General features: G+C 40.6%; 52 protein-coding genes and 1 pseudogene. 7 read left to right on the forward strand and 46 right to left on the reverse strand.

Translation table 11 applies throughout. The features are described 5' to 3' along the window. From R7190_RS23755 to R7190_RS23830, 16 genes are all read right to left on the reverse strand, one after another. Nucleotides 1-1,127, reverse strand: a 1,127-nt coding sequence (locus tag R7190_RS23755) for a DUF4158 domain-containing protein (RefSeq protein ID WP_206926118.1), incomplete at its 3' end; no start/stop codon positions are given. Nucleotides 1,128-1,255: 128 nt separating this feature from the next. After that, nucleotides 1,256-1,558, reverse strand: coding sequence for a hypothetical protein (locus R7190_RS23760; RefSeq protein WP_077284361.1), 303 nt, complete (start codon nucleotides 1,556-1,558; stop codon nucleotides 1,256-1,258). Nucleotides 1,559-1,664: 106 nt separating this feature from the next. After that, nucleotides 1,665-2,393 (reverse strand): Qat anti-phage system TatD family nuclease QatD, encoded by a 729-nt coding sequence (gene qatD / locus R7190_RS23765; protein WP_025634089.1) that lies wholly within the window; start codon nucleotides 2,391-2,393, stop codon nucleotides 1,665-1,667. Further along, nucleotides 2,390-3,724, reverse strand: coding sequence for a Qat anti-phage system QueC-like protein QatC (qatC, locus tag R7190_RS23770; protein WP_025634087.1), 1,335 nt, complete (start codon nucleotides 3,722-3,724; stop codon nucleotides 2,390-2,392). Before qatC ends, qatD begins: the two co-directional genes overlap by 4 nt. Then, nucleotides 3,717-4,574: a hypothetical protein gene (locus R7190_RS23775; protein WP_054574966.1), complete on the reverse strand. Its 858-nt coding sequence runs from the start codon at nucleotides 4,572-4,574 to the stop codon at nucleotides 3,717-3,719. Before R7190_RS23775 ends, qatC begins: the two co-directional genes overlap by 8 nt. A 6-nt stretch (nucleotides 4,575-4,580) precedes the next feature. Beyond that, a complete protein-coding gene (locus R7190_RS23780; protein WP_025634902.1) occupies nucleotides 4,581-6,344 on the reverse strand; it encodes a P-loop NTPase fold protein in 1,764 nt (587 codons plus the stop codon). Between the two features lie 43 nt (nucleotides 6,345-6,387). Then, the gene (locus tag R7190_RS23785) at nucleotides 6,388-6,639 is read right to left on the reverse strand and encodes a hypothetical protein (RefSeq protein ID WP_025634901.1); all 252 of its coding nucleotides are present in this window, start codon (nucleotides 6,637-6,639) and stop codon (nucleotides 6,388-6,390) included. Between the two features lie 452 nt (nucleotides 6,640-7,091). Then, on the reverse strand, nucleotides 7,092-7,550 hold the full coding sequence (locus tag R7190_RS23790) for a hypothetical protein (protein WP_318137616.1): 459 nt from the start codon (nucleotides 7,548-7,550) through the stop codon (nucleotides 7,092-7,094). 183 nt (nucleotides 7,551-7,733) lie between these two features. Beyond that, a complete protein-coding gene (locus tag R7190_RS23795; RefSeq protein ID WP_025634898.1) occupies nucleotides 7,734-8,216 on the reverse strand; it encodes a hypothetical protein in 483 nt (160 codons plus the stop codon). After that, the gene (locus R7190_RS23800; protein ID WP_029811850.1) at nucleotides 8,216-8,548 is read right to left on the reverse strand and encodes a hypothetical protein; all 333 of its coding nucleotides are present in this window, start codon (nucleotides 8,546-8,548) and stop codon (nucleotides 8,216-8,218) included. The genes R7190_RS23795 and R7190_RS23800 overlap by 1 nt, the downstream gene beginning before the upstream one ends. Nucleotides 8,549-8,565: 17 nt before the next feature. Further along, a complete protein-coding gene (locus R7190_RS23805) occupies nucleotides 8,566-9,072 on the reverse strand; it encodes a hypothetical protein (RefSeq protein WP_029811849.1) in 507 nt (168 codons plus the stop codon). A 35-nt stretch (nucleotides 9,073-9,107) separates the two neighbouring features. Beyond that, the gene (locus tag R7190_RS23810) at nucleotides 9,108-9,608 is read right to left on the reverse strand and encodes a hypothetical protein (RefSeq protein ID WP_025634894.1); all 501 of its coding nucleotides are present in this window, start codon (nucleotides 9,606-9,608) and stop codon (nucleotides 9,108-9,110) included. 85 nt (nucleotides 9,609-9,693) lie between these two features. Continuing rightward, entirely contained in the window at nucleotides 9,694-9,990 is a 297-nt protein-coding gene (locus R7190_RS23815) for a helix-turn-helix domain-containing protein (RefSeq protein ID WP_025634893.1), read from the reverse strand. Between the two features lie 199 nt (nucleotides 9,991-10,189). Next, complete coding sequence (locus tag R7190_RS23820; RefSeq protein ID WP_025634892.1) at nucleotides 10,190-10,918, reverse strand: hypothetical protein; 729 nt, start codon at nucleotides 10,916-10,918, stop codon at nucleotides 10,190-10,192. Between the two features lie 138 nt (nucleotides 10,919-11,056). Next, the gene (locus R7190_RS23825; protein WP_025634890.1) at nucleotides 11,057-11,797 is read right to left on the reverse strand and encodes an excalibur calcium-binding domain-containing protein; all 741 of its coding nucleotides are present in this window, start codon (nucleotides 11,795-11,797) and stop codon (nucleotides 11,057-11,059) included. A 16-nt stretch (nucleotides 11,798-11,813) separates the two neighbouring features. Continuing rightward, the gene (locus tag R7190_RS23830) at nucleotides 11,814-12,125 is read right to left on the reverse strand and encodes a hypothetical protein (RefSeq protein ID WP_025634888.1); all 312 of its coding nucleotides are present in this window, start codon (nucleotides 12,123-12,125) and stop codon (nucleotides 11,814-11,816) included. Nucleotides 12,126-12,234: 109 nt separating this feature from the next. Here R7190_RS23830 and R7190_RS23835 point away from each other — a divergent pair, with 109 nt between their 5' ends. Next, nucleotides 12,235-13,455 (forward strand): hypothetical protein, encoded by a 1,221-nt coding sequence (locus tag R7190_RS23835; RefSeq protein ID WP_138058898.1) that lies wholly within the window; start codon nucleotides 12,235-12,237, stop codon nucleotides 13,453-13,455. Here R7190_RS23835 and R7190_RS23840 read toward each other — a convergent pair. The 30 genes and pseudogenes from R7190_RS23840 to R7190_RS23985 form a co-directional block, all read right to left on the reverse strand. After that, on the reverse strand, nucleotides 13,452-13,823 hold the full coding sequence (locus R7190_RS23840; protein WP_054574970.1) for an RDD family protein: 372 nt from the start codon (nucleotides 13,821-13,823) through the stop codon (nucleotides 13,452-13,454). The genes R7190_RS23835 and R7190_RS23840 overlap by 4 nt on opposite strands. Beyond that, nucleotides 13,820-16,843 carry a hypothetical protein gene (locus R7190_RS23845; RefSeq protein ID WP_025634884.1) on the reverse strand — a complete coding sequence of 1,008 codons (3,024 nt, stop codon included), beginning with the start codon at nucleotides 16,841-16,843 and terminating at the stop codon, nucleotides 13,820-13,822. Before R7190_RS23845 ends, R7190_RS23840 begins: the two co-directional genes overlap by 4 nt. Beyond that, nucleotides 16,843-17,109: a hypothetical protein gene (locus R7190_RS23850; RefSeq protein WP_025634882.1), complete on the reverse strand. Its 267-nt coding sequence runs from the start codon at nucleotides 17,107-17,109 to the stop codon at nucleotides 16,843-16,845. Before R7190_RS23850 ends, R7190_RS23845 begins: the two co-directional genes overlap by 1 nt. A gap of 3 nt (nucleotides 17,110-17,112) precedes the next feature. Beyond that, complete coding sequence (locus R7190_RS23855; RefSeq protein ID WP_025634881.1) at nucleotides 17,113-18,300, reverse strand: hypothetical protein; 1,188 nt, start codon at nucleotides 18,298-18,300, stop codon at nucleotides 17,113-17,115. 7 nt (nucleotides 18,301-18,307) lie between these two features. Then, nucleotides 18,308-18,997, reverse strand: a complete 690-nt coding sequence (locus R7190_RS23860; protein WP_025634880.1) for an HNH endonuclease — start codon at nucleotides 18,995-18,997, stop codon at nucleotides 18,308-18,310. An 850-nt stretch (nucleotides 18,998-19,847) separates the two neighbouring features. Then, complete coding sequence (locus R7190_RS23865; protein WP_025634878.1) at nucleotides 19,848-20,054, reverse strand: hypothetical protein; 207 nt, start codon at nucleotides 20,052-20,054, stop codon at nucleotides 19,848-19,850. Between the two features lie 18 nt (nucleotides 20,055-20,072). After that, nucleotides 20,073-20,327, reverse strand: coding sequence for a hypothetical protein (locus tag R7190_RS23870; protein WP_025634876.1), 255 nt, complete (start codon nucleotides 20,325-20,327; stop codon nucleotides 20,073-20,075). 84 nt (nucleotides 20,328-20,411) lie between these two features. Further along, nucleotides 20,412-20,573, reverse strand: a complete 162-nt coding sequence (locus R7190_RS23875) for a hypothetical protein (protein ID WP_154216209.1) — start codon at nucleotides 20,571-20,573, stop codon at nucleotides 20,412-20,414. Between the two features lie 11 nt (nucleotides 20,574-20,584). Then, on the reverse strand, nucleotides 20,585-20,818 hold the full coding sequence (locus R7190_RS23880) for a hypothetical protein (protein WP_025634875.1): 234 nt from the start codon (nucleotides 20,816-20,818) through the stop codon (nucleotides 20,585-20,587). Nucleotides 20,819-20,828: 10 nt separating this feature from the next. Beyond that, nucleotides 20,829-21,125: a hypothetical protein gene (locus R7190_RS23885; RefSeq protein ID WP_025634874.1), complete on the reverse strand. Its 297-nt coding sequence runs from the start codon at nucleotides 21,123-21,125 to the stop codon at nucleotides 20,829-20,831. A 16-nt stretch (nucleotides 21,126-21,141) separates the two neighbouring features. Beyond that, nucleotides 21,142-21,321: a hypothetical protein gene (locus R7190_RS23890; protein WP_077284295.1), complete on the reverse strand. Its 180-nt coding sequence runs from the start codon at nucleotides 21,319-21,321 to the stop codon at nucleotides 21,142-21,144. A 299-nt stretch (nucleotides 21,322-21,620) separates the two neighbouring features. Beyond that, entirely contained in the window at nucleotides 21,621-21,860 is a 240-nt protein-coding gene (locus R7190_RS23895) for a hypothetical protein (RefSeq protein WP_138058899.1), read from the reverse strand. Nucleotides 21,861-21,875: 15 nt separating this feature from the next. Further along, the gene (locus R7190_RS23900; protein WP_025634869.1) at nucleotides 21,876-22,142 is read right to left on the reverse strand and encodes a hypothetical protein; all 267 of its coding nucleotides are present in this window, start codon (nucleotides 22,140-22,142) and stop codon (nucleotides 21,876-21,878) included. Beyond that, a complete protein-coding gene (locus R7190_RS23905) occupies nucleotides 22,142-22,420 on the reverse strand; it encodes a hypothetical protein (protein ID WP_025634868.1) in 279 nt (92 codons plus the stop codon). The genes R7190_RS23900 and R7190_RS23905 overlap by 1 nt, the downstream gene beginning before the upstream one ends. Before the next feature lie 435 nt (nucleotides 22,421-22,855). Further along, nucleotides 22,856-23,131, reverse strand: a pseudogene (locus tag R7190_RS23910) (helix-turn-helix domain-containing protein); the annotation flags it as partial. A 7-nt stretch (nucleotides 23,132-23,138) separates the two neighbouring features. Beyond that, nucleotides 23,139-23,789, reverse strand: a complete 651-nt coding sequence (locus R7190_RS23915) for a hypothetical protein (RefSeq protein ID WP_025634865.1) — start codon at nucleotides 23,787-23,789, stop codon at nucleotides 23,139-23,141. Nucleotides 23,790-23,937: 148 nt separating this feature from the next. Then, complete coding sequence (locus R7190_RS23920) at nucleotides 23,938-24,249, reverse strand: hypothetical protein (RefSeq protein WP_025636511.1); 312 nt, start codon at nucleotides 24,247-24,249, stop codon at nucleotides 23,938-23,940. A gap of 9 nt (nucleotides 24,250-24,258) precedes the next feature. Beyond that, on the reverse strand, nucleotides 24,259-24,912 hold the full coding sequence (locus R7190_RS23925) for a hypothetical protein (RefSeq protein ID WP_138058890.1): 654 nt from the start codon (nucleotides 24,910-24,912) through the stop codon (nucleotides 24,259-24,261). Between the two features lie 228 nt (nucleotides 24,913-25,140). Beyond that, entirely contained in the window at nucleotides 25,141-25,449 is a 309-nt protein-coding gene (locus R7190_RS23930) for a hypothetical protein (protein ID WP_025636508.1), read from the reverse strand. Nucleotides 25,450-25,465: 16 nt separating this feature from the next. Next, nucleotides 25,466-26,695, reverse strand: coding sequence for a site-specific DNA-methyltransferase (locus R7190_RS23935; protein ID WP_054574974.1), 1,230 nt, complete (start codon nucleotides 26,693-26,695; stop codon nucleotides 25,466-25,468). A gap of 136 nt (nucleotides 26,696-26,831) precedes the next feature. Then, complete coding sequence (locus R7190_RS23940) at nucleotides 26,832-27,413, reverse strand: hypothetical protein (protein WP_054574975.1); 582 nt, start codon at nucleotides 27,411-27,413, stop codon at nucleotides 26,832-26,834. Nucleotides 27,414-27,597: 184 nt separating this feature from the next. Beyond that, nucleotides 27,598-28,623: a hypothetical protein gene (locus R7190_RS23945; RefSeq protein WP_025634016.1), complete on the reverse strand. Its 1,026-nt coding sequence runs from the start codon at nucleotides 28,621-28,623 to the stop codon at nucleotides 27,598-27,600. Nucleotides 28,624-29,066: 443 nt separating this feature from the next. Then, on the reverse strand, nucleotides 29,067-29,474 hold the full coding sequence (locus tag R7190_RS23950; RefSeq protein ID WP_025634014.1) for a hypothetical protein: 408 nt from the start codon (nucleotides 29,472-29,474) through the stop codon (nucleotides 29,067-29,069). Between the two features lie 75 nt (nucleotides 29,475-29,549). After that, a complete protein-coding gene (locus R7190_RS23955; protein WP_025634012.1) occupies nucleotides 29,550-29,936 on the reverse strand; it encodes a hypothetical protein in 387 nt (128 codons plus the stop codon). 2 nt (nucleotides 29,937-29,938) lie between these two features. Then, nucleotides 29,939-30,346, reverse strand: a complete 408-nt coding sequence (locus R7190_RS23960) for a hypothetical protein (protein ID WP_025634011.1) — start codon at nucleotides 30,344-30,346, stop codon at nucleotides 29,939-29,941. Continuing rightward, on the reverse strand, nucleotides 30,343-31,698 hold the full coding sequence (locus tag R7190_RS23965; RefSeq protein ID WP_077202321.1) for a hypothetical protein: 1,356 nt from the start codon (nucleotides 31,696-31,698) through the stop codon (nucleotides 30,343-30,345). Before R7190_RS23965 ends, R7190_RS23960 begins: the two co-directional genes overlap by 4 nt. A 52-nt stretch (nucleotides 31,699-31,750) precedes the next feature. Continuing rightward, nucleotides 31,751-33,391, reverse strand: coding sequence for a DotG/IcmE/VirB10 family protein (locus R7190_RS23970; RefSeq protein WP_025634009.1), 1,641 nt, complete (start codon nucleotides 33,389-33,391; stop codon nucleotides 31,751-31,753). Nucleotides 33,392-33,403: 12 nt separating this feature from the next. Beyond that, nucleotides 33,404-34,480, reverse strand: coding sequence for a DotH/IcmK family type IV secretion protein (locus R7190_RS23975; protein WP_025634007.1), 1,077 nt, complete (start codon nucleotides 34,478-34,480; stop codon nucleotides 33,404-33,406). A 59-nt stretch (nucleotides 34,481-34,539) separates the two neighbouring features. After that, nucleotides 34,540-37,254 carry a type IV secretion system DNA-binding domain-containing protein gene (locus R7190_RS23980; RefSeq protein ID WP_318137617.1) on the reverse strand — a complete coding sequence of 905 codons (2,715 nt, stop codon included), beginning with the start codon at nucleotides 37,252-37,254 and terminating at the stop codon, nucleotides 34,540-34,542. A 1-nt stretch (nucleotide 37,255) separates the two neighbouring features. After that, complete coding sequence (locus R7190_RS23985; RefSeq protein ID WP_025634005.1) at nucleotides 37,256-38,878, reverse strand: hypothetical protein; 1,623 nt, start codon at nucleotides 38,876-38,878, stop codon at nucleotides 37,256-37,258. A gap of 716 nt (nucleotides 38,879-39,594) precedes the next feature. On the opposite strand from R7190_RS23985, the gene R7190_RS23990 reads away from it, so the two are divergent. The 6 genes from R7190_RS23990 to R7190_RS24015 all read left to right on the forward strand — a co-directional run bounded on the left by R7190_RS23990 (nucleotide 39,595) and on the right by R7190_RS24015 (nucleotide 43,149). Beyond that, nucleotides 39,595-39,957, forward strand: a complete 363-nt coding sequence (locus R7190_RS23990; RefSeq protein WP_025634000.1) for a hypothetical protein — start codon at nucleotides 39,595-39,597, stop codon at nucleotides 39,955-39,957. Between the two features lie 5 nt (nucleotides 39,958-39,962). Next, on the forward strand, nucleotides 39,963-40,340 hold the full coding sequence (locus tag R7190_RS23995; protein WP_025633999.1) for a hypothetical protein: 378 nt from the start codon (nucleotides 39,963-39,965) through the stop codon (nucleotides 40,338-40,340). A 63-nt stretch (nucleotides 40,341-40,403) separates the two neighbouring features. Further along, nucleotides 40,404-41,039 carry a DotI/IcmL family type IV secretion protein gene (locus R7190_RS24000; protein ID WP_318135555.1) on the forward strand — a complete coding sequence of 212 codons (636 nt, stop codon included), beginning with the start codon at nucleotides 40,404-40,406 and terminating at the stop codon, nucleotides 41,037-41,039. Beyond that, a complete protein-coding gene (locus tag R7190_RS24005) occupies nucleotides 41,036-41,656 on the forward strand; it encodes a DotI/IcmL/TraM family protein (RefSeq protein WP_025633995.1) in 621 nt (206 codons plus the stop codon). Before R7190_RS24000 ends, R7190_RS24005 begins: the two co-directional genes overlap by 4 nt. After that, the gene (locus R7190_RS24010; RefSeq protein ID WP_025633994.1) at nucleotides 41,653-42,531 is read left to right on the forward strand and encodes a hypothetical protein; all 879 of its coding nucleotides are present in this window, start codon (nucleotides 41,653-41,655) and stop codon (nucleotides 42,529-42,531) included. Before R7190_RS24005 ends, R7190_RS24010 begins: the two co-directional genes overlap by 4 nt. 6 nt (nucleotides 42,532-42,537) lie before the next feature. Next, complete coding sequence (locus R7190_RS24015) at nucleotides 42,538-43,149, forward strand: hypothetical protein (RefSeq protein ID WP_318137618.1); 612 nt, start codon at nucleotides 42,538-42,540, stop codon at nucleotides 43,147-43,149. Nucleotides 43,150-43,223 lie beyond the last annotated feature (74 nt).

Below are 43,223 nucleotides of genomic sequence, written 5' to 3' on the forward strand. Positions count from 1 at the left end.
TTCAGGTAAAGGCAGAGGGTCTGGATATCCCTGTCATTCATGACCTTCAATGCCTGTTGTCTGACTACTGAGAAGGGCTGATTGTCATCAATATTCTCGTCAACAAACAGGTGAAGTAGCTCTGCCGCTTTCGTGACATTGTCCGCAGCTGACTGCCAGGACAGGAACACTGCTTGTTGTGCAAAGGCGTTGGCGGCTTCCTGTTGTTTTCGGATATGGTAAACAAACCCATCCGTCAGGCGCTCCAGTGCAAGTTGCATGCGCTCTGTCAGATGACACAGTAACCACAGGTGCTGCTGTGAGCGTTTGAAGCGCCGCACTTTACTGCCGTAGTAATCAATAAGGCCGCTGAAGTGTTGTCGATTTTTTAGCGACAGATTGAGCCTGTCCACAACGTCATTTATTTGCGTGTGCCATGGTGCTAACCGGTGGTAAATGGCGAGCTCTTTTTTAAGCTCAGGCACGGTCAGACTTTTGGCACCACCCCTGAGATGGCTCAGACTCAGCCCGTCGTCTTTAGTAGTGATTATGTTGTCCAGAAAGACGTTAAGTTCATTACTGGTAAGTTGATTCAGTTGGAGCGTCAGGTCTTTTCTGACCTGTTGCATTGTGCGGCTTATCAGTCTTTGAAGCACGGAGTACTTAGGAATGGCAATGTTATGGCTGGCAAGGTATTCAATGGCCGCATCAAAGAGGTGTCGAGGCTCCAGCCAGGCATGACCAATGTAAACCAGGTGGTGGCACAGAGCATTGAGGTGCTGTTTTTCATTCCACTTATTGTAATTTAGTAGACGCAGTATCCTTGAGTAAATACGGTCACGCTGCATTTTACTGACACTGAAAGGCCTGATCCCTTTACCTCTTTGAATTTGGGAGGCAATAAACTGCATGTCGATACTGATATCACGGAAACTCGGAGCAATGATCACTGGCTTAGATTTAAAATAGCCCAGAAGCGCCACGAAATAACAACGATGTTTAGTAAGCCTGATAGTACGGCATTCGGCCTGTTCTACATCGTTTAGCGAAAAATACAAACGTTGTTCCTCAATAGAAAACTGAGGTGCTGAATACAAGTCTCGTTGTTCTGCCTGAGTCAGAATCGAGAGTTCATTACTAATTGCCATGATGAATAAACGCCAATATGATTGATGGTGTTTATATAAGATGGCAGAATATTGGAAGGTAACCCACCGCCACAGACCATATAATATAATACCTGTAGCGTTCTATGTTACTTTAGAGGGGAAAATCCCTAGAACCCCAAGAAGTTACGTTCCTTGAGTGCCTTAGCTAGCAACGATTCTGTAGTCGCTTGAAGTACGTTTAAAGATTTTAGATGTCCTATTAGTCTACCCATCGTCTTATCACTAACTTCCTGATCAAAGCTATCAAACTTAGCCTCCCACTCCTCTTGGGTGTGCTTAGACTTTGCCTCTCTTTCGTATAAATCACAAAAGATGAGCAACTGAATAATCGATTGCTCCACACATTGAGCACGATACATCGCTAAACCGTAATATGCGTAAACTTCTTTACAATGTTCTGATTTGTCCATAATAATTTTTTTTCGTTTGGGTCATATTTTCTCCACCTAACAAGGTGGCTAGCTCAAGATCTACATTTATAGGTCCCAATTGCACAACATCTCTACAAAGATGTATTCATTTAGCAACTAATTGACGTAAATTATTCTTCAACTGTCTAACTGTATCTGATTGAGACACTTCCCATTCTTTAGAAAGATACTGAATTACGGTATCAACATCTGAGGGGAACAGTATTTTTCCCGAAACTTTCGCAAAAGGTCCATCTGTTTCTAGAAGAATTTTATCTTTAGGTAACCAAGATATAAGTCGCTTTCCACGTGCTGAGAAAAGCATTGCTGGTCCAACTGAAAAATAACAACCTATATCGACAGCTTCTAATAACTGTTTTTTTGTCCCCAAAAACCAGTGGAGAACAGGGATGCCTGCTTTCGGGTGTTTTTTCAGACACATTAAGGTTTCGTCTACTGCATTCAGGCTATGTATTGTTAGAACTTTATCATTGAATGACTCACATTTTTTCAGAATGTGATTAAAAACCAATAATTGGTCATCAAAATGCTCTCTCCAGCCTTTTGATCCATCTAGTCCAATCTCACCTATATATTTAGTTTTCTCTATAAGTCGATCGAAAATTGGTAGTTCATTTTTCCTTAAATGAGCTAGCTGAGGGTGCAATCCCAAAGCGGTTTTGCAATGCTTAAGCCCTTTTGTGAGATTAACAGTGCCTTCGAAGGCTGAAGGCACTGTTGTTACAGATAATACGTAATAGTTTGAGCGTTCAATGTCATCCAATACCTTCTGATGTTCGGGGTATAGATCAACATGGCAATGCATATCCATCATGATGTTTTGTTAGCCTGTATAAACACTTCAACTTCCATCAAACCACGCTTAAGCGTTGATTCCAAGGCATTACGTATAGACTTATCTAGTGGGATTGGACCAGATTTACGTAGCCAAGATTTGTAATTATTGGTTTGCTTCAACCGGATAATGGCTGTTTGAACTGCTTGCAGGTCGTCTCTTGTATCCTTCTCTTTAATTAGCGTTTTCAATCGCTTTGTTTTATATGGTGCGTCATCATCAAAGCCAGCATGATGAACAGATGCTCTTCTAATTAGACAGGGCAAGCAGTGCCCACATTGTATGTGTTCTCTGTGCCAGTGGCTGCATGAAACGCTTAGCGGTACGGCTTTTTTAATAGCGTTTTGGTCAACGCACTCAGCCAACATCTCCCCCTTTGTTTTAAACTGATAAGGGTTTACGAATTTGACGTCAAAACCTATGCGTGTCAGCAATTCTTCCAACCTCTGCAAGAAGTTGGGGTGTGTGGTTCTCGTACTGTGACTACCTATTCGCCTTCTAGTTAGTGGTGGATTGATTGAGATATAGCCATTCTCAGGAACGATAATGGTTTTAATACTGGCATCACAGTTAGCACTTCTCAGTGCGGAAATGCCCAATACGGCCATCGCCAAGAAGTTAAAGCTTCTCCCACGCATACTTATGTCCGTTCTGCCTTCATATGTTTTAATTATATGAGGAGAAATTGAATAGGAGAGCTCAGCAAATGGAGAAGACAACAAAGTCTTAATTTCTTCCTGTTTTGCACCATCTCCACGATAGGCGTGACTTACTAAGAGAGGCTTATATTCTGACTCTCCATTAAGGATATCAATAGCACCCACTGCACTATCAAGACCGCCAGAAAATAGGCAAACAGCATTTTTTCCTAGAAGAGTTTTGGCTTTATATTTAGCCTGCTTACTTATCTTAGGTTTAGGCAGTTCCATTGATGTCTGCTCAAAAGTGAACATCCATTGATCGCCAGTAAGAAAGTTCAAAATTGAACTCAACTCAGCGCTTTCTGCATTCCATATATTCGGTTCACTTACAGGGATGTGAAGGTGCATTTGCCTTGACCAAGCATTCTCAGCCTTCTCTCTTAACTCAAAAGTATCTGCTGCGGTAACAGCGGAAGCAATTGTAATTAAATCGATTGCCTTAGGCTCAACAGCAACTCCCAAGTCTCTTACTGTTTGCAGTAGTCCTCTGGAAGCTAAGCTGTGTTTTTTTTGATCATATTCGTGAGTGTGGAATAGTTGTACAGGGTGGCATGACTCTGAATATTCAGGTAGTTGGTTTGGATTATCATTGAAGTAAAACTTAGTCATCGAAACTCTCCCATTCTTCAACGGTCATTGCGATGGTATCAGCTTGAATCTTGGTAATGTTATTTCTGGTGATATTGCTAGGGTTGCCATTAGTGACCTTGTCTAGCTGCTCCTGAGCTATTACCTTGATAAGCTCCCTTAGCTCAACTTCCATGCTATGGTGCTTGCTAGCAGGTTCTACGTGGAACCAAGCCCTGCCCATGCCTTCAACCACATCTTGGAAAATCAAGTCAGTTAAATAGCAGCCGATGGCTTGTTGGATTACTTCTTCAGTAAAACTATTTGGATCGAAATCTTCTGTATCTGGTAGCGCTTCTTCCAGCGCGTAATCTAAGGCAATTCTCACAGAGTCTGAGTCAGCATTATCAGGAGCCAAATGTGAAGCAATTCTATCAATAGCTTGGTCAGTGGATAGGCCTTTCAAGTCATTTAAGGAAAGGCTTTGGTTGTTGACAGTAACAGTGTCTCCACGCATTACTCCAAGTAAACCAGTACCAGCCGTTATCCCACTAGCCAACCTTCGGCTTGTGGTTTTTCCACCACCAGAGCCTTTTTTAGAATAACTCTTTAGTGCTCGCCTTAGATCAGAGCTTGAACCTCCGGCCTTGGCATAATTCCCGAATTCTCTTCTAGCTCCTGCAAAACGGTTTGCAGGATTGGCAGTACCAGATGGTTTGCCGATTTCCTGCTGAACTTTTTCATTGTCGATTTCCTTGTCACCTTGATTTTCCCCGTCCGGGCCACCAGTATCTTGAGCTGGCTCAATTGTTACAGGCGGACTTTGTTCAGCCCATGACGGAATGAGTGGGCTCTGGTTATTAGGGCCAGTTGATGATGCTGAAGTACCCATTAATACCTACTTTTCTAATTCCTTGATAATTACATTCAACCACCTTTGCTTTGGCAGTCCCTTCACGTAAGTTAGTAGCGCCTTTTTACATTTAGGCTCTTCAACTGCTAGTAGTCTCGCGCCATATATGCCTGGGGGAGCTTTTGACCAATCACTTACAGTCCTGAAGTTTTCAATTAGTCCATCCATCACAGCTAAATAGTCTTCTCTTGGGGTCGCTGCTATGGCATTTTGGTTTGTATGGCTTAGTCTTTCCGTTTGTTTCATTAAATCCTTCACAAGCTTTTGAGCAGCGCCGGACATAACTGCATTCACTAGGCCCATGGGGATACTCTCTCTACTTAAGTATGCCGCTGGGGTCAGGTTCACATTTGCAAACATCGGTGGTAGCTTCGACCACTTGTCAAGAAAGGCTAAATCTAGCTTCCACTCTTCTGGTAAATCCATATCATCGAATTCAGCTTCTGGATCTTCCAATTGAGCCAGAATCTTTGGAGAACCACTCTCTGTATCAATCAACTGATACAGTTTGTTTGTTGCTTGAGTCCCCAAACAACGCTCAAATATCACCAATTTGGTAATGGTTTTCTCATCCAGCTGCATACCACGACGGAGTGCTGTTTTTCTTCTCATTTTCACCTGATTTAAGAGGCGTTTAACAATTCGAGGGTTCCCATTTATATTGGAGGACTCTGCGAGCAATGGAGCAAGTTGTTCGGCCACGATGAACTTACTTCTGAGTTCGTCCTTACCCTGAACATCTTGAACTTTATCAACGTCCAAAAGCTCATCGACTGATATGGGTGACTGCTTCCAAGATAGCTGAAGAGACTGCTCTAGGCTTTCCCTAAGCCCCTCAAGCTGGTCACTCGTAACGCCATGATCTTGAGCTGTCAACATCATCAGGTAAGCTCTGATTTCTAGAGTACCAGGTCTTGGAACGTGTACTGGGATTTGAATTAATTTATCTAGGTAGTCTGTTTGGTGGCGCTGCGAAGCTCCCTTGTGATATTCCGGCACAGCTAAGCGGATCATATCTTCGTCTGCCGCAATCACGAATGCTGTATTTGGTAAAAACAAAAATAGTCGTATCGCTTCCAGCGTCGAAATTGCATTAAATGGCGAGCAACGGTCCAAGTTATCGACATAGACTATGAGTGGTTTATCAAATTCACTCAACAAGTCTGAGTACGCATTGCGGAACTCTTTAATTTCTTTTGGGGGTGAAAAAGCCTTTTTAGGCTTTAAAATTTCTTTGTTATCTTTAGCTATCTGCTTCGCACCATCTACTGCATCCTTGGCATCACCAAAGTCTAGTTCGCGATCCTCTCCACCACTGAATAGCCCCATCAACTTCTGAAAACCACCCATGGTGGGAACGCCAGCTAAAGCTGCACCACCATCCATCAATAATCCCAAAGATCTAATGATGTCAACACGTCCTGCAAACTCTTTAGCCTTCTTGCTCAAGCTGGCGTTGTCTTTCGCTTGGTTTACCAAGGTAGATGCAATTGTCTCTAATAGAGCCGCTTTAGCATCGTCATAGCCTTGATACATCCATGCATCGAAATGGACTTGAATGTAGTCTTGCTTCTCTTCAGATATTGATTTTTTGGTTAGCTCTAAGATTGTTGATTTTCCTGCCCCCCAATCCCCAAAAACGCCAACAGATATTGGCATCAATTCCTTTTCGGTGATTAGATCCTTAATCGATTCGGCAGTTTCACTAAAATTTAAAAAGTCTAGTGAGGACTCTTTATCAGACCACATTTAAACCCCATTTTGTCTACAAAATAGCTGTTTTCAACACGCACTATTTTCTGACTTTTAAGTCAAGCCCCAAAACTAGAGCGTTGGAACCATCTTTATTTGTTAAGACTTCTATTTTATTTGCCCGTACACTGACTTCTTCAGGTAACTCATCTTTAGAACAATGGATTACAAACTGAGTTTTGGTATTCTTGTAGCGGCTAATTAGCCCTTCATCTATGTACTTTTCAACATCTAATGGCGTTGAAAAAATATCCATATTCCTTTGAAGCTCTTCGGTTTCCTTAGTGTTCATATCTTCCTCATTTCTGCCAAAGCTATAACAGTCTATATCAAACTAAATATTCTGTTATTAGGAAAAATAGGTCAAATGATGACAAAAGAAGTGTGTCCCAAATCAGAGTCTGGCAAACTTCGGGGCATTTTCGATTTAGGAATGGCAGCGTATCGATTGCGATCGCGGCTATTTTAGCATGAGACTTTATTACTCTCTCACAGTAGAGTTAAAATAAAGCTAATCTGGTAAATAAAACGTCGGAACTGATTGCCAGGACTTTAAGTGACTATAAGACAGGAATCGAACTACCTGCCAGTTGCATTTGATACTTATTATCCCTGCTGGCAAGCGAGGTGACGAGCTGGTAGCTATTGCAATAGCTCAGAACAAGTGCTAGCCACTGGACGATAAACCTAACTTTGAAAGACTCTCTTCTCCTGTCAACACTGGGTGATAATGAAAGTGCGGTTTTAGACTTTCAGCAAACTGACTGACAACTTTTGGAAAGCCACTGTCTCCAGCTGACTCTCGTAAGTTGAAATAAACGTAAAATCTAGTATCTCCATAGAAGGCAACGTCAACCATGCGTGAATATTGGCCATATTGGTAGGTGAACAGTCTAAAATTGATGACTTGATATCATCCTCAGTTAACTCAAAATATTTATTTCCATCAAATGTAATAGATCCAATAGTGAATATTGGTGGCGCTCCGTAAAAATGTTCTACCGCTTTCATTAGTTGAGAATGAATATTTAGACACTGTCCTACGAGATCGGTGTCTTTTAGTGGGTTATATAGATAATTTAGAAAATCCAAGCAATTTTGAAGGTTTTCATCACTACAAAATTTCGCATCTAAAGCCTTAAAGCGTGTATCAGACAATTTAAGGTACCTTGAGCGCTCAATCGCCAATTCGAACTCTTCCAAATATCTCAACTTCTGCTCCTAAGCATAAACGCCCTATTAAGGTTTGAGCAACGCAATACTGATGCCGCCGCATACCACCTTCATCACCTAAACCAACGCATAGTCAAAATGCCACACGTGCCGAATCACTCTTGAACAATTTGTTATGTTCATAGCTACTCTAAATCAACACTAAGGTTACTATCATTTTGGCCAACGGTTGTAGATCCAATACAGACATCTTGAAACACCACCAGCAATTCCTCCAAGTAGGATCAATGCCAGACCTTTAAACCCGGAAGATAGAGCATAGCCTAACTGTATTGATGTACTTCCCCAGCCGTTGGATAAGCCAGTTGATATAGCTAGTCCGAAGAGAATGATCAAGATAAAGCTAGTAATACTAATTTTCCACATTTTCATTACCAGAGAGAAAGCGAATGCAATGTAGATTAAGACCCTCAGCAATTCGATGAAGCCATAGTTAGCCATCCCAGCAAGAACATAGTTAATCGATTCGGTTAAGCTTAAAACCGCACTAAACAGAGCAAATATGGCCGCCCCCATGAAGATTACTTGTGGTAAATTGCTAACTGAAAGGTATACAAACAATCGGTTAAACAGCTGAGTAAAGAGTTTCGTCAATTTGTGTAATGAAGTGCGTACAGGGAATCCTATTTTGATCATTACTTATTTTCCATTGCTCTTAGCGCCTCACCCAGTAGCTCTTCTGTACTTAGATTTTTGTTATTAGCTAGGCTCTTATCAACTGTTCTCAGTGCCTTATATTCTGTACTTGTACTTTCGCCATCGATGTCTTCTTGTCGACGTCCATATGCAATGTAAATGTTATGAAAGACTCGATTGCGCTCCTCTCCAGTACAATCTAAATTTGCCAATTGCTTTTCAGCACCTTCAAACATGATGTCTAAGCTATCATCTGTTTTGGCTTTACAGAAATGCCGATAGGCTGTATCAATGCTTGTCTCTGTAGAAACGACAAATTTTTTCGTATTCATTTTAATAATTTTCTCATTCACTTAGCTAGAGTAATACTAAATCTATCCATGTAAGATAATATTTCAATTTCATTTTTATAAACTTCGGTAAGTTTACGTTTAGCTTTATTATACGCCCCTAACTTTCCATACTTCTCCACGGACACAACTGTAGTCTTTGTCGATAATGATCCGTCATCACCATATACATACCACTTGGCCAAATAATGGAGTTTTTTTCTTCGAGGGTCTGATTTGATAGGTGCGTTCTTTTCTATTAGTTTCGGCTCTAGACTATGGGGTAATCGGGTAAACAGTTCAGGCTCATTCAAGACTCTTTTCCAAAGCTTTTTCCCCCACAACTTTATGCCGATTTCGTTCCTTAACCTAATAGCTTTCTTTAGACCTTTCTTCTCTCCAATACGGATATAACCAACCGATCTATGAAGAATTTTATCTTCGGGTGTATGGATGTGAATCTTAAATGCAGTCTCAGCTTTTGAGATAAACCTAAGACCAGTGTTTGTCTCGAAATTGGATTTCATGTTCTAAGCTAATTATCCGTATAATTAATTGATATTTAATCTTCGTATTTACTGAGTTTGGTCTCCAAACTAGTGATCAATTCCGGTAGTTTAGATACATACTCTTTAAGCATAGTTATTTGATGTTTAGCTAGGCTTCGCGCTTGTTCAAGCTCCCTAGTTGTCACTAACTTTGAAGCATCTCCTCCAATATTTTTCCAAAGTCCTGCATCAAGTCTCTGGTTTTTATACTGTAGATCACCACCTTGAGTGCGAAAGCCGGTATCGGTTTCTTTGATTGCGATACGCTCTTTGATTTCCCCAGCTCCAACGGTGTAAATTTTAAAGGGAGCTTCGACCTCGGGTTTTCTTCTCGAAGACATGGGAATTCCTGCAATCTTACGACAGGTCTTGCAAATAGGTTTTCCGCTTAGTTTTGCATTTTCTATACTTTTGTGGGGGTCATTACTAAACCAAAGGTGTTTACCACATAGTGAGACCCATTGGCTTTCTTTGTTCTTACTCACATCGTGGTTAATATCAATAATACAAGGCATGTATATTCCTCAAACCTATCATGGCATTACTCACTATCAGAAAGTGTGAAGGGACTTCTTTGAAGTATCGCGTTTAAGGGGTAATTCAATCATCAAATTTACTCGGATAATTTAGCACATCACACACGTGCTGTCGATTAATTTCTATCCAATCACGATTTACTGCACCCCAATCTATTATCTTAAACTCACCACCTTTAGTGTGTTCAATTTTAATCTCCAATTCATGAATAGCTTTGATAGTATCCTGTGCCGTTCTACGAGGCATATTCGTTGCTTCCACTATTGCTGGGACAGTGTTAAAACCTCTATCAATTAGATATGCAACTAACAAACGTCTCAGAAATGAGGTTTGAGTTTTACTCGGCTTATTATCGTTCATGCTATCCTTCTTCGTTAAACAAGTTTTTTTTGAACAGTATTCATCATCTTCGGTAGGTAGTAATTCCCATTACACTGTAATATCTTACGTCATGACCTAGTTAACAAATGGTTTTCATTTAACCTAGCCTAGGCTTAGTAAACCATCTATACAACTAGACCACGACACAAGTGACAACGTCACGCAAAACTCAACCAAATTACTTTATGTTCCCGAACATATGCTTTAAGCAATGTGAAGTTCCAATATGCTGGTACAGTCTGTGTGAACGTAGTTTGTTTAATAGATTCGGACTCTTTAAATGCTTTATGCAGTCTTCGACTTCTCCCCGAGTAAAGAAACTACTTGGCATATTAAAATTAGTCGGGTGTACTGCCAAGCACCTCTCATTATTTGAGTCGGTATAAGTCATTTCAAACTCTAATTCCGGGTATATTTTCTGTAGCATGTTGATCTCATATACATAGCCCATATACTCATGATCAATGAACCTTTCGTGAATGTTTACGTTAGAAAGAGGGGAGGTATTTCTAAAAACTTCCTGGTTGTGGTGATAGAGGAACCGCGCAGTTATGGTCCTATGTTTTCCCTCTTCAATGAAGTAAGCATCCTCAACTTTTGTAAAAGAAATACCTGGTTTTACATGATGATCTAAATAGTAATTTGGATTTTCTTTGAGTTCCATTAGGGCTCGCTCAATACGTTTTAAGTGACGCCCACCTAAACAGTCCCCCCACTTCATCGCATCATAGCCTTGGCTATGACCAACAACGCGCTCTAAAGGAATACTGCCAAATCTCTTCTCAATATGTGGAAATAGATAAATTCCTCTACCCGTCAGATAATCGTCGAGAGGGAGTAATTCCGTATTGGTGAAATAAGCCGGATTTAGTCCATTTAGCTCCAGTATATTTGTTTTGATTGCCATACTCAGTTCCTCGTTAGTTTTTAAAGGTTTTAGCCACCGATTCGCTGGTGGGCTAATGAGCATATCAAGCAAAATGTCATCTCTACTACCTGAAGTCCCGCTTTTTGGAAGTCCAGTGATCGTATAGATAGAGTCGATTTATTCACATACAACCCCATCACCATCTCTATCGTTCATATAAGAGTATGCAGGATGTGATCTTCTTACTGGTGCAATACCATTTCTGATAGCTTCCTTGCAAGTAATCCTACCGTTATTATCTTCGTCATACATAAGTAACGGGGCGGACTTTGAAACGTTTCTCGTGGTTTTTATACTTTCCTCAGCAGGTTCATGTACGATCATTTCAGTGCTTGTGCAGTTTCTTAGTACCGAATCTAACGTTTCCACTTCTCTGCGGTCTACACTTAGAGCGTATTTCAACTTTACCTCGACCACTCTATTAGCAAACCAGCATCTGTTTTTTTGGGGTAACCACTCTCCAGCGTCCTTTCCACACTTACCGTTGTCACCACAACGGTTTACAGTAGGTGAAGCTAATGTAAGATTCAGGAGGTCACTGGCAAATTGAATGCGCCTTTCACTAGATTGTGAGCACATTCCGCTATCATGTGCTTCACTTGTTGACACTATATGCTCAATGTCTGTGTATCGGTCAGATTCAAAGTAACTGCCAGTATAAGGGCCATATATCAATCCCCCCATACTACTTACTATGTGATCTTCTACTCGTTGAGAATAGTTGTATTGTTGAGATTTATCGTATGGAGAACATCTATTCTCAGGTTTGACTATTAAACCCCGCCATATCTCGCTTGAATAAGCATCAAAAGAAACCAATAAGATGCTTGTAAGTACAGCTTTAGAAATTCTTTTCATAAACTTCCATTGATTATTATGGTACTGCAATATACTTGAATGCACTAAGCCCAAGCCTTTTGGCATTTGCTCTTGCTGCGGCCTTATTCTTGAATGGATAGATCCCATAACTAGCCAATGTATCTAGTGCCACATCTACCGAATCAATTAACCAAATATCACGAACACACGGAGGACTTCCAGATACTTTAACGTGAAATAAATCTCCATTTTCATCTAATGAAGAAATAGTTTTGGAATCCACATAATTTAGATCAATGTGAACTATCTCACCGTCACTTTTGTAAAACCTGGGATAATTATGAACTGTAACTAGAAGATATCTCATACTATATATTTGCCTTTTGTAGTTAATTTGTCATCGTTTAATGATTGACAGGCGGTATTGTCTCATAGCTAATGTGGTATATTTTTGCATTCTATTAATAGGTGTTCGCATGCACATAACTGTATCTAGTTCTGATAAAAATGTGGACTCTGAACATCACACTTTTGAACAACCTTCCTTGCTGCTTAAAAATCGTATTAAAAGCCCAGAAGCCCAATCCAAATTAAAAATTCTCCGTCTTTCTGATTCAGTACTCAATTGCCACTGTGTATCACCACCAGCCACAATGTATCTACGTAAAAGGGGGGATTACATATTCATGGTGAATCATTATGAGCATGGCCAACATCTGAAAAATTGTCCCTTGTACTCAGACATAAAAGGTTGCAGAGAAGCGGTAAGTAGAGATATTTCGCCTGAGTCCGAAGAATCAGATTTTAATACCTTTATTTATCACAGAGCTTTCCCTTCTACAGGAACTGATTCAACTAATCCAAAGTCAACTTCAACACGAACGCCCAGTGTACGGCATGGAGAGAGTAAGTTAGAAAGGCTGTATTATCATTTATTAACCGACACACTAACAAATTGGCATTTCTCCGGAAAATCTATGTCGGCTGAACAGCACTTATTCAAACTTAAGAGCTCTGCCAATAAAATCCTCTTTGGAAGTAGTACTCTTGATAAATACATATTTATCGGACCAACAGGTTTGAGATACGCTTTTTCAAAACTCTATCGTAAAATCGGGGCTGGGTGGAAAGGCCCTGGACGCCCACAAGCATTTTGCATGTTCATCACCAATACTATTGAGTTAAAAGAACATTCTTTAGTAATTGATGACACGTGTCTGTCGTTTACCCGTTTGGTGAGCCCTTTAGCCAAATCGGCACTTAAAGAAGTGGAAGGACCTTATTTCGTCTTAGCAACCTTATGCCAAATGCACTCTGAAAGAATTAAGCTACACACCGTTTACATCCAACCAATCGTTTCATTGACAAATCAGGTACCTATTACTTCATCATTCGAACGCAGGGTTTTTACCGCACTAATATCTAAAATCGATAATGGCTCAAAACGTTACAGTATTCAGAAAATACTAACCACTCAGATGCAAAGAAACACTTCGGACTACTCCACTCCGAGCTTTATCTTGCAACTGAAGAATAATCATGGAAAAGTGATTTACCGGAGTATGGTTCAAATTGACGATTCGATTTATAACTTAGATAGATTTAGTCGCTCACCCATTTCTCTATGGCGTGTTAACCACTCAATGACAATATCCCCTGATGAGCCAGTAGATATTGCCACAGAAAAGATTCTTTAAACTATACGAGTTTTGACGTTACTCGAGCTCATTCGGTCAGACAGAGATCGACGTTTAGGGAAAACAACTATCAAGAACAAAATCGGCACCGTTAAGCAAATTAGAGTACCGAACAAACGATACACATAAGTAGAAACCTCAACGTTCTCACCTTCTTTTCCTTGCACCTGAAGTTTGAATATTTTTTCCCCTAACGTCCTCTTCAAAAGTATGTATTGGCCCATCATCGTAAAGAAAAAGAACACATAGAAATAACCTATGCTTTGGATAGTCAACGCATTTAGATCAAAGACGTAAAACTCTAAAATACCGAATAACAAGCTAATCAAACAATAGTCGGTTACAAATGCCAATAATCTCTTTATCACGTACCAACTCCGTTTAATAAAATATGTTCTTTAACCCTATTGATACAATCAATGTAAACATCTTTGTCAGTCATATCATCGACTTCACCCTTCCTCTTGATGAGTGCTTTCATATCTGGGAACGACAAAACCTGTCCTAGTGCAATATTCAATTCATCATAAGGTACTGAATCACCTAATGCCTCTTTTACTTTTCTTCTGACATGAACATCTTCGGCATCACTAGCTAATGACCATACTAAGCCAGGAGGTAACACCGATACGATAGGTTGAATAATTGGCGCTTGTATTTTCTTCAGCTTACCTATGTACAAGAGTCCGCGCCCCATGCCATTTAAAATTCCAGCTTTACCGACATACGATTCTATAGATTCAAACTCATCATCTGTTAGCTTAAACTGTTCCTTAATCACCCGTTCTGTACCTACACCTGGGATGTTGCAAATGAAGGTATTAGTAGCCAAGTCGCGGATAGATGGAGGGAAAGCTTCGTACATCTGTGTCAATAAAGTGATGATCTCACGATACTTACGCGCTGTTTTTACTTCTTTATCAAAGTTTTCATCTAACTCAGGACATTGAGCCTGTTCGTATTCGTCTTGGAAGTAATACTTGGGTAAAGGCTTTTTCGCTCGAGCAATTCGAAGTGCACGCTTATAAAACACAGGATCTGCATCATTTTTTACATCATCTTCATGTACCCAGAAATGCCTTTGAGCTAGACCTTTTGCAAGAATAAACCATGCATTTTTCATCGCTGCTGGGGCGGAATCTACAACTGGTTTAGCGTTTACAAACAGCATTGAAAGGTCAGAGTAATCTACCATCGGATATGAGCCTAAAATTGCGCTATATCGATCTGTCATCAGCTGCACTGAAGCACCAATTAGGTCCAGTAGTTTTTCTCCTCCAACTTTGAAAGAACCCATAGCGCTTTGCTGTTCAGCCGACTTTACCTCTTTGGGTAAGTCAGAGATCAGCGGCCAAATATACCTATGAGCTATTTTTGACAATCTTAGGAAATATTGTCGTTGAGCGTTAGATATACCTTCTTCATTCGATGCTTTGTATAGGGCATTACGGGCGTTTAGGTAGCTGTACGACGACTCGCTCTTTAAATGTTTTTGTACAAGATGGTGAGCAAGCTCTTTCTGTATTTTATCGACGCCGGGTTGCGAAGGGTCAATTTTCCTAGGCTGTGAAATAGCCTTTGCTACCATACTGTCAATTATTGCTGAAACACAGTTATCAAGTTGTACGTGGATTGGCTGTTTCGAGCCACCATTGACTATCTTAGTAACAAAAGCAGTCGCAGTGTTGTTCTCCGGCTTAGCCAATTTATTGTAACCATATTGTGGCTCAAGCATGTTGTAAGCGCTTGTCTTTTCATTGGCAAGACTGATTGCCCCTACTTTAGCTCTATCCTCTTTCTTCAGGTTTGCCCTAACAGTTTCGGCAGTGAATAATATTGACTCACCATAGTCGACCCCCGCAATAAGAGGCAACGATGTCGTTCCAGCTAAGAAATGCATTGCCCTGGTTAATACACCAGCTTGAACTGACTTACCAGAACCCATAGATCCACTAACTAAATTCAAGTGATGTGACTGTGTTGAGTCAAAGTCAATAGGCCATGGCTTGCCATCAGGTGTGATATAGAGCAATACGCCGGAGTCCCACGGCGAGGCAGGACGTATGATTGGAGCGGACGAGAAGGCTGTTTCAATACTGTCATTACTCGCTCTCCCAACAGGCCTTGAGCTATAGCCAGGTAAAGAGGATAAAAGGCCCTCTATAGGAAATGAGCACATACGTTGCCTTTCCCCTCCCCAACCTCTAAGTGCACTTTGTACGGCTTTGAAACGTGTATTAGTTTCCGTTTCGTTATCACCCCAAACAGTCACCGACATATAACACTCTACTGCACACCCTCCTTCTTGAATGAACTTTGTTGTCTTATTACAGGCTTTCAGAATTTCACTTGATATTGGGTTAGTTTTAGCAACGAATGTGGTGAGACTCGATTTAGTCATTTTAGAGGTTTGTATACTTTGGGAGCCAGAAACCAGAGTGTACGATATACGCATAGGAACATCTCTGTTAACACGGTTTATAAAACTCCTCATTAACATAGGCTCATCCCCGACTAAGTAACGCTCAAGCGTGGTATAGCAGTGACCATTGAAAAACTTAAAGTCAGGTCTTTTAGCATCCTCAAAAGGCTGTTCTACTATCTGCGAATGTATGGAGCTATGCCCAATCTCATCAGTATCAACCTTGTAGGTATGATTGCTCATTATTTTAGGAGATGATTCTTGTCGTGTGGAAGGTTTCCAACGGTCCTGGTTTTCAAAGTCTCGGTATAGAAGATCTCTGATTTCCTTTAATGCACGATGAGACTCTAGTTTTTCGAATAGAACGTACTCAGAAAAAATATTAGTCATTTCTGTAACAAAAGAACGATGCTGGTCGTAAATCTGCATCGTTTCTACCCAGTGATTCTGGGTCTTAGAGCTACTGCTTAAACTGTGACCATATTCATCTGCCAATTTTTTTCTATTTTCATTACCCTCTTTGATGTTTGGTCTATCAAGAGTTTGGGGTGTCGTAGTCAATACAATATAGGTCATCTCTGGCTTAATTAGCTGAGAAATGAGGCTCTTTTCAGTCTTGTTTAACTTCTCATTTTGGTAGCCCATCGTTTTTGATACAGAGTCCACTGTATTAAGACACTTGTTCACAAAGCTCTCAGAACGACTTGAATCAATATCGATAACAAAATCTATTCTGTTTCCACTGTCTGTAAAATTTTGTCGAGCTCTACTTGCCATAAAGTCAAGTATGGCAAGCTCCTGCTTATTTGAGTAGAACCTGTAAGCCCCGTTCAACTTTAGTAGGGTAACCATTGAACCATCGTGAGTTAGCAGTGAGTGAGGGTCAATGCTTGATGTTGTTTCTAATTGACAAATCTCATAGGGTTTATAGGCGATTAGATTCGCTAAAAATGAAAGAGCTCCCATTAGATAGTTAACCTCTTTACTTTCTTCGCAATAACTGGTTGAGTATCCACTCTTCTTGTAGATAGGGCTGTGATTAATTCACTCATTTGAGCTTTCTTATCCGCATCATCTAGCTGTTCAATTTGATCTAGTTTAATGACATCCTGTACCCCAAACGAGTTATGAAACTGTGAGTTAAGCTTTCCGAACACATTCAAATCTTGAAGCTTTTTGTATGTCTCGGGCATTTGACCATCTGAGAAAATTTCTAGCGGTTCAATTTCCATTTTCTACACTCCGATATCTGGCATTGCGCCAAATTTTTCTGCAATAATATTGGCTTTTTTTACATCTTGGCTACTTAACCAAACCCTTGCCGCACCGACACCAAACCCACCGCCGACGAAACCTGCTTTCATAAACGCTTCCGCAAGTTTGGAGCAAATAATCCTGTCATATGCTCTGAGGTACACTCCCAGGCCAGTAGCTTGTTTTTGACTTCCTAAGTGGACTTTATCGGCTAAGGCACACCAAATATTTTCACTGACCACACCTTTAGAGTAACTATATCTATTTTTTGATAGGTCTATTTCAGGCCTTACATCCAACTTACCAGCATTAGTTTTCAGGCCTCCCAAAATTTCAACCTCACAGTAACGTAAAATATCAATAACCTCTGGAAGAGCAGCCCATATTCTCGTTGTAGATTTCACACCTTCGATTCCAAAGGTAAAACTTTGAGCTCGCTTTGGGTCGATAGACTTTACTTTGATATTTAGAATTGCAGCAGTATTTTTATGGAGGTTCTTTAAACCTATTATGACTTTTTCTGTATCAGGGAGTAGTACTTTGTTTTTATATCCAGCAACAATTGGCCCATCGCTACTAAACGTAAATTCTTCCCAATTGTTATCCAAAGGAAAGTTTTGATTCATTAAGTATTCGAAATGCGCAACCCTTGGTAAGGTATAATGATAGATCTTTCCGTTTGCAGACTTTACAGTACCTTGGAATGACTGATACGCATCATTTAATGCCGCTTTAGCTGAAGCGTCTGCGAGTTCACTTATATTTAGTAGTTCAGAAGGTAGGAACCCTTGTGATTCCAAGTATTGTGGGATTTCACCACCAAGGCGATATCGAAGGTAGTCCGGATTAAGTTCGAATTTACCCTGTAGATCTGCAGCAATTGACTGAACTAGCTTTGCTAAATGTTGAATACCTTCAATATCTTTTTTAACATTCAACTCCCTCATTATCTGTTGTAAAGACAACCTTAAATATTGCGACGAACGTAAGTTAGGTACTTTGTAGAGGGCTTCTTTTTGAAATATAGAGTGTTGAATGTTAGTTACCCAAATTGTAGACATCTCCAAATCAGAATAGGAACTAAACTCCTTCACCTTGCCATCGACACAAGAGAATCCACTCCTAGGTTTTTTTTCATCGTTGAATATCGCTACGCCATATGTGTTCATTAATATCCTATCCTTCTAAACTAGAGATATGGTTGTTCACTATTTCTGGCCAATTGTTTGGGTCATAGAAATCTGAAAAGAAGTCTTGGTTCCTACTCCACTCCTCTATCTCTCGAGAAAAGGGATCTGGAGTAAACAGCAACCTTAAATGAGGGTACTTTAACTGACGTTCGGAATACTCTTTGTCATCCATAGCACGAAAGTCTTCAGCTAGTGCCCTAATGTTGGTTATTTTGTACACTTGACTTACTTGCTGCGCCGTAGCAGAAAGAAGCTCGATCCAGAGCCCTGTATCGCGTGCAATACGCAGAAGCGTAGTACCGCATTTTTCTGGACCTTGGATTTTTGCTAAGTAATTTGCAACCCAAGATATTCGAACGTAAGCATTGAGCTCCTCCTGGGTCAAAGAGGGACAAAAAACTAAAGTGGCAAGTTTATTATCTGCAACAAAACCCAGATGTTCACACATATGACATAGAGGGCATTTACACTCAAAGTTAATGATTTCGTTATGTTTGTGATTCCCATCCTTGTGATGAACATGTTGATACTTTTCTGAACGAAAATGGCAATCAGTACATCGATAGTCAACATCTGATAAAAACTCCACCCTTTTTAGTTGAAAGTCTTTATCATCAGATGGTTCTGGTGGTTCTGATAAACGCCATTGATGGCTTCTACTAACACCTATGAACATTACTCACCTATATATGTCATTTGTGGATATTTTACAATACCCCAATTATCATAATAATTGGGATGATTAACAAGGAATAATTTGGAGAGGCGTTAAGTAAGCGCTTATGCCAAGATCGAACTGAGTACTTTTCCGATTGATATCTTTATAACGTGGGCTGGTGAACAGTAGAGGATGGCGAGCGATTATGAGTAAGGATGTGGCTTCTTTCTTTATCTGTTGCTTATAAATGCTGATGTTTCGGGTTATCGATTTATGCTACGCCATAGCTGTTTAATAGTGGCATTTGTATGATGCTTGCGGTTAGTGAACCATTTCCGATACAAAACGCCATCGGTCTCACCGATATTACCTTGATTACCTGCTAACCAAGCTCTATGCAACTCACTTCTAGCAACCAGCCGCCTAAAACTTCTTGGCAAGAAAAGCTGCTCATACCCAACAAAATAGGCTCGCTCGCATATCAGTTTATATACACTTGTCATACAGTTTTCCTTATCCAGTTAATGTTTCTTTTTAGGTTTCAGCAGCGTCTTAACTAGCTTATCTATCTTACGCTTCTGCTTGTACATGGGCGGTTGTATAGGGCAACATCAAAGAGATCACTTAGCTCTCCAACAGCATCACCAGTTTTAGTCGGGTTTACTGACCTTTAAGCACCACCCACGGTTCTTCTAGTGGCCATAGTGTCACATCAACCGAGTGTCTAGTTCTTATGTTGAACATGGCTCCCTCTTTGTTATCAAGTTGTTCTGATGGCATTAATCCATTTGAATCGCCTATTTTGACCGTTGTCATAAGCATGTAGGAGTAATTCAATACCTTTTACACAATCTAGTTGTTTACAATGTCATTTTTTGCCGTTTTTTCCGTAGATAAAACCATACACTGCAGTAATAAAAGCGAAAATGAAGAACCACATTAAATTTTCATTCTCGATTAGAGTTTCTAGAGAAAAATCTAGGACAAATCGGACTAAGAAATAGGCACTAGCAAGGGCTGAAACGTTAGTAATAAAGTCCGCGAACTTCCGGTGGTTAGTTTTTGGTTCTGGCATGTTTGTTTCCAATATTGATTACAGTGCTTGAACGGGTTCTTCTAACCATTCGAATAAAAGAGCTTCATCCAGTTCAGGAATAGGTACACCTCGTTTCATTACCAATCTGTAAATTGCCTTGCATTCGCTGTCATGTTCGGACATTAAAGACTGCGCTTTACCCAAGGTATCTATATCGGGTTTACTCGGTAATGCTTCGGACACCGCACTAGCTTGCGCTTTCAGACCTTTAAGTGCATTTGAATATCGTTGTCGTTCGCTTTTGGTTAACATCCTGATTTCCTTCTTCGTTAATCACACTCCTGTTAAAGGCACTCTACTGTGTTATAAGTACCTTTTGCACAAGCTTGAAGTTTCCTAATTGGCTTTTTTGCTTTTTCGAGGGGTCGGCCAAGCAGGTTTGCTCTTGTCTTCACCCGACAGAGGAATAGATGAGGCATTAGTTTTACGGCCAACTTTCATCAACCTTTCAGATTCTTTTGCTACAAGTTTTCTGTGTTCTTTTTCGACTAAATCCATGTTCATTATTCCTATTCTGCTTTAGCGGTAAAATCTGAGAGTGTCTGAGTCACAATATGACTTGTTTCTTCACCATTACCATAGGTATTTACATTCTTTGGCTTAGAGAGCGTAAAGGCCATTAACAATGTACTTAAGTCGTTAGCATCAACAACGCAATTACCTTCACTATCTGCATTTTGTAAAGCCGCAGCACTTAGCCTTTCAAATGCGTCATTAACGCCTTTGGTGTTTACGTCTACCATCCGATGTTTCCTAACTAGATTTAGATTGTTCAGTTGCCATTAGATCAACACACTTCGTCAACTCGTTTAATTGGTTGCATAAATTGCTAACATACACGAGATCCATTAGAGCGTAGCCATTTAGAATATCTAGCGCTGCGTCTTCACTTTCAGATTCAAGAGCAATTAGTGCTTTCAATGCTAATGTTTCCGTTGGATAGACTCGTTTTATCCATTCAGCCTGTAACTGATTAAACTCATCAATAGAAATGCTTGCCGAACCGTTTTCACGTACACGCTTACGTAGAGTGCTTATCATGTTCGTCATTTCATTTTCCCATCACTTATTTGTGTTCAATATCTGCTTCGGAGTGAACTTTATATTTCTCATCACAGCTATCACAGGTAAACACTTCACCCGCAGGGTTGCCAACGAAACCAGATTCTATTTCACCGCAATGTGGACACTCCAATTCAACGCTTGTAGCGAATAACATTGTCTGTACTTTCAAGTTTTCCGTCATCTCGATTTCCTCTATATCTTCAGGCAGCTTACGGCTGCGAATCGGTGGTTGTTTACACCGCTTTGCGAAGCACTTTGAAAAACCGACTAAAAAAGCTTCCTGCTTCTGTCAAAGGCACTCTTAATAAGTCTAAGTACCTTTTGCAGAAACCCATTTTCCTATTCTTCATCACCAGTGTACTGTTCACAGCAATCAGGGCAAACCAAATCTCCGCCTTGCCAAACGCACTGTGATTGACAGTTTGGGCAGAACAACCCCGACAGTTTCGATTCATTTTCCATTAAATTTTTTCAATGCCGCTATTGCGGCCTATCCTTTTTGTGATTGTGTTGGTTCAAGTTTCGAGTGAGAAAAACCCACAACATGATAAAGAAAGCAATCCAACCACTCGCAACAACGAACCATGTGATTGGATTTGGTGCGCGATCAAATACATTTGATGCATCAAATAACATTCCTGCGGCTTGAGCAAAAGTCAGTAAGCCCATTACAATTAGATTGATCAATAATCCAATAGCTACTTTTGCATTCTCGCCCATCTGCATAAATCTCCTTCAATTTTCCTGCTGTGGCTGGCTAGATGAATACAGCTCTAGCCATCGTTTAATTTCATCAGCTTCGATGTTTGTTAGTTTAAGGATATATTTGTAGTTTCGTAATTCTGAACCTTCAAAAACAACATCTTCTAGTTTATGACGTACAAAGAGATTATCAGCATTTATGCCTATCATTAAGTCGTGTTCCGGTAGTGGTCTAACAAGCGATATGACTGCGCCGCCATGTGATTTAAGTTCCTCTAAAACGACCATGATGTTTCCCATTACTGTTTCGTAAACATTGAGCGCAGGTGCTCTAGCTCCGCTCCACCAGCTTCAACTTCTGGTTCTAGGCCAAGTGTGTTCATCATTTCGACCCACTGATGAGGGTCTAATTCATCACCCATTGCACCCATGTCGTCTTTATCTTCGGCTGGAACTATCATAACCAAGTAGAATTCGTCATCTTCCTCACCAATGACATCTTCCACGTAAATACGTTGACCACTTTCTGAAACATAAACTGTATCTGGTGTAGGTCGTTTTCCGTGTAAGTTTCTCATTTGTAGCCTCTACTTAGATTGAATAGCTTCGATGAACTTGATACGCCATTGGTTTAACTCTTTCGTTGGAGCGACATAAGATTCTCCATCATCAGCTTGCCCTCCGATTTGCAATGCTCGCTTCCATCCATCAGGATCACTCAGGGCTGTTGAATGTTCTTCCATTGTTAGATTGGTAAGTTCGAACAACAAGTGCTCTAAATCCTCTCTACCGACGGTACGATATATGTGGCGCAGAGCTGCTATACGACTCTCATTGTCGTTTAACTTCTTCATGAGTTGTTTTGCGTTACGAGTTCTTTCTGTGGACTCTGACGCTCTAGACAAGACAGAAAGTTGTTGAGCTAACTCAAGCGATTGAGTAGCACAATATAGGCTTTGGTCATGGACAACTTGTTCGTATGACATATCACTTACCTCGCTAATTTCATATTGAGGATATGATAGCACACTACAGACGTGCTGAAAGTTGTTTTTTATCCAATTCTTATCTACCGCTCCCCAACTCAATATGCGGTAACAACCGCGATTATATTGTTCAATCTCAATTTCTAATTCATTGAGAGCCTTAATGGTATCCTGAGCGGTTCTGCGTGGCATTCCTGTTGTTTCTATGATCAGCGGTACGGTGTTTTTGCCCGTATCAATTAAGTATGCCACCATAAGCCTACGAAGAAACGAGGTTTGTGTTTTGCTTGGTTTTTCAGTCATGCAAGCCTCAAATAACAGGGTTTGATAAGAGTTCTGATACGGTTTCTTGCTGGTTAAACCAATGATAGGTATCAGAGCATCGCCACCTCATAGTTTCTGCCATGTAGGGCATAATGTAGGCAAGATTCTGGTTGTTGAATACTGGCTCATGGTGACCGCAACGATTCCTAAACTTCCTGATGACGTAGCACGCATCTTTAAGCTGTTTTCGTAGCTCTGGTGCAGTCAAGGTTTGAGGTGCATTAGGAAATACATCATTGATATATGGCTTCCAAATACGCCCATCGTGGCGTTTGGTTAACATGTTCTCAAAGAATACAAATTTTAGTTCAGGCAATAGTTTACCTACACCGTTATAGCCACCCGAAAGCGCTTGATTCAAAGTATGTTTGTCTTGATTATTAAGTGAGTTCACAAAAACCGAGTTAGTAGGCCAATCTTGTCCATACCGCTTTGATAACGCCTCGGAGATAGCATTGCGCAGCGCGACTTCGTAGATATGTAATGGAAAGAAAAATCTTGAGGCCAACTGAGCATTCCACTCATAGAGTTGAAGCGCGGTAATTGGACAGTCAGCTCCTTGAGCTGCAATAATGGCATTCCGGTATGTAGAAAACCGACTCACCGACAGAGTTTGTTCAATAGCATTGTGAGGCATTGAAGCTCCTTGAATATCGTTGGTTATTGACCTGCAGGGCAAAATGGCCTAATATACGTCTTGAGAGCTTTGGATATCCCTGCTTCGGCAGCCCACCAAAGACATATGATAAAGAAAAGACCTGCGCTTAGCGCAGGTCTTTTCGTTTTTAGGGTACAGCAATGTATTTAAATGTCTTCAACTCCAGACGCTTGGCATTCTCTCTAGCAGCAGCTTTGGTGATGAACGGGTACACTCCATTAGCTTCTAACTTATGCAGTGATTCTTCTACCGAGTCCACTAACCAGACATTACCCACACATGGTGGCGTGCCGCCAATCTTCACATGGCTAAGGCCTCCATGCTCATCAATGGATGAAACCGTTTTGTTCTCAACATAGTTCAGTTCGACTTCTACAATTGAACCGTCAGTTTTATAGAATTTGGGAATGCGATGCCCCGTTGTCAGTAAATATCTCATAACTTATCTCTAGTCTCGAAATGTCCATTGGCGAACTTTTTTCATGCGGTTAATTCGCGCCTCTTTTGCTTGCTCTCTCTTCTCCCACCATTGTACAAGCGGGGAATATTGAGACAAATCCATCGCCAGTACCTTCATTATGGTGTCTACGGAAAGTCCACTTGTAAGGCAGATATCTTTGATGCTGATGTCTGATTTATAGGCTTCGATGACGTATAAGCGAGTTAGACTTTTTCTATTAATGCCTATTTCTGATAGCTCAGCATTGGCTATGAGTTTGTCTACATAGCGGTTGAGCGTATAAGGAGCGTAATTGACGGCTCCACCAGCCTTTGTCCCTCGTTTTTGGATTCCGAAGGGCTGGAATGTATCGGGATTCACAATAAATAGAGCTGTAGGACACAACCCCAAATAGCTATCAAGCGGTGAGGTTAAAACTTGTTCTGCCTTGAGTAACATTATGTACTGTTCAAGCGACTGCTTTAATCCATCGTGTGAAAATAGAACTGGCCTTTCTCGCCCGTTATACGCTCGTTCTGCATCGATAATGAATAGCTCATTTAGCTCACCGTTTGCTGATATAAAGTCGCTCACAACCAAAGTGGCTATTTCTATTTCGCGCATAGCCGCGGTTGTCATCAATTGAATAATAAGCTTGTTCACCAATGTCCAAGGGTTCGCTCGGCTCAAGTTGCTCGTAACCAATTTTTTGAGTTCATTATTCGATAGAGGTCTTCCGTCCAAAGTTGCCTACCAACGCAATATTACTACTATTAATGCGTTATTATGGCAGTGTTTGTACAAAAAGACTACAACTTAACGTCTCAAATCGAGCTAAGTCAGCTAGTTATAAGGTTCATAGGAAACTCACCTACAGGGCGTATTACGCCACTAGGAGGATTTGTCTGCTTCAAACTGAGGAATATGAATCTTCACCTCTTCGAGAAACGCTGCGTGATCGAGACGCTTCACATAGTAGATGGTTTTTGTGTAATAAGCGGGGACACGTTTATCAGGGCAAACCTCACCTTTAGTGTTGTGCTTCATGGCATACATGTCCTGATGCACTTTGCGTTTGATACCCAGAAATGTTTTCCAAAATGTAGTTGGTATTAGCTTGTCGTCGGACAACCTAAAACCAGCTTCGTTAACGGCTTTCGTCCACTTGTCGATCAGTTCTCTGTATTCTTGATAAGTCATCACTAATCAATGTGAATTACGCTAGAAAAGCAGGATTGTACCAAACGTCATCGGTCAGAGAAGAGAATCGAACAAACGACTGTTTGATGTATTGGAGAATGGGTTCGATTGAGATCCAACGTCTACCTGTGACCTCACAAGCTTGAGCCGTGGTTCCCGAGCCACCAAAAGGGTCTACGACTAGGCCACCAGCAGGGCAAAGATATTTGACTAGAAACTCTGCCAGTCGATACGGCATCTTTGCGCCATGAGTTGGCATTCCATGTTTTTTTGCAAAACGATTGACCGCTTCGTTATATTTGCACTTATTCGCAAAATAAAGCGTGTTTGAGGCTAGCTTGCCTTTTTCCAAATCGCTGTTGCTATAGTCACCGACACTTTTGCGGTGTGCTCCGTCAGAATTCACGGCGGCGGTACGTGTTCCCCCGTTGCGCACGAATGCCTTGTGACGGTCACTATGAGGAAGTAGGACACGCTGATTGTTGCTTTGTAGCTTCAAGGGGTTGTTTGTGAAGTGGAGACAGAACTCGAAAGAAGCTTTCAACATGTGACGATTTAACGAAGTCCATGCGTAAGGTGTAGGCGCTTTATTGCTCTGCCATATCAGACGATCGACAAGCCATAATCCCGCATCTTCCATCTCAATGATGAGTCGTTCTATATGGGTCTGTCGCGCTGGCATCCCTTTGTGAAAGGAGTCTTGTCCGACATTGAGACAAATGCTTGCCCCATCAGCCAATCGTGGCGAGATTTTGTCAATGATGTTCATAATGAACGCTACCCACTCTTTCGCTTGGCTTGTACCGCCGTAATTTCGGGATTGCTGTAGTACATAAGGAGGTGAGGTAAGTACTAAATCAATATCTTCATCGATGATGTCATTGCCAAACACACTCTCACTCTTTGAGCAGATCATGATCCCCAATGACGTGGACATGGCTACAACACTTTTTGCTTCTTCAATGGTGTGAAGCTTATCTTTGGCACTTCCGCAAAGTTCCCAAACACCTTTATCTACGTTTGTAAGAAGTTTTTTCTGCTTTAACGATTGCTGTACCCAACGCACAGCCCGATAGAACAGATTAACGCTCTGTTGCTTGCCAACCGCGCCATAGTGCTCATTTGGCGTTATAGAGAGTTTATCGGCTACTTTTGAATACAAGTCTTTCTGGGTAAGTTTACCGTCGTTGTCGAAATAGGCTTCTTCTACCGCATCGAAGAGTTCCATTTGGTTATAGGTACTCATAATAGTCCTTTCTTGCTATCTAATGGGTTGGGTGGGTACAATACGCCATGCAGCTTTTGCACCTTGTTTGAGCTGCACTGAGCGCACAGAGGTCGAAGTCTGTGCGCTCAAAGTCTATTTAGGCGCTTTGTTCGAACTAGACACGATCATAGTCTTTCACTAAATAGTCCCAACCATCGGCGGTGAACGGGTAGCAATCAACTAGCTTACTCATATTGAATGCTTTACTACGGCAGTGTTCGTCATAGAATGCGTCTACTTCATCCGTCACCTCATCAGGACTGAGAGAAGCGTCTACCTCAAATGCAAAGAAATGCTGTTGAGTATTTGAAACCTTCATTACAAAACTTTTATCGTTTTCATATTGCTTTCGTGCTGGCAGCTCATTTGGATACCAATCGAATGAGGTCGAAGAAAGTGAGTCAGTCGCCACCACCCAAACAATCTTTGTATTACCACCTTGCGAGTTAGGGTGAATTTGAGTGTTAATCGCAACGTGCTCACTAAATAGTTCGCCTTCTTCAACGTCACTGGATGCGACTCTTAACTCATTGTCTTTACTAATAAATTTATAGTCTGCAATAAAGTTAGCGTCTACCGAACCACGCAGAAGTTCATTTAACCCATCAGCCACTTCATCGATATCAGTGATTGATGAATGAATAGCTAGAGTGACAGGGACGATTAAATGCTCTTTATTTGGGGTAATGTTATGCATGTTTGTATTCCTTGTTTGTGATGCCCATATAGTCGAAGAAGGGCTTTGTTGATTTCTTATTGTATTATAATGGCGTATTACGCCATTTGCAAGTTATATATTTGCGTAGCTAGAGTATTGAACTTGACTGCTATATAGGAAACTCGCATTACCCCTGTTATTCCGAGGTAATGCGAAATGTGGTTTAGCGAGTGCGAGTATGGCCGAAGAAAAGCTGCTCACCCATTTTGATATCGCGCAGCTTCATGGGGATATTGGGGTCGGTTAACTTGTAATGGCGCATCACCGAGTTGAGCGCACTGGTGTAAAGCTGAAGGGTGCGAATTCGGATATTGCAGTCTTGAACTGAACCTTGGCTCTGGCTCGATACCGTGTCCACTTCACCGTTAAGCGTATATTCAAAAAGTGTGGTCGCTTGATAGGACTCAGGCTGGTCTAGCGTTTCCATAAGCTCCGATAGGTCGGTGTTTTGCCACTGCACTTTCTCAAATGGCAATTCAGCGTTAACCATTTGGCAGTAAAACGCTCTGTCTACATCGAGATCCAGTTGGTTGACGAAATCAAGCGGCGTCCACTCCCAATGCGTTTGAGTCACTAATTTGGAATAGGATGGTTTGTCGATTCGCTCAGAAACATGAAATCTATGAGTGGAGCTAAACTGCATTAGCCACGCTTTCAACTCAAGCCAAACAATATTGTAAGGCTTGTAACCTTCACCCGAAAATCCATCGAACTTAAAATCAGCGTGCCAATCATCTCCCCTGTATCGCGCCGTTCTATTTGGGTGTTTGACTTCCAATTTAAAGTCAGAGAATTGCATAAAACGTTCTATTAATCGGTTATATGTTGGATGACATAATAGGGTCTCGTACACATGGCTAGGGAGTAAACTGAGATTGATTTGCAATGATGAAGTAGTGTCTTTAGGTGGAAAGCCTCTAGCCTTGTTAACCAAGTCAAAATAATCGTTAGACGGTTTGAAATGACTATCCAAATAGATTTGTTCTTCCAAAATGGATGCTGATACAGCTTGTCGCTTCAGTTGTTCTACGGCCTTGTCCCAAGGTAATGCTATACCGTTTTCGCTTGCACATTGATTCAATGCTTCGGTAAGTGTTATGTCTTGAGATTTTCTCAGACGTTTCGCATCCATTTTGACTTGCTTAACGGAACGCCCTGATGGAAATTTTAGGTTGGATAGATCGCTCATATATGTGCTTCCATACTTATCAGAATCCAATGGCCGACTCACTGAACTCTAGAATGAAAAACATACTGAGTAAGTGAAGATTTTAATTCAGATGACTCGAAGCGGTCTTCGCCAAAGGTCGGCTAAACAAGCGGTCTGAATACCCACTCTGCTAATTACAATAGCAAAGCGGATCAATATAGCAACTTGTTTTTGATTAGATTTGCTTATATCGGCAGACTTGGCACTTTAGGCCACATAGGAAACTCGCATTACCCCTATTATTTCGAGGTAATGCGAAATGCGGTTAACTTGAGCGAGTATGACCAAAGAAAGAGCCGTTTCTTAACTTCTAAATTTCTCTGTTTCATGGGCATATTTGGGTCGGAGAGTTTTGACTGCTCATCACCGTGTTGCGCGCATTAGTGTAAAACTGGTAGATTAGAATTTTAATAAAATAAATGTTACATCTCTAGATTTTGAACGAATAACCCTTCACGATTCTTATACTTGTTAACGGTTCTTATATCGGTAGAAACGTAATCACCACCTTTATTATCAACTTGTCTAATCTCGTATCCTCCGCAATGAACAGAAATATTCGCTTCTATTGAATGCTCATTTGTTGTTTCACCATTTACTTTCTTTGCTGACGAAACCCATTGGAAGCAATACCTATCTTGATTATCTAAATATTCCGTAAGAGCAACTGATGTCCCTTTATCCACTTCGAAATAATCAATTGATAATATCTTTGATATGCCAGGATATTGGTAAGATGGGCTCTCTACTGTTGGTTCACCTAGTTCGGTTTGATTAGCACAGCCAGTAATAACTGATAATGTCGATGCCATAAGTAGTATTTTCTTCATTTTTGTTCCTTGTAGATGAAAAAATTAGCCCCACGATCTATTAACGCTTTCGATAGTGGGGTTGTGAATGTTTATCTAATTGTTTACGTTTTGAAGGTCACGATAATCAACAGACTCATCAGCACTTGAGATGCTTGCAGCCTCACCGAACATTGCTATGTAAGCACTAGGGAAAGTCAAAGCGGCCCCTGCGATACCACAGATTAAAACGAATTTTCCTACGCCCTTACTTTGTGGTGAGCTTTCTCGGCTATTCCATGCCCAGGTTGCAAGGCTAATGACAATCATTGCAATACCAATCCATAAGCCTATGGTATATGTAGCACTACCACCTGCAGCTGAAATTGCATCCACGTTTTTTGCAGCTTGCTCTAGCTTTGTTTCATTGGCTGCCATCGTAGTTACAGAGGTTAGTGCTAGAGCGATACCCAGGGCACCGGACCATTTCGTTAGTTTATTCATAGTTACTCCGTGCTATCTCCTTCATCGAAGATATAAGTTGTGTTAGAAGAGAGGTTTGCCCGACCAGATGAGTCGAGTGTTATAGGGTCCACTGTGTCACTAAAGGTAAATACCTCACCCACTAGATCTAAACCACCGTGGAAAGTTAATAATGCGCCAGCTATTGAGAAGGATATTGGCCATAGAACAGAAACATCATTATCCGCTTTGTTTGCTTTGTACCAACCGATGAAACCAAACACGACAAGACCGAGGCCAAGTACTGCTCTCAAATTCCAGAGAACTGCAATCCAAAGTCGAACATGTTTAATTACATTTATTCCGCCATCTGCAATGGTGGAGTTATGCGTTTCTGAAGCGAATGAACTACTGGATAATGTGTAAACAAACATCCAATACCACTTTTTCATCGAAGCGCTCCAATACAGTAAGTATCTGAACAGATTGTTCCGTCAGCCGAGATTTCTCTAACAGTTCCAATGAAGTCGTAGTATTTTCCTTTTTCTACGGAAATAGTTCTTTCGCCAGAGGTCTTGGTAAGATTTACGACTAGCGCACTGTTTAGGTCCTGCGACTTAGTGATCATTGCGTAGTCAGGAAGAAGAATTCGCCCATCCTTGTATGTTACTCCCGTACTTGGAACTACCATTTTTGGCGCTTCTATTGGCTGTACTACAGTCGAGCTAGATGCTATTGCCATCGTTGGCTGTACTACTTTGCTATTTACTTCTGTATTTTTACCAATATGTTGGGTGGTAGTCTTAGCAACCTGTACTGCCGTTGGCTTTCTAATCGATTCTTTAGCAGGTTTTACAACTTTCTTTTTAGACTGCTGAGAGCGTCGAAGGTTGGCTAGTTCAGTCGGCGTGTACTCCTGGCGTTCTTTATCAATAAAGTATTTGCTGCCAATAAGTAAAACTCCGTCTTCTCCCTCACCTTTAATGTTGGTGACTTTATGGTTGCCAATTTTTGATTTGAACGGCTCACTTTTGTAAAGAGTGATGTAATGTGGAGAGTTATCGGATCTATCTGGTGCACGTACAGCAAAAACCCCCTCAGCAATCTCATCCACAACGTTGAATTCTTTTAAGCGTTTACGCTCATTACTTCGCGCTGCTTTCGTATGTCCGTTTGAAAGGCTATTGTTTAATTTAGCAAACTCGCCTTCAAATGAATTTACATCACTTTCCAATTTATCCAATCTATTGGTTAAACTAACGTTAAAAGTTTCTTGAGCAGAATTAAATTGATGATATGGCTTCAATTTCATTGTAATTGAGTCATCAATTTGTTGCTGTAAGGTCGAACTGATCGTCTGTGTAATATTCTGTGACGCAGCTTTCGAGGTTGACTTCACAATCTCACTTTTTTGCTTACCAAATTCATCCTTTACTTTGCTAGGAATGTCTATTTTAGTAATGATTGATTGAGCGATTTCTTGTCTTTGTAATTCAGTGATAGCACCAAACTCTTCAGACTTAGTAATCACATCTATTTCAGTCTTAATGAGTTCAGGCAATGATTGCCTGAGAGCGGTGATCTCACGCTCAAGATTTCTCTCTAGCTTTTGTATTTCTTCTACTTTGGAAGGGCCTCCAAAATCTGGTATCAAACCCATTTTATGTGCAGCTAAACTAGCACCACCAACAAGCAAAGTAGCTCCTACGACATAAACGAGTAACTTTACTTTTGGCTTTGCTGAGCTGCTTTGGCTTTTATTCGCTTTGCCAGCATTTGCGTCTTGAGCTTCGTTATCGCTCATGATGATCGCTCCTTGTTTTTAATTGAAGAATGTATTATATAAAAGATCTAAATTAATTCCATAAACGAGTTTTGTTGTCACTCGGGATTGATACATTTTGCCCAATATTCGATTTGCGAATTTCAGAGCTTAGGTCAGTTTCTTCGGAATTAACTTCTGTTAGTCTATTTTGCTCCGCCATCATCTTGAGAAGATCGCTCTGATTCGGAGTTTGAATTTCATCCGTTTCTAGTACTTGATTCTCAAACAATAAGTACATAGTTTGACCTTTCGGTATCTCTACCTGAACAGGTCTTCTCGCATTATCGTATAGGATAGGTAAAAAGCCTTGTGCAGCTTTGGCGATACTATAAACAATTCTGTCTCTCGTATTATCAATCGCACCTGTCGAAGTTGTTGTTTCCCCATTTGATGTTGTCACTGTCGTATCAATGAGTGAATCCAAAAAACCTGTCATAAACAAACCAGCAAACATGCCACCAAACCTCTGGATGTAATGGTGGTCTACTTCACCTTCTATAAGCGCCTTTTCAGTTTCAGCAGATAATACCCAAGCTTTTACAGGGATTTGTTTCCCATCTCTAATAACAGACGTTACAGTTAAGGCAACACCTGGAGCTTGTTCTATAAGCTCCATTTCACCGAACGCAATACTACCTTCTGCTTTTCCGGTTAATAAACGAATTCTGATTGGGCCTGGAATGTCTGAGTCGATAGGCAAGGTGGTACGGGCATAAACCAACTCACCTGCATCAAATACTATAGACTCTTGGTCTACTTCAACTGGTGGCTGTCTATATTTTTCATTAGAGGTTTCTTTTTCATTGTCCGTATACCCAACTGTGTTTTCTTTCTTATAATAATTAGGATGAATCCCCATTTGAGTCTGACCTCCATCAGAACGATACAATGCTGAGGCCACTTCTTGTTCTGCATCACTCGGGTCAAAAACGAACTGTGATGTTTTACTATAAATGTCAGCCTTCTTACTATAAGTGATTTTGTACTTTTCGCCTGTATCTGGTGCGTAAGGGAGACCTGAAAATAATGCTTGTGCACCTTCTGATATCTTTTTTTGTCGCTCAGCTTCTAATTGTATCAACCGCTGTCGCTCAGCATCGGCTTTGTCGTTTCGATTCTTTATTTCTTGAGCCTTTAAACTCATTTTAGTCGTTGCTAGTTCGTTTCGGAGATCTTCTAGCTGGCTTGAAGTTTCTATATCTTGTTTAGGCAACGGTAATTTTACGTCTCTACCTGCACTATTCTCTTCTGTATCTGAATTTGTCTTTTTAGACTCAGCATCTTTGCCAGACTTAACTTCTTGCCCCAGGGGATCAACCTCCTGCGACTTAGGCTTGTCAACTTCGGTTTTTGTATCTGGTCCCGTTGCTGATTCTTGTACGCGAGTTTTACTGATATGGCTCTCGCCATTAGTAGCAGCCTGTTTACGCGCGTTCTTCTCCCTTTCTTCGGTTTCTTTAGCGATAGGTGAATTTTCAGGAACACTGATTGTCCCATCAGTTGAGTTCTTAATCACATCGTCAGTTTTAACGACAGGTCTACCCGCTGTTTTATCACCTTTGCCCGAAAGGTCTTCTGTAACTTGATTGGAAGCCATATAGATTGCGTATCCAATCCCTCCGGCGGCTACTACAAACAAACCTACAACGATTGCTATTTTTTTTAATTTCATCGGTGAGAAGCCTTATAGTTCACTTGTATCCACAAACGCTTTTACTTTCTGTCGACCATCGCTAAACCAATAGAATGAACGGGGGTAAAGCTTGTAAAGGTTGTAATCACCGACACTTCCCTCTCTTACCAAAGAGCTACCTTTGCTTCTTAAAATGGCTGTTGTTCTGATATAAACAAATTCATTATATAAATAGGCTTGGCCATTGATTCCTTGCAATTTAGTTTCTTTGGCACCAGGCACACCTGTTGTCGTACCTGAAAGAAAAGAAAAGAATTCTGGACCAGCTTTATCAAGATCTACACTTGAAGTAGAACGGTATTGTATTGGCTTGGCGTTCGGGCCAATTAGTGGAATGATCACTTGTCTTCGAGAATTGTAGTAATCTGTTTTTTCAGAACTAATCATGAAAGGAATAGTTGTATCTAAACCCTTCAGCTGAAACCAGCCCGAATGAGTTACTCCAGGTAAACGAGCTTCCAAGCTATATGCGTTACCGGGTGTTTTTCCAGCCTCGAAGGCTCCCTGAGCTCCTAGCTTAACATATACAATAGGCCAAGGAGCTCCTGTCTGGTCGAAAAATGAAATAGACCCAGGGAAGCCAGGGTACACCTGCAAAATTAACTCCTGAGGTAGTGAAGGATCGAATTTAATCGTATCAATTAGACTTTCCGGGGGCCTTACTAAAAGTTTATTTTCTGCAATTAGCCTCTGCCTTTCTATTTTACGCATCCTTTCAATAAAAGCAGGGTCGGAGTTCATTTTCTCACTTTTAATGATGTCATTCTTTTTATTCTCAGCCCTCAGTATCTCAAGTCTGTCTCTATTTTGGTAATTACTCTGGAGTTTCGAGTATTCTAGATCTGTTATGTACGTCTGAATTGCATTTTGTTCATACACCTCAAGTTCACGCATGTTAATCAATATATTTTCTATACTTCCATATTTCTTTAACAATGCATCCGCAATTGCAGCATGACTAACTTGGTTAGTTTGATTAGCTTGAGAAAACGCCGACAATGACAACACCACCGCACTTACTGTTAAGCGGAAATAGGCTTTCAGAGAGGAGATGTTTCTTGAGTGCATTGGTAATCCTTGAAGTTTAACAAGCGTAAATATATTTCATTTGTGTATTAAAAACAACCCTACTCAGACAAACCTAACGATTGTAGTGTTTTCTCTACAATATCACTGACTTCTTCGTCGCCGAGAGGCTCTGATTGGAGTTCTTCTTTAGGATATTCCAATATGTCCTTGACTTGATTGATCGCCGCCTCTGTGGCTCTTTCAGCATTAGGCTCATCTAAACCAGCTAACAAATTTATATCTATAGTAGTACCAGAGATAGTGCCTTTATTGTTCTCCTGAGCGCTTTCAAGAAATGGATCTGATAGGTTAGATGAAACATATCTACTGTTATAAGCGATATCCAACTCGCCGTATGCATCATTGTCAAAATTAGCAAGGTCTACTTCGGAGGTCTCTTCGTTCGTACCTAAATCTTGAGTGGATAAATATGCTGGTGGCGAAACAACTTCTTCGCTAGTACTGTGCTCAAAGGGACCTTCGGCATAGAAGTTGTTGTACTGCATAATTGAATCAAAATCGTGTTCTTCTTCTGGCCAATCCTCATCACTATAGGTGTTTTCAAAGTCATTAAAATCGAGCTCATCATTAAAGGCTGAAACTTCTTCATTATAAGCCTCCATAGAGCCCATAATCTGTACTTCAGCATCTGTTTGTGCAAGACCAACAAGCTCTTCATCGAATACATCTACTGATGATTCTTCAGGTCGTATTTCTTCGACTTCTTCAATGGCGCTCTCCGTTATCAACGTTGCGTCTTCTTTAATTATCCCTAAACCAATAGCCATCATCATTTGTTTAGAGATGTTTTCAGTGAGGTTTAATGCTCTTACTTCAGTTAGATTATTTTTTAGCTCTAAGAACTCCAACATTTCGACATTGCTATCGATATAATCGTTGGCCTGTTGAACATATTCATTGGATTTTACTAACTGCTGCCTCTTAGCCGTTTCTACCTCATCGTCAGAAGGCTCAAGCACCTGAGCAAAATAGTTCAAACGAGAAGTTTCTACATCTGGGAAGTCGAGTTTTAATGCTCGGAATGGGTATACATCACCACCAAAAATGTATAAGCCTTCTCCAGGTTCAGCACTAGCAAGCATCTTAGCGTTTACAGTATCTTTTTCTTCTACTCGGACATCATCGTTATCATGGACCGCCCCAGCCAAATTATTCTCTATTCTATCCTGACGGGAACCAAATACCTTGCCAGTTCGACCAAGCGACAACTGTAACGATTCACCATGGTCTTCATTTTTAAGAATGAATTTATTGTTTAAGTTGCCCATTAGTGCTTCATATTCATCCCGGCCGCAAACCTTCTGGAACATTCCGGCTGTCTGAGCTCCAAAAAGAACGTGAAAACCATATGAACGAACCAAGGCAACAATCATGTAAAAACCTTTAACCGCATACATTCCGTACTCATCAAAGAAAAGTCGTACAGGATATCTAGCACTGGAAGGTCTATTGTCTACTGTAGTAATTCGAGAACCTTGTAGCTTATAGCCAGCAGCTCTCATTAAAATAGGCCGTAATCCCTGCAATAGAAGCCTACCCAATGCTGCAACGGAATCTGGGTTTTTGGCAATGGAAGGAAGCAGAACTAATAATACTCGCCCCCCTAAGCATACATCCGTCATATTTACTTCCGAAAGTTTTGTCACGAATATATGCCCCATGGTTTCACTCAAGTCAGCCATGGTTTCACTAATCATCATCACACAATATGTGTGCTGTTCATCTGCTTTACTATTAAGATCAAGGTTGTCTATCTGTTCCTCAGTCATATCAAATATGGCATCACTAATAGAAGGCAAGGTTTTTAAATACTGCTGGAGTGGTTGTCGGTACTTTAAAGGCACATCTTTTCGCGCTGCCTTTTTGAGCATAGTTTTAATGACAAGAAAGTTTCGAACCACTTCGATGTTTAAATCTAAGCCTTCCACATCCCTTTCGTAAGCAAGATACTGATATGCTCCCCCAATCATAGTAGAACTACGACCTTCCCAAAAAGAGCTATCCCCTCCATCCGTTTCACGCCCTAACCCCATGGTTATAGTCTTCATCTGGTCAGGGGTTCCCGCATTTAGAATATTCATGTTATTCGAAATGCGATCGTCGTCGTGCATGTTAGTAGTATCTAAGGAGTCCATGGGAGTCAGAAAATTGAGAACCAACAAATCGTGGAGTCTATCTAATCGTTTCAAGATAGCGAAAATTGTCCAAAACAATTTTATATCCGCCTTACCATCAACTATGACTGCTGATGTTCCTCCTGGCTGGAGAAGTGCTTGAAATAGCAATGTCAGTATAAGTACAGTTTTACCCGAGCCCGTACTGCCCATGACGAGTGTATGTCTTGTTTCCATATCCGGGTTGGATACGAGTAACCTACGTAGAAAAAATTCAAACCCGAATATTAATGTACCGTTTCCTCTTTTACGCTGGGGAATAAGATGGCCAGCTTTAACTGCGTCTTTTAACGACTCCTTTTTTGAAATAAACTGCTCCCACTCCGGCGCATCAAAAGGATATTCATGCTTCTCTCTTGAGTTTGTAAGCTTCAGACAAATTGCAAATGCAAAAATAAAGTCCCCATTTTGAGGGAACATAAACAAAGCAATCCCGCATGCAGCAATTAATAAAGGAAATGACACATTTACTGCTGACTGTATTCGCATCCACATAGTGCGAGAATCACGATGAAAGAGCTCTGGGTTATTCAGTTCAGGGTTTGTGTTTAGAACCGACTGCTTCTTAAAACTGGCCATACTAATCAACTTCCTTGTACTGCTTCATTAACTCAGGAATATCCTCATAAGGGTCATTGAAGACTTTCTCATCCTTTTCTATATCGACACCTAGTGACTTTAGAATCTGTTTTGCCTCATTCTCTCGGCCATCAGCCTTTTTCTCTATCTCGCTGAGATCAAATAATCTACTAAATTCATCCTCATCCATGTTCAGGAGGTCTTCTCCTTTCTTACCTGCTGTTAATATTCTCTCTGCATTAATGTGAAGGTCTTGCACTGCTCCTAGGACACTTGGAATTGTCATTCGAAATCCGGCTTTTCTTTCCATAAGAAAATGCGAGCGAGTACCACTTGCTTCTAAGAAAGGTGTTTCTCTGCCGATAGACTGCAATACCATTCCTAAATTTCGGTCATGCTTAGTTACCCAAGTAAACTCGTTTCCTGCAATACGGTTTACATCTTTAAAGAGAAGCATCAACGCCCAGATTACAGTAGTAGAATAAGCATGCTTCTTTGTTACCATTGCATAGAGGATTTCTTCGAATGTACGGGTTGTCTTTCCATCCATTTTTTCCTTAAGCTGTGTAAGAACCTTTCTTTCAATACCGTTAAATAAAAGTATTGTGTCTTCGATACTGCCAGCGTAAGGGACGCCATCATTCAATAAAGTTGTTGGACGAAAGCCACCTATTATCGCTCCTCCTCTCTTAAACTTATCCGCTTCATTACCCTGTTTATCTACATATTCAATTGGAATGGTTTTCCCATTATCATCAAACAACCGTGCTAGTTTATCTTCCGAATGTAGTTGTTGCGGTAAAGGACAGAGGAGAAGCCTCTCTAAGCTGATAGTCGCTGTTCGAGAGCAAAACTCTATTGTTGAGTCTTTCGGGTTCTCGCAGTAATAGAAGTAACAAATAGGCCTAAAATTGCTAACAAACCCCGTTTCTTTTTGCATTTCTTTGTCACGTTCTATTTCATCTAATGTGACACCCAAAGGAGGATTTGCTGTGAGCATTTCGTAAGGAGATACACCCATAGCGTATCGGTTTTCATAGTCAGAGCGATTTTCGAAATTGTAATCATGTGAATAGTCACAAGGGTTTTCACCCTCTAAACGTTCTTTATATTTAGGAAACATCCAGCCAATGGAATATCCCATCAATTTATCGTAGAAGTTGGGCGGTACTATACGTTTTAAATGAGGATGAACCTTGGAAGCAGCCCGTATCATTGATTCAACGTTGTGTTCTTTTCTGGTTTTAGAGCGTATTGAATATTCTTTACAACCTAAGTAGATCAGAGCTAAAGCGAAGGGCCATTTAAGTATATTTCCGAAAATAGAGTCGTAAGCTCCAATATACTCGGGTGTAATCATCGTATAATGCAATTCTAATATTTGATATAGCCCCTCCTTAAACCCCCATCCTTGAAATCCTGTTAGCCAAGAGGTAGTTACAACCACGAGGTTCTCAAAAGCAAAAAATGTAAACATCTGAGCTATCTTTAGCATTCTCCACACAAAAGCAAGTATGTGGAAAAAGTGCGCGTAAACCCCGTAACCCATACCTATTGCTAATGCTAGAGCTAGGGCGACTGAAGCATTCAACTCTGATTCTTTTTCTGGCGTACGCTGACTCATAACTTAGGAATCCTTAAAAATTATGTTTGTGTCATCAATACGTCGCTCTTTAAGAATCATTTTTAGAGAATCATACTTTCCTTTGGTCAATGGAATGGGTAACACAAGCCGTGCCCTTAGACCTTTTCGATGAAGTATAAAGTTTACGGTTATGACGAAGTAGTAATAGAGGAAGACAACACATCCGAAAGTCGTTAAAACTTTTGCCGAAAAGTTCTTGTCGGAAGCTGTTAACGATTGCATAGCTTGAGTTATTTCGAAGGTTAAGACGATACTGATCACACAAAATATGACCGAAGCTCCGACAATCGCTTGCCCTACTAAATGTGACTTAAGTACTGGATGTATCGTTCTGAACTGTTTCCACATTCCGATATATGTGACGAATAAACTAAGTACCGGAGCAAGAAGAGAAACTCCACCTGAAACAGGCATTAAGAGTAATGAAAGATACTGTAGAAATATTAAAGTTAACATTTTTGCACCGTTGCTTTTAATCCATTTAAGGCATATATTTTTCACATCATAGCAAATTTATCAACGGATGGAATGGTTTTAGCTAAACGAAAACAACCAAATCTAACATCTCGGTCAACCCTCAAAATCAAATCAACCAAACAACCAAACAACCAAACAACCAAAAATATGGCATTGCTTTTCATCCGTAAAAGACATATATTTTTGTGATTATAAAATATGTCATAGGTAGTAGTAGTTTGGAGTCACTGTTAGGAAGCAACGTCATTTTGTTTTCTCAAAAAGAAAAAGAAACTTTATGCATTATCTCGAATGTCGAATATGGACGCCGTGTTGCTGAGTTACAACTATCTTCGGCTGATAGCTACAAACCTGTTTTGAGTATTCTTGTCTCTATTGTCGATAGTAACCATCCAGAGTTGGACACCCTCGATCGCTGCTTCCTTGTTAACTCATCAATCTCTACAGATTCCATTGAATTAACAGAGCTTTTAGAAAAGTTTAAAAGCTCAACCCAGTCATACCAACAAACGATAGAGATTGATGGTGTTGAATTTTCCTATCTGCGCAAGGAAATAGAAAGGTTACAACTAATAGGATAAATGTAATGGAAAACGAAGAGTCTGTTGGCTTTAAATCAGTTACCCAATCTGCCGAGTTAATTATCCATGCAGGGTCTTCTCCCATCCCAGGAGAAGTCAGAAGCCGCCTAGAAAAGATACCAAGTATAAAGCCAAGACCAGCGCGCAGAATAATGGGTGTGAAATTGGCTGAATTGGGTGTCAATAGAAACCCTTATGTTGCAAATAGAGCAACTAAGGCTTTACTTGCACTGACTTCAATTACGTGGGGCCTCACCCTGCTTTTATTGACTGGTTCGCTGGTTAATTTTTACCTGCTTGAAAGAATAAATATCAGCGCTACCTCCCATGACGCAAGGATTGAGCCTACTGGCAAGCCTGTACGCATCGGTAACTTGGATTAGAGGAAGGATATGTTTCGCTCATCCGTAATTAAGAATCATCGAGGGCTCCTATCTGGTTTCGTAGTGCTGGTGGTCATTATCTATTTCTTAGAGTTTGCACTAAACACTCTTACAACAAATAAATCTGGTTACTACAAGATCCCCACTTACAACGATAAGGGCATTACCCGAATAGTTCCTCAGGTCCCATTAAGTGACCGTCTTTTTTCTGACTCTGAAGTTATGGATTTTGTAACTGAAGCTATGTACAACACACTCTCTCTATCTTTCGATAGTTATGAATTGTCTATGACAGAATCAGCATTACTATTCTTTACTACTTCTGGCTGGAAGTCATTCTCAAGCGCAGTTCAAGAAGCAGAAATTTTATCAACCATTTTCTCTAATAAAGAAATTATTGAGTTTTACCCTACCCGAGCGCCTTTTATGGAATACAGTGGCACAGTTGACGGGAAAATTGATGGAAGATTCACAAAAGATGCCTACTGGGTATGGCGAGTTAAAGTTCAGGGCAAGATTATGAAAAAATCTTTGAAGGTTAAAGACGCAACTGAAACTGAGCTCGAGGCTATTCAGAATCAAAGGCACCAGGCCGCTAATGTAACTTTCTGGCTTGATTTACAACGTGTGCCAAAGGGTAAGGGGGCAAGTGCAGTTAAGATCATAAGTTCTTCTAATTGGGATGTTGATTGGTTATGAATATTCCACGACTTATTCGCATACTTAAATTCGACTGGCCATTTGTGCTTGCTATCGTTTTATCTGTTTTAGCTATTTTTAAACTTTCCGAATTCAATGAAGAACTATTAGGGAACCCGGATAGAGTTTTTCTTTATTCTGATGGTAATGGTGGTTACACAAGGGCCTTTGTATCACGTGACCCACGCTATACAGACGAGAAGGTTGTCAGGTTTCTTCGTCGTATGGTGAGCTCATGCTATACCGTCGATTATAAAACCGCTCAACACCTAATGAACGGTGAACGCGATAACGATTATGCCAACTGTATTGAAAAGCACTTTGCGCCAATAGCCGCCACATCACTGTTCAATGTTTATCCTACTGACCCTATGATTGAGGCGATTCTTATGTCAGAAGGTAAGGCTAACGTTGTTGTTCCTTACGATCCTATCGTTACCTTAAAGAACAAACCTGGTAAGCCTTTAGTTTGGGTAGTTGAGGTTCCGATAATGGTAACAGTCCAATCGGTATCAGGAGACCAAACAACCTCATTCATTGCTCACTACACAGTTCTACCTGAACCTAGAGCGGATAACGCAAGTTCATTACTCATCGACAGGGTGGTTTTTAGATGAACGTTAAAGACCTATTCAATTTTATTAGTACAGCTTTGGGGAAGACTCCGTTAACAGGAAGACAAAGTTCGAAGTCTACTGAGGATAGCTTTGTTAAAGGGGATACCTTTAGTTGCCAATCAATACCCTCCAGCGAGGTTAACCGTAACCACGATGCCGTGTTTGAAACAGATAAACGTCATAATTTAATCTATGACAATTTTAAGTCTGTCCAGCGATCTCCATACTACGCTCTGGTTTTATTTTTCTTAGCTATTGTTGCATTTTTATACGCCTTGAACCTGTTCATAGATACCACAAAGATTACTTCAACAAACTACTTTATTGCATCAACGACAAGTGATACTGCTGTATACCCAATACCCACAGATAAGCATATCTTGCCGACTAAGGACCAAGAAAGAAACCCTGGCGAAACTTACTCTGAAGAAGAGTCAGAAGTATTAGTTCGTGAATATCTAGTTGATAGCCTTAAAGACTGTTTTTCAATGAACTACTTAAATGCAGCAACAGTACTGTCTAGGTGCAAGTCCAACCATTTGGACTCTGAAACAGACACCCAAGACATATTTATTGAGCTTCTAAGAGCAAGTAACTATATAAATATAATGAAGAAATACCAGACTTCTGCATTACTCCACGTAGACACAAGCTCTATTAAACTTTTGAACAAAGCAATAGCTCAGCGTGAAGCCGTACCTGGCAGCGGCGTTATGCGTAGCCGCGCTGTCTGGATTTACCAACTTAAGATGCATTATACGATGGAGAAAGTTTCTGTCTCTTCTCCCACCTTGTGGCAAGTTGAGATGATCAGAGAATCTGCTTTCAACAAAGAGTTCCCTGTTTCTATCTTCAAAATACGCGATATCGAGTGAGTGAACATGAAAAGTCAAAATAAAGAGCTTCAAGTTAACCCGAGAAACTTTCAACCGTCTTTGTTGCAAAAAAATTTACATAAATCACGCAAAGGAAAGTCAAAAACTAAAAAAGCGTTGGCAAAAGCTCCAAACTACTATAGAGACCTTTTTCAGCCAATTGAAGGGGTCTTTAGCCGACCTTCATTTGGCGAGTTTCAATTCACTTACTGTGGATACATGATAGCTAACCAGCGTGAGGGTGTTCTCAATATCTATGTACCACAAGAAACAGACTCCCCATTACTAGAGTCACTCGAATCATACGGGTTTTATCTATGTAAAAAGTACCCTATTTCTGTACCCAATAGCTCTAGATCCTCAAGACTTCTTATGAAGCGCTATCTTTCAGAAAAAGTATCAGATCAGCAAGCTGTGGAGACAATAATGCAGTTAAAGATCATGCTAAATGCAGCAATAAAAAAACAACAACAAAGTGAGGATTTAGATATATCGGCAATGCCTAGCCTCAGTCCTACAATATTTAAGTCACTAAAAGATATCGGTATAAATAAGCAATCAGAGTTAAGGAAGGCAGACTTAAATGTTTTGTTCCATAAGATCAAAAGTGGAAACTGAGAGTGTCCCGAATTCTGTGTAACTGTCTAGACTTAAGCCTTAAAGGCTAAGGATGGACAATATGGATAAGAAAG

It is taken from the genome of Vibrio sp. 1078-1 (assembly GCF_033340475.1).

Bases quoted from the DNA above. Each gene is read 5' to 3' on its own strand.
- R7190_RS23760 (WP_077284361.1), bottom strand. From the start codon at position 1,558: ATGGACAAATCAGAACATTGTAAAGAAGTTTACGCATATTACGGTTTA.
- qatD (WP_025634089.1), bottom strand. From the start codon at position 2,393: ATGATGGATATGCATTGCCATGTTGATCTATACCCCGAACATCAGAAG.
- qatC (WP_025634087.1), bottom strand. From the start codon at position 3,724: ATGACTAAGTTTTACTTCAATGATAATCCAAACCAACTACCTGAATAT.
- R7190_RS23775 (WP_054574966.1), bottom strand. From the start codon at position 4,574: ATGGGTACTTCAGCATCATCAACTGGCCCTAATAACCAGAGCCCACTC.
- R7190_RS23780 (WP_025634902.1), bottom strand. From the start codon at position 6,344: ATGTGGTCTGATAAAGAGTCCTCACTAGACTTTTTAAATTTTAGTGAA.
- R7190_RS23785 (WP_025634901.1), bottom strand. From the start codon at position 6,639: ATGAACACTAAGGAAACCGAAGAGCTTCAAAGGAATATGGATATTTTT.
- R7190_RS23795 (WP_025634898.1), bottom strand. From the start codon at position 8,216: ATGATCAAAATAGGATTCCCTGTACGCACTTCATTACACAAATTGACG.
- R7190_RS23800 (WP_029811850.1), bottom strand. From the start codon at position 8,548: ATGAATACGAAAAAATTTGTCGTTTCTACAGAGACAAGCATTGATACA.
- R7190_RS23805 (WP_029811849.1), bottom strand. From the start codon at position 9,072: ATGAAATCCAATTTCGAGACAAACACTGGTCTTAGGTTTATCTCAAAA.
- R7190_RS23810 (WP_025634894.1), bottom strand. From the start codon at position 9,608: ATGCCTTGTATTATTGATATTAACCACGATGTGAGTAAGAACAAAGAA.
- R7190_RS23815 (WP_025634893.1), bottom strand. From the start codon at position 9,990: ATGAACGATAATAAGCCGAGTAAAACTCAAACCTCATTTCTGAGACGT.
- R7190_RS23820 (WP_025634892.1), bottom strand. From the start codon at position 10,918: ATGGCAATCAAAACAAATATACTGGAGCTAAATGGACTAAATCCGGCT.
- R7190_RS23825 (WP_025634890.1), bottom strand. From the start codon at position 11,797: ATGAAAAGAATTTCTAAAGCTGTACTTACAAGCATCTTATTGGTTTCT.
- R7190_RS23830 (WP_025634888.1), bottom strand. From the start codon at position 12,125: ATGAGATATCTTCTAGTTACAGTTCATAATTATCCCAGGTTTTACAAA.
- R7190_RS23835 (WP_138058898.1), top strand. From the start codon at position 12,235: ATGCACATAACTGTATCTAGTTCTGATAAAAATGTGGACTCTGAACAT.
- R7190_RS23845 (WP_025634884.1), bottom strand. From the start codon at position 16,843: ATGGGAGCTCTTTCATTTTTAGCGAATCTAATCGCCTATAAACCCTAT.
- R7190_RS23850 (WP_025634882.1), bottom strand. From the start codon at position 17,109: ATGGAAATTGAACCGCTAGAAATTTTCTCAGATGGTCAAATGCCCGAG.
- R7190_RS23855 (WP_025634881.1), bottom strand. From the start codon at position 18,300: ATGAACACATATGGCGTAGCGATATTCAACGATGAAAAAAAACCTAGG.
- R7190_RS23860 (WP_025634880.1), bottom strand. From the start codon at position 18,997: ATGTTCATAGGTGTTAGTAGAAGCCATCAATGGCGTTTATCAGAACCA.
- R7190_RS23865 (WP_025634878.1), bottom strand. From the start codon at position 20,054: ATGCCAGAACCAAAAACTAACCACCGGAAGTTCGCGGACTTTATTACT.
- R7190_RS23870 (WP_025634876.1), bottom strand. From the start codon at position 20,327: ATGTTAACCAAAAGCGAACGACAACGATATTCAAATGCACTTAAAGGT.
- R7190_RS23875 (WP_154216209.1), bottom strand. From the start codon at position 20,573: ATGGATTTAGTCGAAAAAGAACACAGAAAACTTGTAGCAAAAGAATCT.
- R7190_RS23880 (WP_025634875.1), bottom strand. From the start codon at position 20,818: ATGGTAGACGTAAACACCAAAGGCGTTAATGACGCATTTGAAAGGCTA.
- R7190_RS23885 (WP_025634874.1), bottom strand. From the start codon at position 21,125: ATGACGAACATGATAAGCACTCTACGTAAGCGTGTACGTGAAAACGGT.
- R7190_RS23890 (WP_077284295.1), bottom strand. From the start codon at position 21,321: ATGACGGAAAACTTGAAAGTACAGACAATGTTATTCGCTACAAGCGTT.
- R7190_RS23895 (WP_138058899.1), bottom strand. From the start codon at position 21,860: ATGGGCGAGAATGCAAAAGTAGCTATTGGATTATTGATCAATCTAATT.
- R7190_RS23900 (WP_025634869.1), bottom strand. From the start codon at position 22,142: ATGGGAAACATCATGGTCGTTTTAGAGGAACTTAAATCACATGGCGGC.
- R7190_RS23905 (WP_025634868.1), bottom strand. From the start codon at position 22,420: ATGAGAAACTTACACGGAAAACGACCTACACCAGATACAGTTTATGTT.
- R7190_RS23915 (WP_025634865.1), bottom strand. From the start codon at position 23,789: ATGCCTCACAATGCTATTGAACAAACTCTGTCGGTGAGTCGGTTTTCT.
- R7190_RS23920 (WP_025636511.1), bottom strand. From the start codon at position 24,249: ATGAGATATTTACTGACAACGGGGCATCGCATTCCCAAATTCTATAAA.
- R7190_RS23930 (WP_025636508.1), bottom strand. From the start codon at position 25,449: ATGACTTATCAAGAATACAGAGAACTGATCGACAAGTGGACGAAAGCC.
- R7190_RS23935 (WP_054574974.1), bottom strand. From the start codon at position 26,695: ATGAGTACCTATAACCAAATGGAACTCTTCGATGCGGTAGAAGAAGCC.
- R7190_RS23940 (WP_054574975.1), bottom strand. From the start codon at position 27,413: ATGCATAACATTACCCCAAATAAAGAGCATTTAATCGTCCCTGTCACT.
- R7190_RS23945 (WP_025634016.1), bottom strand. From the start codon at position 28,623: ATGAGCGATCTATCCAACCTAAAATTTCCATCAGGGCGTTCCGTTAAG.
- R7190_RS23950 (WP_025634014.1), bottom strand. From the start codon at position 29,474: ATGAAGAAAATACTACTTATGGCATCGACATTATCAGTTATTACTGGC.
- R7190_RS23955 (WP_025634012.1), bottom strand. From the start codon at position 29,936: ATGAATAAACTAACGAAATGGTCCGGTGCCCTGGGTATCGCTCTAGCA.
- R7190_RS23960 (WP_025634011.1), bottom strand. From the start codon at position 30,346: ATGAAAAAGTGGTATTGGATGTTTGTTTACACATTATCCAGTAGTTCA.
- R7190_RS23965 (WP_077202321.1), bottom strand. From the start codon at position 31,698: ATGAGCGATAACGAAGCTCAAGACGCAAATGCTGGCAAAGCGAATAAA.
- R7190_RS23970 (WP_025634009.1), bottom strand. From the start codon at position 33,391: ATGAAATTAAAAAAAATAGCAATCGTTGTAGGTTTGTTTGTAGTAGCC.
- R7190_RS23975 (WP_025634007.1), bottom strand. From the start codon at position 34,480: ATGCACTCAAGAAACATCTCCTCTCTGAAAGCCTATTTCCGCTTAACA.
- R7190_RS23980 (WP_318137617.1), bottom strand. From the start codon at position 37,254: ATGGCCAGTTTTAAGAAGCAGTCGGTTCTAAACACAAACCCTGAACTG.
- R7190_RS23985 (WP_025634005.1), bottom strand. From the start codon at position 38,878: ATGAGTCAGCGTACGCCAGAAAAAGAATCAGAGTTGAATGCTTCAGTC.
- R7190_RS23995 (WP_025633999.1), top strand. From the start codon at position 39,963: ATGGAAAACGAAGAGTCTGTTGGCTTTAAATCAGTTACCCAATCTGCC.
- R7190_RS24005 (WP_025633995.1), top strand. From the start codon at position 41,036: ATGAATATTCCACGACTTATTCGCATACTTAAATTCGACTGGCCATTT.
- R7190_RS24010 (WP_025633994.1), top strand. From the start codon at position 41,653: ATGAACGTTAAAGACCTATTCAATTTTATTAGTACAGCTTTGGGGAAG.
- R7190_RS24015 (WP_318137618.1), top strand. From the start codon at position 42,538: ATGAAAAGTCAAAATAAAGAGCTTCAAGTTAACCCGAGAAACTTTCAA.